This window comes from Streptomyces sp. NPDC045678, from assembly GCF_056432085.1.
The window spans coordinates 426,020-481,559 of record NZ_JBWKJS010000008.1 but is presented as its reverse complement, the minus strand read 5'-3'; the positions used below and the strand labels follow the sequence as shown (position 1 = coordinate 481,559).

Below are 55,540 nucleotides of genomic sequence, written 5' to 3'. Positions count from 1 at the left end.
CGCGTGAATGGAATGGTGGAGGGCGGAGATGGCGACTCTCGCGGAGCTGCTGCGGGAGCTCAAGGAGCGGTCCGGGCTCAGTTACGGAGTGCTGGCCAAGCGGCTCCACATGAGCACGTCGACGTTGCACCGGTACTGCAACGGGGACGCCGTGCCGACCGAGTTCGCTCCCGTGGAGCGGTTCGCCCGCCTCTGCAAGGCGTCCCCGGAGGAGCTCGTCGAAGTCCACCGGCGGTGGATCCTGGCGGACGCGTCGCGGGGCAGGAAGACGGAACCGGAACCACCGGCCCAGCCGGTCGCGGACCCACGCCCCGACCCCGGGCCCGGGCTGGTCACCGACCGGCCGGAGCGCTCCCTGTCGCGCAGGCGGCGCCCCCTCATCCTCGCGGCGGCCGTCGCCGCGGTCGTCGGCATCAGCTCCGTCGCCCTCGCCATGAACGGCGACGGCGACCACGGCGACAAGCGGGACACGGGCGCGGCATCCTCGCCCCGCCCCGGCGGCTCCCCCGACGACGCCCCCACCGGCAGGGGCAAGGGCAAGGGCAAGGACGAGGGAGACGACGAGAAGAAGGACGGCGGCAAGAAGAAGGACGGCGCCTCCGCGTCGCCCTCCAAGAGCGGCCGCCCCTACCCCGGGGCCTCCCGCGGCGCCGGCAAGGGCCCGGTGTCGGCGGGCGGCTCGGGAGGCGGCAGCTTCGACGTACCGGTGACGGTGCGCACCAGGCCGTACGCCATGGACGACCCCTGCCTCCAGGACTTCCTGGTGAACCGCAAGGCCTCCGAGGTGCCGCAGCAGCCCGCGGTGCAGGACGCGGCCGGCTGGGTCGGCGACCTCGGCGCCGTCCCGGCGGGCCGACAGCTCATCGAGGTCACCGTGCAGGGCACGGGCGAGGAAACGGTCGTCCTGCAGGACATGAACGTCCGGGTGCAGAGCACCAGCGCGCCGCTGGCCTGGAACAACTTCCAGATGGCGACCGGCTGCGGCGGCGACGTCGACCCCAAGTCCTTCTCCATCGACCTCGACGACGGGTCGCCGCGCGTCAAACCCAATTCCGGACAGCGCGACTTCCCGTACAAGGTCAGCGAGAAGGACCCCGAGGTCTTCTTCATCATGGCCGACACCGACGCGCACGACGTGCGGTGGTACCTGGAGCTGGAGTGGTCCAGCGGCAAGCGGCACAACTCCCTGCGCATCGACGACCAGGGCAAGCCGTTCCGCACCAGCGGCAAGAAGGGGCGCCCCACCTACGGCTGGCCGCCCGGCTCCGACAAGTGGACCAGGCAGCTGCAGGACGGCTGACCCGGTACGGCCGCGTCCGCATCCCGGAACGGCGTGTGTAGCCCGCACCCAGGTGCTTAGGGTGCGGGCACAGCCGCCAGAGCCGAAGGAGCCGTCGCCGTGACCGTCACCGAGCCCTCCCGTACCGCAGCTCCCCTGCCGCCGCTCGCCGCGCGCGCCGCGGCCGTCGGAGGCTCGCCGGTACGGGACATCCTCGCGGTCACCGCGCGGCCCGAGGTCATCAACTTCGCGGGCGGCCTGCCCGCCCCCGGCCTCTTCGACGGCGAGGGCATCGCGGCCGCGTTCCGCGCGGTCCTCGAAGAGATGCCCGAGCGGGCGCTCCAGTACGCGACGACCGAGGGCGAGCCCGCCCTCCGTACCGCCATAGCCGCGCGCACGACCGCCCGGGGCCTGCCGACCGACGCCGACGACGTGCTCGTCACCACCGGATCGCAGCAGGCGCTCTCGCTCCTCGCGACCGCGCTCGTCGAGCCCGGCGACACCGTCCTCGTCGAGAATCCCTGCTACCTCGCCGCCCTCCAGGCCTTCGCGTTCGCCGGCGCCCGCGTGGTGCCCGTGCCCTGCGACGAGTCCGGCATCGACCCCGCCGCCCTCGAAGACCTCGTCGCCCTGCACCGCCCCAAGCTCCTGTACACCGTCCCCACCTTCCAGAACCCGACAGGACGCACCCTGCCCGCCGACCGGCGCGCGGCGATCGCCCGCGTCGCCGAACGGCTCGGACTGTGGATCGTCGAGGACGACCCGTACGGCGAACTGCGCTTCGAGGGGCGGCGCGCGCCGTGGATCGCCACGTACCCCGGCGCCGGGGACCGGACCGTCCTCCTCTCCAGCTTCTCGAAGGTCATGGCGCCCGGCCTGCGGCTCGGCTGGCTGCGCGCCCCCGCGGGACTGCTGCGCGCCTGCGCCGTCGCCAAGCAGGCCGCGGACCTGCACACGCCCACCGTCAACCAGCTCGCCGCGGCACGCTACTTGGCCGACCGGGACCTGGACGCGCACGTCGCGCGCGTGGCGGGCGTCTACCGCGAACGGCGGGACGCGATGCTCGCGGGCCTCACGGACGCCCTCCCCGAGGGCTCCTCCTGGATCCGCCCCGAGGGCGGCATGTTCGTGTGGGCGAAGCTCCCCGACGGACACGACACGACGGAACTGCTGCGGACCGTCATCACGCACCACGTCGCCTACGTCCCCGGCGCCCCCTTCTTCGCGGGCGAGCCCGACCGGACGACCCTGCGGATGTGCTTCGTGACGCAGACGCCGGAAGAGATCGCGGAAGGGCTGCGACGGCTGGGGCGGGCGCTCACGGTTGCGTCTGGTGAAATCTGAGCGAACTCGGTTGAACCCGGGGGTAGTTGTCGGTCCCGAGCCTAAGGTGACCTCTGTTGAGAATTCATCCGCCTGGGGAGTGCGGATGCTCCACACAGAGGGGATCTCCCATGCGCAGTTCAGTTCTGCCCGTCCCGGCCCGGCCGGGCAAGAGACTCCGACGCGCCCTCGTCGGCGTCGCGGTGGCCGGCGGCCTGCTCGCCGTCGCCGCGCCCGCGCAGGCCGCGGCGGGCGATCCGGTCGCCGTCAGCTCCTACACGTACACGAGCGCGGCGGGCGACTACATCGGCCAGGGCCAATCGGGCACGTACAAGGACCCGCAGAGCCCGGTGCGGATCAGCGGCACGGCGGAGTCCCTGACGGTGCGGCTGCCCGACGCGGGGTGGAGCATCGACATCGCGGCGCCCCGCGGCGAGAAGCTGCACCCCGGCGTCTACCGCGGGGCCGAGCGCGCCGCGTTCCGCACCGGCCGCTCGCCCGGCCTCGACGTCAGCGGCGGCAGCCGCGGCTGCAACGAGGTGTACGGACAGTTCGCGGTCAACCAGATCGAGACGGACGCGGACGGCAACGTCACCGTCCTGGACGCCTCGTTCACGCAGAACTGCGAGAGCGCCACGGCTCCCGCGCTCAAGGGCACCGTCAAGTACCGCGCCTACCCGCTGTCGTACCGCTTCCAGAGCGACCCCGGCGACTACATCGGCGGCGGGCTCACCGTCGGCTACACCGGCTCCACCAGCACCTTCAGGGCGTCCGGCGACGCTTCCCGGGTGCACTACTCGGTTTCCGGGAAGCGCGACGACTGGTCCGCCGACATCGGCGCGCCCAAGGGGCAGACCCTGGAGGTCGGCAAGACCTACCCGGCCAACCGGTTCGGCGACGACGGACTCGGGGAGCTCGACGTCTACGGCAACGGCCGCGGCTGCAACACCACGTCCGGCGAGTTCAAGGTGACCAAGCTCGCCCTGGACGAGGCCGGTGAACTGAAGGCGTTCGCCGCGACGTTCAAGCAGTACTGCGGCGATGGTGGCACCGCCGCGCTGAACGGCACCATCCGCTACTACGCCTGATCCACCCTCCAGGACCGCCCGGGCGTCAGAGGCGCTCGGGCGTCCTGATGCCCAGCAGCTCCATGCCCTTGTGCAGCGTCCGGGCCGTGATGTCGCACAGGAACAGACGGTTCTCCACCACGTCCTGCGCGGGGCGCGGCTTGATCACCGGGCACTGGTCGTAGAACGTCGTGAACAGCGACGCCAGCTGGTACAGGTACGCGGCCAGCTTGTGCGGGGCGTACTCGGCCGACGCCTCGTGGACGAGGTCGCCGAACGCGTCGAGGTGCAGGCCGAGCGCACGCTCGGCAGGGGCCAGCGCCAGCTCCGGGTGCGCGGCGGCGGCGTCGCCCTCGGACTTGCGCAGGATCGACTTGATGCGCGCGTACGCGTACTGGAGATACACGCTCGTGTCGCCGTTCAGCGACACCATCTGGTCCAGGTCGAACTTGTAGTCGCGGTTCGCCGACGTCGACAGGTCCGCGTACTTCACGGCGCCGATACCGACGTACCGCCCGTTCTCGACGATCTCCTCCTCGGTGAGACCGATCTTCTCGGCCTTCTCCCGCACCACGGCCGTGGCCCGCTCGACCGCCTCGTCGAGGAGGTCCTCCAGGCGCACCGTCTCACCCGCACGCGTCTTGAACGGCTTGCCGTCGGCGCCGAGCACCGTGCCGTAGCCCATGTTGTGCGCGGTCACGTCGTCGTTCAGCCAGCCCATCCGGCGGGCCGCCTCGAAGACCATCTTGAAGTGCAGCGACTGCCGCACGTCCACCACGTACAGCAACGTCGTCGCGTCCAGGCCGACGACACGGTCGCGGATCGCCGAGAGGTCGGAGGCCGCGTAGCCGAAGCCGCCGTCCGCCTTCTGCACGATCAGCGGCACCGGCTCGCCGTCCTTGCCGCGGATCTCGTCGAAGAACACGACGAGCGCGCCCTCGGAGCGGACGGCCACGCCCGACTCCTCCAGGAGCCGCGCCGTCTCCGGCATCATGTCGTTGTACGCGGACTCGCCGACGATCTCCTCGTCGCGGATCTCCATGTCCAGCTTCTCGAAGACCGAGTAGAAGTAGACCTTCGACTCGTCGACGAAGCGCTGCCACAGGTCGAGCGTCTCCTTGTCGCCGGACTGGAGCGCCACGACCCGCTTGCGGGCCCGCTCCTTGAACTGCTCGTCCGCGTCGAAGACCGCGCGCGACGCCTTGTAGATCCGGTTCAGGTTCGACATGGCCTGCTCGCCGTCGACCTCGTCGGCCGGGGCCAGCTCGCCCGGGTTCTCGATCAGGTACTGGATGAGCATGCCGAACTGCGTGCCCCAGTCGCCGATGTGGTGGCGGCCGACCGTCTTCTCGCCGGTGAAGTCCAGCATGTGGCGCAGCGCGTCGCCGATGACGGCGGAACGCAGGTGGCCGACGTGCATCTCCTTCGCCACGTTCGGCTGCGCGTAGTCGATCACCGTCGTGCCCGCGGCGGGGTTCAGCGGGACGCCGAGTCGGTCGCCGTCGGCGGCACGGGCCGCGAGGGTCTCCGTGATCGCCCTGTCGGTGACCGTGACGTTCAGGAACCCGGGACCCGACACCTCGACGTCGGCCAGCAGCTCGCCGTGGGTGATCCGCTCGACGACCTGGGCGGCCAGCTCGCGCGGGTTCGCCCTGGCCTTCTTCGCGAGCGCCAGGATGCCGTTGGCCTGGTAGTCGGCCCGGTCGCTTCGTCGCAGCAGCGGGTCGGCGACGCCGGCCTCCGGCAGGGCAGCCGAGAGGGCGTCCGCGAGGCGCTGGTGGACGGAGGCGGTGAGGGACGTGACCGAGGCCATGGATGGGTGCCGTTCTGCTCGGGTGCCTGGCTGTGCTGAAGCTACGGAAACCGAGTATCCCACGCGGTGAAAAGCGGTTTTCGCGGTTACGGGGCGACCTGGGAGAATGGCTCCGTCAAGCGGTACTCACGTAGTAGAAACACGTAGAAGAAAGGCGTGCCGATCGTGGCTCAGAGCACCGATACCACCGACTGGGTCTCCCGCTATGCGGACGAGGTCATCGCCGAGTCGGAGCGTCGTGCCCCGGGCGCGAAACAGGACGGCACCGCCGGGCCGGTGGTCGTCGTCGCCTCCGGACTCTCCCCCTCGGGACCGATCCACCTGGGCAACCTGCGCGAGGTCATGACCCCGCACCTGGTCGCCGACGAGATCCGCCGCCGCGGGTACGAGGTCCGGCACCTGATCTCCTGGGACGACTACGACCGGTACCGCAAGGTCCCGGCCGGCGTCCCCGGCGTCGACGAGTCCTGGGCCGAGCACATCGGCAAGCCGCTGACCTCCGTCCCGGCCCCGGCCGGCTCCGTGTACCCGAACTGGGCCGAGCACTTCAAGGCCGCGATGACCGCGTCCCTCGACGAGCTCGGCGTCGAGTACGACGGGATCAGCCAGACCGCGCAGTACACCTCCGGTGTCTACCGCGAGCAGATCCTGCACGCGATGAAGCACCGCGGCGACATCGACGCGATCCTCGACCAGTACCGCACCAAGAAGGACCCCGCCAAGGGCGGCAAGAAGCAGCAGCAGAAGCCCGTCGACGAGGCCGAGCTGGAGGCCGCCGAGGGGTCGGGCGCGGCCTCCGAGGACGACGGCAGCGGCGGCACCGGCGGGTACTACCCGTACAAGCCGTACTGCGGACAGTGCGAGAAGGACCTGACGACCGTCGTCTCCTACGACGACGAGACCACCGAGCTCGTCTACACCTGCACGGCGTGCGGCTTCGGCGAGACGGTCCTGCTGAGCGAGTTCAACCGCGGCAAGCTGGTCTGGAAGGTCGACTGGCCGATGCGCTGGGCGTACGAGGGCGTGGTCTTCGAGCCGTCCGGCGTCGACCACTCGTCCCCGGGCTCCTCCTTCGTCGTCGGCGGCCAGATCGTGCGCCAGATCTTCGACGGCGTGCAGCCGATCGGCCCCATGTACGCCTTCGTGGGCATCTCCGGCATGGCGAAGATGTCGTCCTCCAAGGGCGGCGTGCCCACCCCGGCCGACGCCCTGAAGATCATGGAGGCGCCGCTGCTTCGCTGGCTGTACGCGCGACGCAAGCCCAACCAGTCCTTCAAGATCGCCTTCGACCAGGAGATCCAGCGGCTCTACGACGAGTGGGACAAGCTGGAGGCGAAGGTCGCCGACGGATCGGCCCTGCCCGCGGACGCCGCCGCGCACTCGCGGGCGGTCCGCACGGCCGCCGGTGAGCTGCCGCGCACCCCGCGCCCGCTGCCGTACCGCACGCTGGCCTCCGTCGCCGACATCACCGCGGGCGCCGAGGACCAGACCCTGCGCATCCTGCGGGACCTGGACCCCTCCGACCCGATCACGTCCCTCGACGAGACCCGGCCGCGCCTCGACCGCGCCGAGAACTGGATCACCACCCAGGTCCCGGCCGAGGCCCGCACCATCGTCCGCTCCGAGCCGGACACGGAGCTCCTGTCCTCCCTGGACGACGCGGGCCGCGAGTCCCTGCGCCTCCTCCTGGAAGGCCTGGACTCGCACTGGTCCCTGGACGGCCTCACCCACCTCGTCTACGGCGTGCCGAAGGTGCAGGCGGGGTTCTCCGCGGACGCCACGGCGAAGGAACTCCCGGCGGAGATCAAGGTCGCCCAGCGCTCCTTCTTCGCCCTCCTGTACCGCCTCCTGGTCACCCGCGAGACGGGCCCGCGCCTGCCCACCCTGCTCCTCGCGGTCGGCGCGGACCGCGTGCGCAAGCTGCTGGCCGCGTAGGACCGCACGCGGGCTGCATCCTTCGGACTACCTCCGGTTCGGCCGGAGGCAGGACGCGAACGGCCGATCCCCGGCCGATGGTGGACGCATGAGAGAAATCATCGCCATCGTCGGCTGGGTCGTCGGCATCCAGGGAGCACTCGGCGTCGCCGGACGGACCTTCGGCGACGAGCCCTGGGGCATGCTGAAGAAGTGGTGGGACGTGCCTACGCCCCTCTACGCCGCGCTCATCGTGGTGGGCGTGGTGCTCGCCGTGTACGGGGAGACGGCCAAGAAAAGGCAGAAGGCACGAGCGTGAGCGCGCGGGTGGTGACTACGCGATGTGGTCTTCCATCAGTTCGTTGTCCAGGCGGGCCGTGAAGCGGTCCATGTAGTTGTTCAGCTCGCGGGACTGGAGACGCAGGCCGAACGCCGCCTCCGCGTTGGCCGCGAACGCACCCGGGGTCGGCATGCCCTCACCCTCTATCGACTGCCGGAACACCTGGTACAGGTCCTCGTCGGAGGGGGCCGGAGCGGGGGCGGGGCCCTGAACGGGGCTTTGCGCGGGCCCCTGGACGGGGCCTTGCACGGGTCCCTGGGCAGGGCCTTGGACAGGGCCCGGATGCTGCTGCTGGGTGCCCTCGCCGAGGGGACGGGTGCCGCCCGCGCCGTTCGGGACGGGGAACTCCTGCTGTTCCTCCTGGCCGCCGGGCGCCTGCTGCCGCTCCTGCTCCGCGTACCACTCGTCGTACGGGGCCACCGGCGCGTACGACGCGTTGTGCGCCGCGAACCAGGGGCTCGCGTGGTTCGCGACCGGGAGGGTCTCCTCCGGGGCGGGGGACCGGGGGTCCGGCTGGGGCTCCTCGGGGGCGGGGGCGGGGGCGGTCTCGGGCTCCGGGGCCGCCGAAGCCGCCGGGAGTTGGGGGTGCTGCTGGGCCTCGGCCCCGGGGGCCTTCGTCATCGACACCTGCGGGGCCGGCGGGAGCAGGACCGGGTCGATGCCCGCCGCTGCCAGGCCCGCCGGAGCCGTCTCGGCGAGCGGGACGCCGTAGCGGGCCAGGCGCAGCGGCATCAGGGACTCCACCGGCGCCTTGCGGCGCCAGCCGCGGCCGAAGCGGGCCTGCAGGCGCGCCTGGTAGACGAGGCGCTCCTGTTCGAGCTTGATGACCTGCTCGTAACTGCGCAGCTCCCACAGCTTCATGCGGCGCCACAGCTTGAACGTGGGGACGGGGGAGAGCAGCCAGCGCGTGAGGCGCACGCCCTCCATGTGCTTGTCGGCGGTGATGTCCGCGATCCGGCCCACCGCGTGCCGCGCCGCCTCGACGGCGACCACGAAGAGCACCGGGATCACCGCGTGCATGCCCACGCCCAGCGGATCGGGCCAGGCCGCCGCGGCGTTGAACGCGATCGTCGCCGCCGTGAGCAGCCACGCCGTCTGGCGCAGCAGCGGGAACGGGATGCGGAGCCAGGTCAGCAGGAGATCCAGGGCGAGCAGCACGCAGATGCCCGCGTCGACGCCGATGGGGAAGACCACCGAGAAGTCGCCGAACCCCTTCTCCTCGGCGAGTTCGCGCACGGCCGCGTACGACCCCGCGAAGCCGATCCCGGCGATGACGACCGCTCCGGCGACGACCACTCCGATGAGTATCCGGTGCGTGCGTGTCAGCTGCATCGCGGCCACCCGCGAACCCCTCCCTGTGCAAGACCGTGTGTCGGCTTGTAGCGGCTAAGGGCGCCGTGCGGCGCCGTATTGCGAGCGACAGCCTGGCACATACGTGCGGAACGCTGTGTGCCGGTACGTGTGCCGGTACGTGGGCCGGTACGCCGAGAGCCCGGCCCGTGAGGGGCCGGGCTCCGTCAACTTGCCTGGTGAGGGCGTGCGTTGGGCGATGTGCGGGAGCGTCAGGACTTGGTGCTGCCGTCGCTCTTCTTCTTGTCGTCGGACGTGGAGCCGTCGGACTTGGAGTCGTCCGACTTCTTGTCGTCCGACTTCTTGTCCTCGGACTTCTTGTCGTCCGTCTTCGGCTTGTCGCTCGCGCCCGACGACGCCTTGCCGCCGCCCTCGTTGGCCGCGACGACCGCGTCGGCGGCCTCCTTCGCGGCCTTCTGCGCGTCCTTGCCCAGCTTGCCCGCGTCCGGTGACTCGTCGCCCGCGAGGCCCGCGCCGTTGAAGTCGACGGTGATGACCGCGTTCTCCACGCGCGTCACGAACGTCTGCTGCTTGAAGGTGTCCTTGTCCTTCTTCAGGTCGTACCGCACGAGGGTCGCCTGCTGGCCGACACCCTGCACCGGCTCCGCCTTGACGTTCTTCGCGTCCTTCGTCGCCTGCGCGTCGGCGACCTGCTTGGCGAAGCTGTCCTGCGCGCGCTTGGCACCGCTGCCGAGCGACGCGTCCGAGTCGAAACGCATCAGCGAGACGCGCAGCCAGCGGAACTGCGAGCCGTCCACGCCGTTGTTGTCGAGGCTGTCCCAGGAGCAGCTGCCGCGCAGCGCCGTGTCGCTGGACGTGCCGGCCTTGCCGGACTTGTCCTTCGCCTTCGGCACGAGGTCCTCGAGCGTCTTCTTCGACAGGACGTCGCAGGGCTCGGGAAGCTTGGCGTACGCGGCCTCCTCCACGCTCGCGGCCTCGTCGCCGGACTTGGCCGACGCCGAGGACTTGGCGCCCGAGTCCTTCTTCGACGCGTCGGATCCGGAGTCGGAGCCGGAGTCGGAGGAGCAGCCGGCGACGAGGATCACCGGTACGGCGGCCGCGCAGACGAGGAGGCGGCTGCGGAGCTGTCGCTTTCGCTGTGCAGGTCGGTGCATGGTTCCTTCACTCTGTTCGTCTCGTGACGTCCAGTTCGTCTCGTGACGTCGTCGGGTCCGAGGGGCCACGGTACGCGCATGGGGCGGCGGACGACTCCGCTTCGGGGGAGCGGGGGCCCCGCCCGTACCCGCTCCCGTCACCCGCTACTCGTTGAACTCGCCGGCCAGGGTGTCCGCCAGATCCTGCGCTTTGTCCTGCATTTCCCTGCTGTCGGGGACGTCCGTGCGACGGCCGGGCTGCTCGTCGTACTCGATGGTCACGATGACGTTCGACGTGCGGAACACCACAGTCACGGTGCGGTGACGGGAGGCGGAGGTGGCGGTGGTGAGGGCGTCGTCGAGGAACGCCTCGTCGCCGAGGTCGGCGAGGGTGCGGGGTTCCAGGCCGGGGGGCGGGGTCACGGGCTCGGAGGCGGCGGTGCCGTCCAGAGCGGCGCCGGAGTCCTGCGCACCTTCAGGACTGCCCTCACGGCTGCCCTTGCGGCTGCTCTTCTCGTCGCCGGCACGGGCCTTCTTCCCGCCCTGCGCCTTGTCCCCGCCCTTCCCTTCCTTACCCTTGCCGCCCTCGTCCAGACTCGCGCTCCCGCTGCCCTCCGTCCCCTCCGTGCTCTCCGTGGGCGCGTCGGACGGGCGGGTGAGGCCCGCCTCGCGCAGCTTCGTCGCGTAGACCTCCGCGGCGCGGGCGTCGTCGCTGACCGAGCCGTCGTACGACACGACGCGCTCGAAGTCGATGAGCAGGTGGTGGGAGGCGCCGGTCGACTCGATCTTCCAGTTGCAGCCCACGCGGCGGTCCGTGTCGTACGTCACCGTGGGAGTGCCCTCGTACGCCTTCTCGCGCTGCTCGGGGTCCTCCATCTCCGGGATGCCGGGCAGCATCGCGTCGAGGGTGTCCTCGCCGACCTCGCCGCAGGGCTCCGGGAGGGTGCGGTACTTGCCGGGCTGCGCCGGGGCGTTCGAACTGCCGCTGCCGCCCGGCTTGGAGTCGTCGCTCTCGTCACCGAGGCCGGACCCGCCGCTGCAGCCGGTCAGCACGACCGCGAGGAGCGCGGCGACGCCCGGTACACAGGCCTTGGCCCTCAGCTGCACCGTATGGCTCCTCTCGCCTGGCTCTGCCTGGTTAATGGGTTGCCGCTGGTGGGCGGCCGGTGGACACAATGTGTATCGCACGCGCTGCCGTGGACGCCGGTCCGTCACCCCTTTCGTTGACCTTGGCGCCGGTATTTGCGCTTCTAGGCTTGTAGTTGTTTTCGGGGGAATGAGGACGATATGTCGTATGTAGAGGTTCCCGGGGCGAAGGTCCCGATACGGATGTGGACGGATCCGGCCACGGTCGAGGACTCGGCGATGCGCCAGCTCCAGAACGTGGCGACGCTGCCGTGGATCAAGGGCCTGGCCGTCATGCCGGACGTCCACTACGGCAAGGGCGCGACGGTCGGCTCGGTGATCGCCATGCGCGGCGCGGTCTGCCCGGCGGCGGTCGGCGTCGACATCGGCTGCGGCATGTCGGCGGTCAGGACGTCACTGACCGCGAACGATCTTCCGGGTGACCTCTCCCGCCTGCGGTCGAAGATCGAGCAGGCGATTCCGGTGGGGCGGGGCATGCACGACGACCCCGTCGGGCCGGGGCGCTTCCATGGGATGGCCACGGCTGGGTGGGACGACTTCTGGGGGCGGTTCGACGGGATCGCCGAAACGGTCAAATTTCGTCATGAACGTGCCTCTAAGCAGATGGGAACGCTCGGCCAGGGCAACCACTTCATCGAATTCTGTCTTGATGAGTCAGGTTCGGTCTGGCTGATGCTGCACTCCGGCTCCCGCAACATCGGCAAGGAGCTGGCCGACCACCACATCGGAGTGGCTCAGGGGCTCACGCACAACCAGGGCCTGGTCGATCGGGACCTCGCGGTCTTCATCGCGGACACCCCGCAGATGGCGGCGTACCGGACCGACCTGTTCTGGGCCCAGGAGTACGCGAAGAAGAACCGCGCGATCATGATGGCGCTCTTCAAGGACGTGGTCCGCAAGGAGTTCAAGAAGGCCAGGCCGACGTTCGAGCCGGAGATCTCCTGCCACCACAACTACGTCAGCGAGGAGCGCTACGACGGAATGGACCTGCTGGTCACCCGGAAGGGCGCGATCCGTGCCGGCAGTGGGGACTACGGCATCATCCCGGGCTCCATGGGTACCGGCTCGTACATCGTGAAGGGTCTCGGCAACGAGGCGTCCTTCAACTCGGCCTCGCACGGTGCGGGCCGCCGGATGAGCCGGGGCGCGGCCAAGCGCCGCTTCTCGACGAAGGACCTGGAGGAGCAGACGCGGGGCGTCGAGTGCCGCAAGGACTCGGGCGTCGTGGACGAGATCCCCGGCGCGTACAAGCCGATCGAGCAGGTCATCGACCAGCAGCGGGATCTCGTCCAGGTCGTGGCGAAGCTGAAGCAGGTCGTCTGCGTGAAGGGCTGAGGGCCTGCGCGCCGGGCCCTCCGTCCGTCACTTCGCGTGGGTGACCGCGTAGATCATGATGAACGCGACGATGTGGATGCCGAAGAGGAAGTACGCCAGGTACCACCACACCAGGCGTTCGTTCTTCGCCTCCTCGGCGAGGGTTCGGGACTCGTGTTCGTGGGTGAGGCGTTCCAGGGGGTCGGCGGAGTCCGCGGAGAAGGCGGGGTGGCCGGGGTCGTCGCCGGGGAGGCGCATGGTCAGGACTCCCTGTGGACCTTGCTGTTGGAGGCCTGGGCGCGGGGGCGGACCACCAGGAGGTCGATGTTGACGTGCGGGGGCCGCGTGACCGCCCACGTGATCGTGTCCGCCACGTCGTCCGCGGTGAGCGGCTCGGCGACACCCGCGTAGACCTTCGCGGCCTTGTCGGCGTCGCCGCCGAAGCGGGTCAGGGCGAACTCGTCCGTCTTGACCATGCCGGGGGCGACCTCGATGACGCGGACCGGCGTGCCGACAATCTCCAGGCGGAGGGTCTCGGCGAGTACGTGCTCGGCGTGCTTCGCGGCCACGTAGCCGCCGCCTCCCTCGTACGTGCCGTGCCCGGCTGTCGACGAGAGGACGACCACCGTGCCGTCGCCGCTCGCGGTGAGGGCGGGGAGGAGGGCCTGCGTCACGTTGAGCGTGCCGATCACGTTCGTCTCGTACATCTGGCGCCAGTCCGCCGGGTCGCTGCTCGCCACGGGGTCCGCGCCCAGCGCGCCGCCCGCGTTGTTCACGAGGACCGCGATCTTGCGGAACGCGGTGGCGAACTCGTCCACGGCCGCGCGGTCGGTGACGTCGAGCGCGTACGCGACCGCGTCGTGCCCGGCGTCGGTGAGTTCGGCGGCGAGCGCCTCGATGCGGTCCTTGCGGCGCGCGGTGAGGACGACGCGGTAGCCCGCGGCGGCGAGGCCGCGGGCGGTGGCGGCGCCGATACCGCTGCTCGCGCCGGTGACGATCGCGATGCGGGTGGCGGCGGCGGTCATGGGCGCTCCTCGGGCAGGCAGACGGGCAGGAAAGACGGTTCTGAGGTCCGTGGGTGGGGCCTTCGGTCAGGATATGCGGGCCGTTCGGCGGCCTCGCGGCGCGTGGCCGTTCAGCGGCGGCTCTGTGGCGCGCAGCCGTTCAGCGGCCTCGCGGCGCGTACATGATCACGGCCATGCCGGCGAGGCAGATCAGCGCCCCGGCGACGTCCCACCGGTCGGGCCGGTAGCCGTCCGCGACCGCGCCCCAGACGATCGAGCCCGCGACGAAGATCCCGCCGTACGCGGCGAGGATGCGGCCGAACTCGGCGTCGGGCTGGAGCGTGGCCACGAAACCGTAGATGCCGAGCGCGATCACGCCCGCGCCGATCCACGCCCAGCCCTTGTGCTCCCGTACGCCCTGCCAGACGAGCCAGGCCCCGCCGATCTCGAAGAGCGCGGCGAGGACGAAGAGTGCGGCGGAGCGGGCGATGAGCATGGTCATCAGGGTGGCATGGGCGTGGGTGCCGACTGGGCCCGGCGTGGGCTTGGTGTGGCTTTGCGGACGTGACCTGCGCGCCGGGTGGGTCCGTCCGGCGTGCAGGTGTGCGTCGTACGATTGCTGCTCGACGCAGGTATCGGAGTATGGGCTAGCGGCCTCCTGAGGAGCGTTCCGGCATGGCAGAGGGTGAGCAGGGGCGGCGCGGGCTGCTGATGAGTGAGCTGGCCGCCGAGTCACGGCGCTACATGGCCTCGTACGCCCTCTTCAACCAGGCCGTCGCCGATCATCTCGGGCTGCACCCCACCGACGTGCAGTGCCTGAATCTGCTCGGCCTGGAGGGCGGCCCGGTCACGACGGGGCGCGTCGCGGAACTGACCGGTCTGACGACGGGGTCGGCCACGCGGCTCGTCGACCGGCTGGAGAGGGCGGGCTATGTCGTACGGGAGCGGGATACCGCCGACCGTCGGCGGGTGCTCGTCGCGACGGTGCCGGAGAAGATCGGCGAGTTCGGGCGCATGTGGGGGAAGCTCAGCGGCGGCTGGTTCGAGCTTTTCGAGGGGCTCGACGACGATGAACTCGCCGTGCTCATCGGCCATATGCGGCGCACTGTGGAGTTCAGCGGCGCGCAGGTGGAGCGGATCCGGGGCGGGGAGCTGGACGCCTGACCCGGGTAGCCGATTGGGGCGGGCGAGCGGGGTGGCTGGCCTCAGTGGTGCCGCTCAGTGGTGCCCGGCCTCCTGTGCCTTGCGCGGCAGCAGTCGTGCGAGGGGGCAGGCGAGCAGCAGGAGGCCCGCGACCACCGTGAGGCTGACCGTCATGGCGTGGCCCGTGCCGTCGTGCGCGGTCTTGAAGAACACCGTGGTGACCGCGGCCGCGCCGATGGCGTTGGAGAGCTGCTGGACCGCGCTCAGTGAACCGCTCGCGCTGCCCGCCTCCTCCTGGGCTATGTCGCCGATGGTGACGTCGTAGACGGTGCCGAAGCACGTACCCATGCCGATGCCGATGACGAGCAGGGGTGGGACGAGGGCCCATGTCCCGGTGTCCGTGCCGGTCACGGCGGTCAGGGCGAGGAGCCAGCCCGTGCCGGTGAGCGTGGTGAGCAGGCCCGCGAGGACGAGGGTGCGGCCGAACCTGCCGATGAGGCCGTAGCAGGCGATCGACGCGATGACGATGCCGGCGGAGAGCGGGACCAGGCCGAGCGCGGCCTCGGAGGGTGAGCGGCCGAGGCCCTGCTGCAGGAAGAGGGAGATGACGTAGAGCAGGCCTGAGACTGCCGCGAAGAAGACGACCCCGAGCACCAGGCCCGACGTGAAGCCGCGGTTGCGCAGCAGCGAGGGCTGGATCAAGGGGTTCTGGGCGGTGGTCTGGCGACGGCAGAACAGGGCGAAGGCCGCGAGGCCGGCCGCGATGAGGAGGGCGGGGGCGGCGGTCCAGCCGTTGGTGGAGCCCTCGATGAGGCCGGAGAGCAGGCCGAGCATGGTGGCGCCGAGGAGCGCGGAGCCGAGGCCGTCGATGGAGGTGGCTGGGGTGCCGCTGTCCTTGGGGAGGAGGCGTACGGCGGCGAGGAGGGCCGCGCCGCCGAGTACGAGGTTGATCAGGAACATGGGGCGCCAGCCGAGGCCGCCGAGGTCGGCGTCGATGAGGAACCCGGCGAGTACGGGCCCGCCGACGGCGGACAGTCCCATGACGGGGCCGAACAGGCTGTAGGCCTTGCCGATGTGCTCGCGCGGCCAGGTGGCGCCGAGGATGCCGAAGCCCTGCGGGATGACGAGGGCGCCGAACGCGCCCTGGACGAGGCGGGCGGCGACGAGGGTTCCTGGGGTGGGGGCGAGGCCGCAGGCGAGGGAGGCGAGCGTGAAGCCGGTGAGGCCGGTGAGGAAGAGGCGGCGGCGCCCGTACCTGTCGCCGAGGCGGCCGCCGACGACGAGCAGGACGCCGAGGGCCAGCGCGTAGGAGGCGCCGAGCCACTGGATCAGGGCGGGGCCGCCGCCGAGGTCGTGGGTGATGGCGGGGGCGGCGATGTTGGTGATGGTGGCGTCGACGAGGTCGAGGACGTCGGCGGCGAGGACGACGGCGAGGATGGCCCATCGTTTTCCGGCGGGGGTGTCCGGCGGGCGGGGCGACGGCTGGGGGGCGTCGGTCCCGGTGCTGGTCTCGGTGGTGGTGAACACGGGGCCCTTCGATCAGTATAGCTGCGTAACGCAGAGATTGTGTAACGCAGATAAATGTGCGGGAAGGGTCCGGGGGCTGTCAAGGCGATGTGGGGTGCCCTCCCGGGACGGGGGGGCGGGCCGGTCAGCTTTCGGTCAGCGCGACGTGCCAGTCGTTGCACGCGTGCCAGTTCCCCTTCGGGTACTCGACCGTCGACTCACCCCGCAGCGTGAAGCCCGCCTTGCGGCACACCGCGTTCGACGCGCCGTGGTCCGTCGCGGGGAAGGCGTGCAGGTGGGCGTGGCGGCCCGCCGCCCTCGCCCTCCTCGATCACGAGCCGCGCCGCGTCCGCCGCGACGCCCCTGCCCTGGAACTCGGGCAGGACGCCCCAGCCGGTCTCCCAGACCTGTTCGCCCTGCCAGGTCGTCTCCCAGTACCCGATCGAGCCCGCGGTGCGTCCGTCCAGGGTGATGCGGAACATCTGGCCCTTGCCGTGCGCTTGGCCCTCGCCGTCGAGCGCCAGGTAGCGGCGGTGGCGGTCCGCCACCTTCTCGTCCGTCTCGGGGCCGCCCAAGTGCGCGGTCATCTCCGGGGTGTTGAGCCCGTGGAGCAGTGTGAGGCCGTCGTCGTCGGACCAGGGGTCCAGCCGCAGTTCATGTGCTGGTGATCGCTCCATGTCCTTACGGTAGGCGGAGGGTCTGACAACTGCCCGTCCCCGGCCCTCAGCGCGGCCCGTACGCCGTCGGCGGCACGCCCACCGTCGCCGTGAAGTCCCGTACGAGGTGGGCCTGGTCGGCGTACCCGAGCGTGGCCGCCAGGTCCGCCCAGTCCACGTCCCGCTCCGACTCGGCCCGCTCCAGGGCCTCGTGGATGCGGTACCGCAGGATGATCCACTTCGGCCCCACTCCCACGTACGCGGAGAAGAGCCGCTGCAGCGCCCGCACCGACATGCCCTCCGCGCGCGCGAACGCGTCCACGCGGCGGATCGAGCGGTCGCCGCGGATGCGGTCGACGAGGCCTGCCGCGAGCTCTGCCTGCGGGTCCCGCGCGGGGGCGAGGTCCAGCAGGAAGGCGTCGAGTGCCGCCACGCGCGCGTGCTCGTCGTCGGGGGAGAGGACGGCTGCCGCGGCGGCCGCGGCCTCCTCGGGGGTGTGCGGGAACACCTCGTCCAGGGGGAGCTGGTGTCCCGTCAGGTCCGACAGCGGGCGGTCGGGTGCGAACGGGCGGAAGGCGCCGGGGCGGAACTGCACCCCGCGCACCCGCCCGCGCCCCTCCAGCTTCCTGCTGAACAGGCCGAGCCCGACGCCGGCGACCTCGCCGAAGGGGCCCTCGGGGGCGTCGAGGGCGTCGGGTGCGTCGGCTGCGTACCGCTGGAAGACGACGTTCACCGACGGGTGCGGGACCACGTGCGTGGCGTAGGGCTCGGGCAGGTCCCAGTCGATCAGCCAGTAGTGCTCCAGGTAGGGGCGGAGCGCCTCGGCGGGGGAGTGGCGGCGGAAACGCACCCTGGAGAGCAGTCCGGACGCGTCCACGATGCCCCGGGTGTCGCGGCGGGGGCCGTCGCCGACTGCGGGCGCGTCTGGCATGGAGGGATGGTAGGGCCCGCGGAGCCCGTCCGCCCGGAGTGTCGCGTTTCTTCAAGCCGGGGGCCGTCCCTCGTTCGTACCGTCGTCCCATGGACACTTCACGCACTTCCTCCGCCCCCAGGCTCAGTGAGCTGCTCGCGCTGGCCGTCGAGCGCGCCGCCCCCGTCGTGCGCGCCCTGCCCGACGGCCGTCTCGGCGCGCCCACCCCGTGCGCCGACTACGACGTGCGCGCGCTGGTCAATCACGTCTTCCATGTGATCGTCCAGTTCCAGGAGCTGGCGGCCAAGCGCGACTCGGACTTCTCCGAGACGCCGGACTACGTGGCGGAGCATGGTGCCGACTGGCGGGACCGCCTCCTGGAGGAGGCGGACGGGCTGGTCGCCGCCTGGGGTGAGCCCGGCGCCGACGAGGGCACCACCGGCGCGATGGACATGCCCGCCGAGACCGTCGGCTGCATGGCGCTGCTCGATCTGACCGTGCACGCCTGGGACCTGGCACGGGCCACCGGGCAGGAGTACCCGCAGGGGGACCGGGAGGAAGGGGATCCCGTCGTGGCGCGGCTCACCTCCGCCGTCGAGGCCATGGCCCCCATGGCCCGGAAGATGGGTGTCTTCGGAGAGGCCGTCCCGGTGGACGAGGCCCGCGCCTCGGCCTTCGAGCGGCTGCTGGCGTCGACGGGGCGCGATCCGTACTGGACGGCGCGGTAGGCGCGGTAGGCGCGGCCGTACCGGGGCTCCGCCCATGCGGGGGAATAGCCCGGGCCGCACTCTCGTTCCGTGGGTATAGTTGAACCGTCAACAAACGCGCGGAACGAATGCGCGGAACAAACACGCGGACCCGCGGAGAGTGAGCCAGCCATGCAGTTCGGGATCTTCAGCGTCGGCGACGTGACCACCGACCCGACCAACGGCCGCACGCCGTCCGAGGCCGAGCGGATCAAGGCCATGGTCGCCATCGCGCTCAAGGCCGAGGAGGTCGGCCTCGACGTCTTCGCGACCGGCGAGCACCACAACCCGCCCTTCGTGCCGTCGTCCCCGACCACGATGCTCGGCTACATCGCTGCCCGCACCGAGCGCCTCGTCCTCTCCACCTCGACCACGCTCATCACCACCAACGACCCGGTGAAGATCGCCGAGGACTTCGCGATGCTCCAGCACCTCGCGGACGGCCGCGTCGACCTGATGATGGGCCGCGGCAACACCGGCCCGGTCTACCCGTGGTTCGGCAAGGACATCCGCCAGGGCATCAACCTCGCCGTCGAGAACTACGCCCTCCTGCGCCGCCTCTGGGACGAGGAAGTCATCACCTGGGAGGGCAAGTTCCGTACGCCGCTCCAGTCCTTCACCTCGACGCCCCGGCCGCTCGACGGCGTCGCGCCCTTCGTCTGGCACGGCTCGATCAGGTCCCCGGAGATCGCCGAGCAGGCCGCGTACTACGGAGACGGCTTCTTCCACAACAACATCTTCTGGCCCGCCGAACACACCGCGAAGATGGTCGAGCTGTACCGGTCGCGGTACGCGCACTACGGGCACGGCACGCCCGAGCAGGCGATCGTCGGGCTCGGCGGCCAGGTGTTCATGCGCAAGAACTCCCAGGACGCGGTGCGCGAGTTCCGCCCCTACTTCGACAACGCGCCCGTCTACGGCCACGGGCCCTCGCTGGAGGAGTTCGCCGCGCAGACCCCGCTCACCGTGGGCTCGCCGCAGCAGGTCATCGAGCGGACCCTGTCCTTCCGCGACACCGTGGGCGACTACCAGCGGCAGCTGTTCCTGATGGACCACGCCGGGCTGCCGCTGAAGACCGTCCTGGAGCAGCTCGACATCCTCGGCGAGGAGGTCGTCCCCGTGCTGCGCGAGGAGTTCGCGAAGAACCGCCCGGCCGGCGTCCCGGACGCGCCCACGCACGCGTCCCGGACCGCCGCGGCCCAGCAGACCACCGCCCAGCAGACCGCCCAGGAAGAGGTCACCGCATGAAGCTCGTCGTCGTGTCCGCAGGGCTGAGCGTGCCCTCGTCCACCCGCCTGCTCGCCGACCGGCTCGCCGCGGCCGTCGGACAGCATGCCGACGTGCGTGTCGAAGTGGTCGAACTGCGCGACCTCGCCGTCGAGATCGCGCAGAGCCTCACCACCGGGTTCCCCGGCCCCGCCCTGGACGCCGCGGTCGGCGCGGTGCGCGGCGCCGACGGCCTGATCGCCGTCACGCCCGTCTTCTCCGCGTCGTACAGCGGCCTGTTCAAGTCCTTCTTCGACGCGGTCAGCGGGTTCGACAAGGACGCGCTGGCGGGGACGCCGGTCCTCGTCGCGGCGACGGGCGGCACGGCGCGGCACTCCCTGGTCTTGGACCACGCGCTGCGGCCCCTCTTCGCGTATCTGCGGGCCGTCGTCGTGCCCACCGGGGTCTACGCGGCGTCCGAGGACTGGGGCGCCGAAGGGCTCGCGGAGCGTCTCGACCGGGCGGGCGCGGAGCTCGCGCGGCTCATGAGGCCGGGGTCCGGGGACGGGGCCGCCGAAAGGACCGCCGACACACCGGTCGTCGTCCCGTTCGAGCAGCAACTGGCCGCCCTGCGACCGCGGTAGCCGAAGCCGCCTCCCGGGGCGGAACCGTCAGGGCCACACCAGGCAGTACGCCTGGTGGCCCGCGTCGTGCAGGCGGTGGCTGAAATCCTGCCATTCGTGCAGGAGTTGGTACACGTTGAAGGCGTCGCGCGGGCCGCCGCGGTCCGGGACCGTGGACCATATGAACGCCGCGGCGCCCACCGACTCCTCGCCGATGCCGCGCAGCGGGTCGACGACGGTCATGGGGAGCTTCACCACGGCGTAGTCGGGGTGGAGGACGACCAGTTCGAGCGGGGGGACCTTGTGCAGGGGTATGCCCTCGATGCCGGTCAGGACCATCGCGGCCATCGTCTCCGGCTTGATCTTCGTGAACATGCCGCCCATGCCGAGCTCGTCACCGCCGAGCTCCTCGGGCCGCATCGAGATCGGCACGCGGGCGGCGGTCGCGCCGTCCGGGGCGCCGAAGTACTTGTACGTCACCCCCACCCCGCCACTCCTGCTGCTCACCCGGTCCCGCCGGGACTCACCGAAACCGTCGGAGCCGCCTCGCGGCGCCTGGTCGGGCGCCGGTTCCGCTTCCGCTTCGCGTCGGTGCTTGCCCCGCCGGGCACGCCGGGGGCCCAGGCCGTCGGTCCCCTCGCCCAGTCCGCCACCGCGATGCATATCTCCACCCGACTGCTTTGCCAGGGCGGCACGGCCCTGTCTTTTCTAGGCCTCGCGGCCCCCGCCACGCAACCCGATCATCGTGTCAGTGACCTCCCCCACGTTCACCCGCTAAAACGTGGAGTGAAACACCTGTCCGCAGGATGTCCGCGCCCTCTGACACCATGGCTCGTGTGAGCTTCCCGTATAGCGCCCCAGTTTCGCAGACTCTCTTCGACCGTGCGGCGGCCGTGACGCCCGGCGGTGTGAACTCTCCCGTGCGCGCGTTCCGCGCTGTGGGTGGTACGCCCCGTTTCATGGTGTCCGGTGCCGGTCCGTACCTGACAGACGCCGACGGCCGTGAGTACGTCGACCTCGTGTGCTCGTGGGGTCCGATGATCCTCGGGCACAGCCACCCCGAGGTGACCGCCGCCGTGCAGGAGGCCGTCGCGCGCGGCACCTCCTTCGGCACGCCCGGTGAGGGCGAGGTCGCGCTCGCCGAGGAGATCGTGGCCCGCATCGAGCCCGTCGAGCAGGTGCGGCTCGTCTCCAGCGGCACCGAGGCGACCATGTCCGCCATCCGTCTGGCGCGCGGTTTCACCGGCCGCGCCAAGGTGATCAAGTTCGCGGGGTGCTACCACGGGCACGTCGACGCGCTGCTCGCCTCGGCGGGTTCGGGCGTGGCGACGTTCGGCCTGCCGGACACCCCGGGTGTCACCGGCGCCCAGGCGGGCGACACCATCGTCGTCCCGTACAACGACATCGAGGCCGTGCACGAGGCCTTCCACAAGTACCCCGGTGAGATCGCCTGCGTGATCACCGAGGCGTCGCCGGGCAACATGGGCGTGGTGCCGCCGCGCCCGGGCTTCAACGAGGGCCTGAAGGCCGCCTGCGCCAAGAACGGCGCGCTGTACATCTCGGACGAGGTGATGACCGGCTTCCGTACGTCGAAGGCCGGCTGGTTCGGTGTGGACGGCGTGACGCCCGACCTGATGACCTTCGGCAAGGTCATGGGCGGCGGCTTCCCCGCCGCGGCCTTCGGCGGCCGCGCGGACGTCATGGCGCACCTCGCCCCCGCGGGCCCCGTCTACCAGGCGGGCACGCTGTCCGGTAACCCGGTCGCGACGGCCGCGGGCCTCGCGCAGCTGCGGCTCCTGGACGACGCGGCGTACGCCAAGGTGGACGCGGTCTCCGCGGAGCTCCGCTCGCTCGTGACGGAGGCGCTGAGCAAGGAGGGCGTCGCCCACCGGGTGCAGAACGCGTCGAACATGTTCTCCGTCTTCTTCACCGACCGCGAGGTGCGTGACTACGAGGGCGCGAAGGCGCAGGAGTCCTTCCGCTTCACCGCGTTCTTCCACTCGATGCTGTCGCAGGGCGTCTACCTGCCGCCGTCGGCCTTCGAGTCCTGGTTCGTGTCCACCGCCCACGACGAGCGGGCGATCGAGCGGATCGCCGCCGCCCTGCCGGGTGCCGCGCGTGCGGCCGCGGAAGCCACGGAGGTCTCCGCATGACCGGCACCCCGGCGGGCGACGAGCTGACCGTCGTCCACGTGATGCGCCACGGCGAGGTGCACAACCCGGACGGGATCCTGTACGGGCGGCTGCCCGACTACCACCTCTCCGAGCTGGGCCGCCAGATGGCGGACCGGGTCGCCGAGCACCTCTCCCAGCGCGATGTCACGCACGTCGTGGCCTCGCCGCTGGACCGTGCCCAGGAGACGGCCACGCCGATCGCCAAGGCGCACGGCCTGGACCTCGCCACGGACGCGCGGCTCATCGAGGCGGGCAACGTCTTCGAGGGCAAGACCTTCGGCGTCGGGGACGGCGCGCTGAAGAACCCCGACAACTGGAAGCACCTCGTCAATCCCTTCAAGCCCTCCTGGGGCGAGCCGTACATCGAGCAGGTCGTACGGATGATGGGCGCCCTGGACGCGGCGAAGGACGCGGCCCGCGGGCACGAGGCGGTGTGCGTCAGCCACCAGCTGCCGATCTGGATCGTGCGCAGCTTCGTGGAGAAGCGACGCCTCTGGCACGACCCGCGCAAGCGGCAGTGCACGCTCGCGTCGCTGACGACGTTCACCTACCGCGGCGACCGGATCGTCTCGGTGGGATACACGGAGCCCGCCAGGGATCTGGTGCCCGCGCATCTCCTCGCCGGTGCCAAGCCGGTGAAGGGCAAGGGCAAGGCATTCGGCGCCTGAGGGCACCCTTGAGGGCATCCGCTTTTCCCTTTCGGGCATCCCTGATTATCGACGTCGCGTAATCGCGCAGCGACTGTATGTCCCCTTCCGGTAAAACAACATAAATAACTGCGACTTACCGGAACCCCGGTGATCGTCGCGCCCTCTAACTGGTCGTCCGTCTTGCATGGCAGATAGAGCAGGGCCGGACCCAAGGGCGCGACGATTGGGGATGGAATGCGCGACATCAGCCGCAGGGGAATGCTCGGACTCGGAGCCGGTGCGGCCGCCGCTTTCGGGCTCGCGGCATGCGGCTCCGGGGGCGACGGCGATTCGTCGGGGCCCGCGGGAAAGGCCGGGGACGAGCAGGGCGGCGCGAGCAAGCAGCCGGCCAAGCCGATCGGTGACGGCTCGACCTCGTACACCGGCACCCAGCCCCACCAGCCGGGCAAGCCCGTTCCGCTGGAGCCGGGCGAGACGCCGCCGCAGTTCGTGATCTTCTCCTGGGACGGTGCGGGCGAAGTGGGGAACGGTCTGTTCCCGCGCTTTTTGAAGCTCGCCAAGGAGCACGACGCGCACATGACGTTCTTCCTCTCCGGGCTTTATCTGCTCCCGGAATCGAAGAAGCGGATGTACCGTCCGCCGAACAACGGGGTCGGCGCTTCCGACATCGGATATCTCAGCGACGGTCACATCAAGGACACCCTGAAGTACGTTCGTGAGGCATGGCTCGACGGCCACGAAATCGGCACGCACTTCAACGGGCACTTCTGCGCGGGCACGGGTTCGGTCGCCAACTGGACGCCCGCACAGTGGCAGGACGAGATCGACCAGGCGAAGTCCTTCGTGAAGAAGTGGCGTACGAACACGGGCTGGACCGACCTGCCTTCGCTGCCCTTCGACTACGACAAGGAACTCGTCGGCGGCCGCACCCCGTGTCTCCTCGGCCAGGACAACCTGCTGCCGACGGCGAAGAAGCTCGGCTGGCGCTACGACGCGTCCTCGCCCGGCGGCCGCCAGCGCTGGCCCCAGAAGAAGATGGGCATCTGGGACCTGCCGCTGCAGGCCGTGCCCTTCCCTGGGCACTCCTTCGAGGTCCTGTCGATGGACTACAACATCCTCGCCAACCAGTCGAAGAACTCCACGAAGGCTCCCTCGTACAACTACCCGGGCTGGCGCAAGCAGGCCACGGAGGCGTACATAGCCGGCTTCAAGCGGGCCTACGAGTCCAACCGCGCGCCGTTCTTCATCGGCAACCACTTCGAGGAGTGGAACGGCGGCATCTACATGGATGCCGTGGAGGAGGCCCTGAAGCACATCGCGGGCAAGAAGGACGTGCGCCTCGTCTCGTTCCGCCAGTTCGTCGACTGGCTCGACGTGCAGGACCCGAAGATCCTCGCCAAGCTCCAGGGCCTCGAGGTCGGCCAGCAGCCCGCCGGGGGCTGGAAGAGCCTCTGAGACGGGCCCCCGGTCCGCTCTGAAGAGGGGACTTCGTTCGGTGGAGGGGGTGCGGAAGATCCACGAAATGGACATGCGAAACTTTTCACATGAGTGTCGCCTGCCGCGCCCCACACCGCATCGATAGCAGCAATCACCGTCGCAGCCGCGCCGCCCTGCTCGCCGCAGGTGCCGTCGTCGCCGCGCTGACACTGTCCGCCTGCGGCTCCGGCGGCACGTCGGGGGGTTCCGGCAACACCAACTTCGTCGCCGGGTCCGACGGCATCGCCACGGTCAAGAAGGCGGACCGCAAGGCGAACCCGTCGCTCGACGGCGAGACCCTCGACGGCAAGAAGCTCAACATCGCCGAGGACTACAAGGGCAAGGTCGTCGTCATCAACGTCTGGGGATCCTGGTGCGCGCCGTGCCGGGCCGAGGCGCCGAACTTCGTGAAGGTCGCTGCGGAGACGAAGGACAAGGGCGTCCAGTTCGTCGGGATCAACACACGTGACCCCGAGCGGGGCCCAGCGATCCAGTTCGAGAAGGAACACAAGGTTCCCTACCCGAGCCTGCACGACCCGAGCGGGAAGCTGATGCTGCGCTTCCCCAAGGGCTCGCTCAACCCGAACTTCATCCCCTCCACGCTCGTCGTCGACCGGGACGGGAAGATCGCGGCCCGCTCGCAGCAGCCGCTGAACGAAGAGAAGCTGCGGAAGATGATCGACCCCGTGCTCGCGGAGAAGTGATGTCGACGCTCGCGGCCCTCACCGGACCGAACCAGACCGTGATGAGCGGGGCGCTGCTCCTCGCGATCCCGGTCGCCCTGCTCGGCGGGCTCGTCTCCTTCTTCTCACCCTGCGTCCTGCCGCTCGTCCCCGGCTACCTCTCGTACGTCACCGGGGTCAGCGGCCAGGACCTCGGCGAGGCGAAGCGCGGCCGGATGGCCGCGGGCGCCGGACTGTTCGTCGCCGGCTTCACCGTCGTCTTCGTCTCCGCCACCGTCTTCTTCGGCGCCATCGGGCGCACGCTCAAGGAGCACCAGAGCACGATCAACACCACGCTCGGCGTGGTGATGATCGTGCTCGGCCTCTTCTTCATGGGGCTCATGCCGTGGCTCACCCAGCGCGAGTTCCGCTTCCACAAGCGGCCCGCCGTGGGCCTGGCCGGCGCGCCGGTCGTGGGCGCCCTCTTCGCCGTCGGCTGGACGCCCTGCATCGGCCCGACGCTCGCCTCCGTCATCGCCCTCTCCGCCGACGGCGCCAACCCGCAGCGCGGCGCCGTCCTCGGTGTCGCGTACTCTCTGGGGCTCGGCATCCCGTTCATCCTCGCGGCCGTCGCCTTCCGCAAGACGCTCGGCGCGTTCGGCTGGGTGAAGCGGCACTACGTCTGGGTGATGCGCATCGGCGGCATCATGATGATCGCGACCGGCCTCCTCCTCGTCACCGGTGTGTGGGACAGCATCGTGCAGGACATGCAGGTCTGGACCAGCAGCTACTCGGTGGGGATCTGAACATGAGCAAGACCCAAGCTCCTGACAGCGCGACCGGGACCACCGAGGAGCGGAACGACTACGAAGCCGCGGGCGCCAGTCTGTCGACCGCGCCGCGGGACCGGGACGACGCTCCCAACCTGCCGCGCCTCGGTGTCCTCGGCTGGATCCGCTGGTTCTGGCGGCAGCTCACCTCGATGCGCGTCGCGCTGATCCTGCTCCTGCTGCTCTCCCTCGGCGCGATCCCGGGCTCCCTGATCCCGCAGAACAACGTCGACGAGCTCAAGGTCCAGGACTTCATGGACCGGCACACCACGCTCGGCCCGCTCTACGACAAGCTGCAGCTCTTCGACGTCTACAGCTCGGTGTGGTTCTCCGCGATCTACATCCTGCTTTTCGTCTCCCTCATCGGCTGCATCGTGCCCCGCACCTGGCAGTTCGTCGGCCAGCTCCGCGGCCGCCCGCCGGGCGCCCCCAAGAAGCTGACCCGGCTGCCCGCCTACACGACGTGGCGCACCGACGCCGAGCCCGAGCAGGTGCACGAGACCGCGCTCGCCATGCTCAAGCAGCGCCGCTTCCGCGCCCACACCGCGGGCTCCGGCGCCGACAGCTCCGTCGCCGCCGAGAAGGGCTACCTGCGCGAGGCAGGCAACCTGCTCTTCCACATCGCGCTGATCGTGATGCTCATCGCGTTCGCCGCGGGACAGCTCTTCAAGTCCGAGGGCGGCAAGCTGGTCATGGAGGGCGACGGCTTCGCCAACACCCTCAGCCAGTACGACGACTTCAAGTCCGGCAGCCTCTACGACACCGACGACCTGGAGCCCTTCAGCTTCAAGCTCGACAATTTCGTCGGGACGTACGAGGAGTCGGGCCCCAACCGCGGCACGGCCCGCACCTACCGCGCGGACGTCACCTACAGCGAAGGCGTCGACGGCCCCGAGAAGAAGAAGTCCATCGAGGTCAACAAGCCGCTGGAGGTCGACGGCTCCAAGGTCTACCTGATCGGCCACGGCTTCGCCCCCTCCGTCACCGTCCGCGACGGCAAGGGCAAGGTCGTCTACCAGGCGTCCGTGCCGGTGCTGCCCATCGACCAGAACGGCACCGCGACCGGCGCCATCAAGGTCATGGACGGCTACCGCGACAAGAACGGCAAGTCCGACCAGCTCGGCTTCAACGCCTTCTTCGTGCCGACCTTCGCGGGCGTCGGCAAGGGCCAGATGTTCTCGCAGTTCCCCGCCGCGAACTACCCGGTCCTCGCCCTGTCCGCGTACCACGGCAGCCTCGGCGTGAACGCCGGTGTCCCGCAGAACGTGTACCAGCTGGACACCCGCAAGATGACGAAGTTCAAGGACGCCAAGGGCGAGCTGCTCAAGCAGCGGCTGCGCCCCGGCGAGACCATGAAGCTCCCCGACGGCGCGGGGTCCATCACCTTCGAGAAGGACCTCAAGGAGTGGGCGACCTTCCAGATCTCGCAGCAGCCCGGCACCGGGTGGGCGCTGGGCGGCGCCATCGCCGCCGTCGCGGGTCTCGCGGGCTCCCTGTTCATCCAGCGCCGCCGCGTCTGGGTGCGGGCCGTCAAGGGCGCCGACGGCGTCACCGTCGTCGAGATGGCGGGCCTCGGCCGCAGCGAGTCCGCGAAGGTCCCCGAGGAGCTCTCCCAGCTCGCCGCCCAACTGCACGATCAGGCGCCGACCGCGCCCGAACAGGACCAGGACGCGGAAGCCACCCCCGGCTCCGGCGCCGAAACCGACCCCGATGTCGTACCTGCCGAAGGGTCTGAGAAGTGAACCTCGCCACCACCCTGGCCGCCGAGCCCAACGAGAACCTCGCGCACATCAGCAACGTGCTGATCTACTCCGCGATGGCCGTCTACCTCCTGGCGTTCTTCGCGCACATGGCGGAGTGGCTCTTCGGCAGCCGCAGCAAGGTCGCCCGCACCGCGGCGGCACTCACGCCGGGCAAGGAGACGGCCGCCGCGGCCGCGCCCGCCGTCACCACCCGGGCCAAGGGCGGCACCGCCACCCTGGAGCGCCCCAAGGTCGTCACCCGGTCCGTGGCCGGCACCCGTGACGTGCCGGACGGGCCCGGCGCCTCCGCGGGCGACGAGAAGGGCGACCTCTACGGCCGCATCGCCGTCTCCCTCACGGTCCTCGCGTTCCTGCTCGAGTTCGGCGGCGTGCTCACCCGCGCCCTGTCGGTGCAGCGCGCGCCGTGGGGCAACATGTACGAGTTCAGCATCACCTTCTCCACCGTGGCCGTCGCCGTGTACCTGGTGCTGCTCGCGCTGAAGAAGAACATCGCCTGGCTCGGCCTCCCGCTGGTCACGACGGTCCTGCTCGACCTCGGTCTGGCCGTCACCGTCCTGTACACCAACAGCGACCAGCTGGTGCCCGCGCTGCACTCGTACTGGCTGTGGATCCACGTCTCCACCGCGATCTTCTGCGGCGCCGTCTTCTACGTCGGCGGCGTCGGCACCCTGCTCTACCTCTTCCGCGACAGCTACGAGACGAAGCTGGCGACCGGCGGGCAGCCCGGCAAGTTCGCCACCTCCGTCCTGGAGCGGCTCCCCTCGGCGGCCTCGCTCGACAAGTTCTCGTACCGCCTGAACGCCGCGATCTTCCCGCTGTGGACGTTCACGATCATCGCGGGCGCGATCTGGGCCGGCGACGCGTGGGGCCGCTACTGGGGCTGGGACCCCAAGGAGGTCTGGTCCTTCATCACGTGGGTCGCCTACGCCGGCTACCTGCACGCCCGCGCCACGGCGGGCTGGAAGGGCCGCAAGGCCGCCTACCTGGCCCTGATCGCCTTCGGCTGCTGGCTGTTCAACTACTACGGCGTGAACATCTTCGTCACCGGCAAGCACTCGTACGCCGGAGTCTGAGCGACTCGCACCCGGCCGAAGCCGGTTCCCGTGACCCAGGTCACGGGAACCGGCTTCTCGCGTACGGACAGGTAGGAGGCGTGGAGACGAACCAGGGGGAACTACAGGCACGTCACAGAGCGCTGCGCGTCCGCATCAGGAACGGGGACGCCGACGCCTTCGGCGAGCTCTTCGACGCGTACGCGCGCTCCGTGTACAACCACGCCTACCGGCTGACGGGCGACTGGGCATCGGCCGAGGACATCGTGTCCCTGACCTTCCTCGACGCGTGGCGGCTGCGCGGCCGGATCGACGCCGACGGCGGGCCGCTGCGGCCCTGGCTGCTCGGCGTCGCCACGAACGTCACCCGCAATACGCGCAGAGCCGCGCGCAGGCATGCCGCCGCCGTCGCACGGCTGCCGCGCGACGAGGTCGTCGCCGACTTCGCCGACGAACTCGCCGGGCGCGTCGACGACGAGGAACAGCTCTCCCTCGTCCGCACGGCACTGGCGGAACTGCGCCGCGCAGAGCGCGAGGTGCTCGCGCTCTGCGTCTGGTCGGGGCTCGACTACGTCTCGGCGGCGGCCGCGCTCGGCATCCCCGTCGGCACGGTGCGCTCCCGGCTCTCCCGGGCCCGCGCCAAACTCGCAAAAGCCGTGGAACCCCCCAAGAGACGCGGACAGGTAAGAGGTGACCGCACCACCGCGGTCAGGCCCATCAAGGAGGGAAACCGATGAACGAGCTTCCCGAGCGCGACCTTCCACCAGGCCGTCATCACCTGCTCAAGGAGCACCTGTTGACCGAGATCCGGCAGAGCGAGGCCGCGGCGGCCGCGCCGAAGAAGAACTCCACGATCTGGTGCCGCCCCGCGCTCCTCGCGGGAGCGCTCGCCGCGACGGTCGCGGCGGGCGTCCTGGTCGCCTCGCCCTTCGGCGACCGGGCGGCACAGGCGGGCCCGCCGTCGAAGGAGACGGTGCGGATGCTGGAACAGATCGCGGCGGCGGCGAAGGCGCAGCCCGCGCCGAAGGGCCTGCGCGACGACCAGTTCGTCTACGTCAGGACCAAAGAGAGGTACATGGAGACGGGCAGCGACGAGACGGCCCGCATCCAGCCGCTGCACGTGCGCGAGTACTGGGCCTCGGTGGACGGCAGGCACACGGAGATCGTCAACGACCGCGTCGACCACTTCGACCACGAGCGCATGCCGCCGGACCTGCCCCTGACGGAGGGCGACGCCCACTACCGCAGCCTGGAGAAGCTGCCGACCGATCCGGTCAACATGCGGGACTGGCTCTACCGGGTGGCGTCGGGCGGCGAGAGCGCGGACCAGAACGCGTTCGTCCAGGTCGGCGACCTCTGCGGCGGCCTGATGCCGCCGAAGCAGGCCGCCGCGCTCTACCTCGCCGCGTCGAAGATCCCCGGCGTCGAGGTGCGCGAGGACGCGGTGGACGCGGCGGGGCGGCACGGTGTGGCCATCGCCCGCGAGAACGACGGCGAGCGGCAGGAGCTGATCTTCGACAAGAAGACCAAGCAGTTCCTGGGACAGCGGCAGGTGGCGGTCGAGGACCTGCCGACGGGTTTCAAGAAGGGCACGGTGACGGGTCACAGCGCCGTCCTGGAGCGCGTGGTCGTCGACAGGGCGGGACGGCGCCCGTGAGGAGGCGGCGGCTACGGCTCCACGGTGATCGCGTCCAGTTGGGCCCGTAGATACCCGTGCGAGTCGACGCCCCGTACGTCCGTGCCCGGGTCGCACTCGTAGAAGTAGACGAGCGACATCAGCTCCTCGGCGGGCAGGTCGGCCGGCGGGGGCAGGACGCGGTGGCGGCCCGACCGCCACCGGTCGCCGGTCCAACGCGCCATCAGGTCACCGATGTTGACCGTGAACGCCTCCGGGTCGAACGGCGCGTCCTGCCAGCCGTCGTCGTCCGTGAAGACCTGCAGGCCGCCCCGCCCGGCCTGCCGGTCGAGGACCGTGACCGTGCCGAAGTCCGTGTGCGGGCCGATGCGGAACTGGCCCGGCTCCGGCTCGCCCACGGTCTCGCGGCCCGGATACCAGTTGATGTTGAAACCCCACGTGGGGTGCCCGGTGTGGCGGGTGAAGAAGTCCTCGCTCTCGCCGAGCGCCGCGCCGAGGAGTTCGAGGAGGCGGTCCGAGAGCGACCGCATCTCCCGCAGATACGTGGTCACCAGGGCCCGCAGCTCCGGCGTCTCCTCCGGCCACGTGTTCGCCGCGAACCACTCCGCGTCGACCACCGCGTCACCCGTCGGCTCGTCGGCGGCGAAGGACAGGGACTCCTTGAGGTCCGGGGGAGCGGCCGTGCCCTCCGCGTAGCTGTTCGCCTCGGCGCCGGGGCCCAGCCAGCCGCGTCCGCCGACCTTCACCGCGTACGGCCGCTTCGCCGCGTCCGGCAGGTGGAAGAAGCCGCGCGCCGACGACCTGATCGCGGTGCGCAGGTCCGAGTCGACACCGTGCCCGGTCACCAGCAGGAAACCGGCGCTCCGCAGCGCCTCGTCGACGGTCCGCGCCGTCCGCGCGCGGGCCTCGGGGCCGCCGGAGAGCCACGGACGCAGGTCGACCGTCGGAATGCGGGATGCGCTGCTCATGCCTCCCATCGTGCCCACCCGAGCCCCCGGTCAGGCCTCATCGACAGCGCCGATGGAGCCATCGGAAGGACGCCCCACTGACGCGTGGACCAGCACATACGCCCGCTCGTAGCTTCATGGACATGACCTCAGCCAAGCTTTCCGAGCGCAGGGGCACGGCCCAGCTCACCGCCGCCATGATGCTGTCCGGCACCCTCGGCATCTTCGTCGTCGAGTCCGGCGCCTCCGCCTTCAACGTCGTCTTCTTCCGCGTCCTGTTCGGCGCCCTCGCCCTCGGCGCGTACGCGTTCGCCCGCGGCTACTTCCGCGACCACGGACTCACCCTCAAGAAGTTCGGCCTCGCCGCGCTCGGCGGGGTGTTCATCGTCTTCAACTGGGTGTTCCTCTTCAAGGCGTACGAGGCGTCCTCGATCTCCCTGGCCACCGTCGTCTACCACACGCAGCCGTTCTTCCTGGTGCTGCTCAGCGCCCTCGTCCTGCGCGAGCGCCTGTCCCGCTCCCAACTGGGCTGGCTGGTCGTCGCGTTCGCGGGGCTCATCCTGGTCTCGGGGGTGCGGCCCGGGGACGCCGGCTCGCTCGCGGGCATCGGCCTCGCGCTCCTCGCCGCCGTCCTGTACGCCCTGTCCACCCTCGTCACCAAGCGCGTCACCGGCGTCCGCCCGCACCTGATCGCCCTGGTCCAGGTCGTCATCGGCATCCCCCTGCTGCTGCCCTTCACCGACTTCGGCGCGATGAGCGGCACCGGCGCGGGGTGGGCCTGGCTCGCCGGGCTCGGTGTGATCCACACCGGCCTCATGTACGTCCTGATGTACGCGGCGTACGCGAAGCTGCCCACCGCCAAGATCGCCGTGCTCGCCTTCACCTACCCGGCGGTCGCGATGGTCGCGGACTGGGCGGTCTACGGCCACCACATCGGGCTCGTCCAGGCACTCGGCGTCCCGCTGATCGTCGCCGCGAGCCTCAAGGTCACGCTGGCCCGGACGGGGAACCCTGCTCCCGCACGAGCCGCACGGCCTGCTCCACGAACAGCCGCACCTGCGGAGCGAGACGCTTCCCCGACCGCCACGCGAGCTGCGTCCACAGTGTGAACGGCGGCTCCCAGCCGAGACGGACGAGCGTGCCGGCCGCGAGCTCCCGCGCCACCGTCACGGCCGGCAGCAGCGCGACACCCAGACCGCCCGCCACCCCCTGCTTCGTCGCCTCGATGGTGCCGAACTCCATGAAGGGGGGTGGCGTGCCGGTCTGTTCGCGCAGTTCCCCCTCGAAGAGGTCCCGGTACGGACAGCCGGGCTCGGTGCCGACGAGCTGCGCCGACGCCAGGTCGCCCGTGGTGAGGGCGTCCGCACCGCGCGCCGCGAGGGGATGGGCGGGCGCGCAGACCAGGACGAGCGGCTCCCGCGCGAGGACCTCGGTCTCCAGGCCCTGGTGCTCGGTCCCGGGCTCCATCAGGAAACCCACGTCGTACGTCCCCTGCCGCAGCGCCTGCCGGGTCTCGTCGCCCAGCGTGGGACGCAGCGAGAGCCGCACCTTCGGGTAACGGTGGTGGAAGAGTTCGAGGAGCGGCGGCAGCCGGTAGGACGTCAGCGACTCCATCGTGCCGACCGCGATCGTGCCCGAGGGTTCCTCGGCGCCGACGACGGCGGCCCGCGCCTCGTCGGAGAGCTCGATGATCTGCCGGGCGTAGGGCAGCAGCCGCTCGCCCGCCTCGGTGAGCCGGATCCGGCTGCCGAGCCGGTCGAAGAGCTCCGTGCCGAGCGAGGTCTCCAGGGCGCGGATCTGGCTGGTGACGCTGGACTGCGCGTACTTCAGCTCGGTGGCGGCCCGGGTGAAGCTGAGGACGGTGGCGACCTTCTCGAAGGTCACGAGCAGCCGCAGTTCCACGGCCCCTCAGCCCTCGTTGCCCTTGTCGCGCCGGTTCTCGTCCGGATCCTCTTCCTTCTCCTTCAGGGACTTCAGGAAATCCGGGTTGTCGTCGGGCGCGACCCAGCGGGTCCTGCCGCCTGTGGCGCTGCCGGGCGCGTGCCGCTTCTTGCCGGTGACGAACCAGGCGATCGGGCCGAGCAGCACCTCTCCGAAGAGGAGCACGATGATGACCCACACCACCTTGGGCAGATGCCTGACCTCGTTCTCCGGAGTGTTCAGGACATCGATGAAGGCATAGATCCACACCGCCAGGACCAGCAGGAACGGCAGATACCTGAGCATGGTGGCGCGATCCCCCAAGCGGTTGCGGCGGGAGGCGTGCGTGCCCCCGGTGACGGGGCCAGGGTAACCGGTGCCGGATACTGGAACGCATGGCTTACGACGATCTTCGCTCCCTGCTCCGGGCACTGGACCGCGAGGGCGATCTCAAGCGCATCAAGGCCGAGGTCGACCCGTACCTGGAGGTCGGTGAGATCGTCGACCGGGTGCAGAAGGCCGGCGGCCCCGCGCTCCTCTTCGAGAACGTCAAGGGCTCCGCGATGCCCCTGGCGATGAACGTGTACGGGACGGACCGCCGCCTCCTGAAGGCGCTCGGCCTGAAGTCGTACAACGAGATCAGCGACAAGATCGGCGGCCTGCTCAAGCCGGAGCTGCCGCACGGTTTCGTCGGGGTGCGCGAGGCGTTCGGGAAGCTCGGCGCGATGGCGCACGTACCGCCGAAGAAGGTGAAGTCCGACAGCGCGCCCGTCCAGGAAGTGGTCCTCACCGGGGACGACGTGGACCTGGAGCGGCTGCCCGCGCTGTTCACGTGGCCCGAGGACGGCGGCTCCTTCTTCAACCTGGGCCTGACCCACACCAAGGACCCCGACACCGGCGTCCGCAACCTCGGCCTGTACCGCCTGCAGCGCCACGACAAGCGCACCATCGGCATGCACTGGCAGATCCACAAGGACAGCCGCAACCACTACCAGGTGGCCGCCCGCAGGGGCGAGAAGCTGCCGGTCGCCATCGCCTTCGGCTGCCCGCCCGCCGTGACGTACGCCTCCACGGCGCCGCTGCCCGGTGACATGGACGAGTACATGCTGGCCGGGTTCATCCAGGGCAAGCGCGTCGAGATGGTCGACTGCAAGACGGTGCCGCTCCAGGTGCCCGCGCACGCCGAGGTCGTCATCGAGGGCTGGCTGGAGCCGGGCGAGATGCTCCCGGAGGGCCCCTTCGGCGACCACACCGGCTTCTACACCCCGCAGGAGCCCTTCCCCGCGCTGAAGATCGACTGCGTGACGATGCGGAAGCGGCCGCTGCTCCAGTCCATCGTGGTCGGCCGCCCGCCGACGGAGGACGGCCCGCTGGGCCGCGCGACGGAGCGCTTCTTCCTGCCCCTGCTCAAGGTGATCGTCCCGGACATCGTGGACTACCACCTTCCGGAGTCGGGCGGCTTCCACAACTGCGCCATCGTCTCGATCGACAAGAAGTACCCGAAGCACGCGCAGAAGGTCATGCACGCGATCTGGGGCGCGCACATGATGTCCCTGACGAAGCTGATCGTCGTCGTGGACAAGGACTGTGACGTGCACGATCTGCACGAGGTGTCCTGGCGCGCGCTCGGCAACACGGACTACGCCCGCGACCTCACGGTCGTCGAGGGTCCCGTCGACCACCTCGACCACGCCTCCTACCAGCAGTTCTGGGGCGGCAAGGCAGGCATCGACGCGACGAAGAAGCTGCCCGAGGAGGGCTACGTACGCGACGGCGGCTGGCCGGACATGGTCGAGTCCGACCCGTCCGTCGCGGCGAAGGTCGACCGTCGCTGGAAGGAGTACGGACTCTCGTGAGTTCAGCATCAGCCGCGATCCCGCAGCCGGGGCGCACCAAGGCATTTCTTCGGCTCGTGATGATCGAGCACTCCGTGTTCGCGCTGCCGTTCGCGTACATCGCCGCGCTGACCGCGATGTTCCGGCTGGACGAGAACATCCACTGGGGGCGGCTGCTCCTGGTGACGGTGTGCATGGTGGGGCTGCGGACGTTCGCCATGGCGGCGAACCGGATCATCGACCGCGAGATCGACGCCCGCAATCCGCGCACCGCCCACCGCGAGCTCGTCACGGGCGCGGTGTCGGTGAAGTCGGCGTGGACGGGCGCGCTGATCGCGCTCGCCGTGTTCCTCGTGTCGGCCGCGCTGCTCAACCCGCTCTGTCTGGCGCTCGCGCCCGTCGCGGTGGTCCCGATGGTCGTCTATCCGTACGGCAAGCGGTTCACGAACTTCCCGCAGGCGATCCTCGGCCTGGCCCAGGCGATGGGCCCGGTCGGCGCGTGGATCGCGATCACCGGTGAGTGGTCGGGCCAGGCCGTGATCCTCGGGCTCGCGGTCGGCGTCTGGATCGGCGGCTTCGACCTGATCTACGCCTGTCAGGACGTGGAGACGGACCGCGAGGTCGGCGTGAAGTCGGTGCCCGCGCGGTTCGGCATCCCGGCCGCGATCTGGGGTGCGCGCGCCTGCCACCTGGTGACGACGGCGCTCTTCGTCTGGTACGCGGCGTCCACCGACGCGGGCGCGTTCTTCTGGCTCGGCCTCGCGGTCGTCGCCGGAGCGTTCGTCTACGAGCACTCGATCGTGCGGCCGCACGACCTGTCCCGCCTGAACCGTGCCTTCTTCCAGGTGAACGGATTCATCGGCATCGCCCTGTTCGCGTGCGCGCTGCTGGATCTGCTCGTACGCGGCCTCACCGTCTGATGAGCCCGGCGATAGGCTTCATAGCGTGAACGCAGGAGATACACAGCGTAGGCCTTGGATCGTGGGGGTGTCGGGTGCCTCGGGCACTCCGTACGCCGCCGCTGTGCTGCGTGCGCTGCTCGCGGCGGGGGAGAGCGTGGACCTCGTCGTGTCCCGGGCGTCGCGGCTGACGCTGCTCGACGAGACGGGGATCGCCTTCCGGGACGCGCACTGGCGGGACGATCTGCGGCAGTGGCTGGGGCGCGGCGCGGACGGCAAGCCGGGGGTGTTCGACCCGGACGTGTCCGACGTGCAGTACTGGTCGGCCGGTGACCTGGCGGCGGGGCCTTCCTCGGGGTCGTACGCGACGAAGGGGATGCTGATCGTGCCGGCGTCCACGGCGTGCGTGGCCGGGGTGGCGCTGGGGCTCTCGAAGGACCTGTTGCAGCGGTCGGCGAGCGTGACGCTGAAGGAAGGCCGACGGCTCGTGGTCTGCGTACGCGAGACGCCGCTGAACGGACAGACGCTGAAGCACCTGGTGAGCCTGGACGAGGCGGGCGCGATCGTGCTGCCCGCCTCTCCGGCGTTCTACGCGGGGGCGACGCACATCCAGGATCTGGTGGACTTCGTCGCCGGGCGGGTGCTGGACGCGGCGCGTGTGCCGCACAGCCTGTACCGCCGGTGGGAGGGAGAGCTGGGCTCCGGCTCCCAGGGGGGTTAGCGCTTCTTGGCGGCGCGCTTCGTGCGGGCCTTGGGCGCGGCGGTCTTGTGGGCACGCGAGCGGTTGGCCAGGTCCTGGAGCTCGCGCATGCGGGCGTAGGCCATCTCGATCGAGTACACGGGTGACTCACTCCTGAAGGATCGTCGTTGATCTGCTGAGATTGAGAAAGATTCACAGGGTCTAGCCCCTGTTACGCCTTAGATTCTACACATAGACTCGCGGTATCGCTGAATAATGAAAGGCATCGCACCTATGGACGCCGTGGACAGGCAGCTCATCCAGGCTTTGCGGGAGAACGGACGGGCGTCGTACGCCGAACTCGGCCGGCTCGTCGGCCTCTCCGGGCCCAGTGTCACGGACCGGATCAACCGCCTGGAGGCGGCCGGTGTCATCACGGGTTACCGCGCGACCGTCGACTCCGCCTCGCTCGGCCTCGGCGTCATCGCCCTCATCGGCATCTCGCTCTCCGACGCCGCCGACCACGAGGACGTGGCACGGCGCCTGAAGGACCTGCACGAGATCGAGGACTGCTGGTTCATCGCGGGCGACGACTCCTACATGCTCAAGGTCAGGGCCAGCGACGTGGACGGCCTGGAGAAGACGATCCGCAGGCTCAGCGGCACGCGGGGCGTCTCCCGCACGCGGACGACCATCGTGCTCTCCACCAAGTGGGAGAACCGGGTCGGGGAGCTTCCGGAAGAGGCGTAGGGGGCACCTCCCGCCCGGAGGGCGGGGGAGTACCGTTGCGGGAGTTTGTCGCAGGTCGCCGTCGGTGGTGGCGGGTCGCAGGGAGAGGTAAGGGCGAGGCATGGACGCAGGGCTCAAGCGCGATCTGGAAGACAAGGTCCGAGCCGGGGAGCGGTTGTCCCGCGAGGACGGCATCGCGCTCTACGAGTCGGACGACCTGGCCTGGCTCGGCGGGCTCGCCCACGAGGTGCGCACCCGCAAGAACGGTGACGTCGTGCACTTCAACGTCAACCGCCACCTCAACATGACGAACGTGTGCACCGCGTCCTGCGCGTACTGCTCGTTCCAGCGCAAGCCGGGCGAGAAGGACGCGTACACGATGCGCATCGAGGAGGCCGTCCGCCTCGCCAAGGCGATGGAGGGCGAGAACCTCACCGAGCTGCACATCGTCAACGGCCTGCACCCGAACCTGCCGTGGCGCTACTACCCGCGGTCGCTGAGCGAGCTGAAGAAGGCCCTCCCGAACGTCTCCCTGAAGGCCTTCACCGCCACCGAGATCCACCACTTCGAGACGATCTCGGGGATGCCCGCCTCCGAGATCCTCGACGAGCTGATCGAGGCGGGCCTGGAGTCGCTGACCGGCGGCGGCGCGGAGATCTTCGACTGGGAGGTCCGGCAGCACATCGTCGACCACCGCACCCACTGGGAGGACTGGTCGCGCATCCACCGCCTCGCGCACGAGAAGGGTCTCAAGACCCCGAGCACGATGCTGTACGGCCACATCGAGGAGCGGCGCCACCGCGTCGACCACGTCCTGCGCCTGCGTGAGCTCCAGGACGAGACCGGCGGCTTCCAGGTCTTCATCCCGCTGCGCTACCAGCACGACTTCGTCGACATGCAGGACGGCAAGGTCAGGAACCGCCTCCAGGCGCGCACCACGATGGCGTCCGGCGCGGAGGCGTTGAAGACCTTCGCGGTGTCGCGTCTGCTGTTCGACAACGTTCCGCACGTCAAGGTCTTCTGGGTCATGCACGGCCTCCAGACCACGCAGCTCGCCCTGCAGCACGGCGCGGACGACATGGACGGCTCGGTCGTCGAGTACAAGATCACGCACGACGCGGACAACTTCGGCACCCCGAACAAGCTGACCCGCGAGGACCTCCTCGACCTGATCCGCGAGGCCGGGTTCCGCCCGGTCGAGCGGAACACGCGGTACGAGGCGATCCGGGAGTACGAGGGTCCCGACCCGCTCCTCCGGGAGACGCCGCAGGCCATGCGGGTCTGAGGGAGCTGTTCGTGTCGCTCGCTTTCCGGCTGGATCCGCCGGTCGACCCCGCGCTGCGCGACGGCGTCCTCGCCCTGTGGGCGGACGTCACCAACGCCGGCGGGGCCGTCGGCTTCGTGCCGCCCACGACGCCCGAGGAGATACGCCCCGAGTTCGTCCGGCACCTCGCCGCGATGAGCGAGGGCCGGACACGGCTCCTCGTGGGGTACGACGAGGACGGCGCCGTCGCCGCGACGGCGTTCCTCACCCACAACACGCACCGCCTCATGCGGCACTGGATATGGCTCTACACGGTCATGGTCCACCCCCGGCACCAGGGCAAGGGGTACGGCCGCGACCTGATGGCGGCCGTCGAGGACGCGGCCCGCACGCTGGAGGGCACGGACGCGATCCGGCTCACCTGCCGCGGCGGCACCGGCCTGGAGCATTTCTACGCGTCCTGCGGCTACAAGGAGGTCGGGCGGGTGCCCGGCGCCATACGCGTCGCGCCGGGCGACGACCGCGACGACATCATGCTCCTGAGGCAGCTTCGGTAGGGCCCGGCTATTGGGGCGCCCCCCTTGCCGGGGGCGGAGTTCTCCGTGCTTCACTGGAGAGGCTCGTCCTACTCGGGCCCATTTCGGAACGGAAGAGTGGATTGACATGCTCCGCTACACGCTGATGCGCCTCGGGATCTTCGTGGGTTGCTTCTTGGTCGTCTGGGGCCTCGTCTACTCCGAGATCCTGCCGCGGGGCCTCGGTGAGTCGAACCTGCTCTGGGTGCTGCTGCTCGCGCTGGTCATCTCCGCGCCGATCAGCTTCGTGGTCCTCCGCAAGGAGCGGGACCGCGCCTCGGAGACGGTCGTGGCGCGCGTGGACCGCGCCAAGGCGAACCTGGAGGCGAACCGCAGCCAGGAGGACGAGGCGGACGACGTGGCGCGGGCGCGGGCGCAGGCGCAGGGTTCGTAAGCTTCGTCACATACTTTTGGGGACCCCGGTTCCGGAGCGTGTCGCTCCGGGGCCGGGGTTCCGTGCGTTGCGGGGCGGGGTTCCCCGCGTTGCGGGCCGGGTTGAGGCGGGTCGAGGCGGGCCGGGTTGAGGCGGGTTGAGGCGGGTTGAGGTGGGTGGGGCAGGGCCCGAGCGGGGGGAGCCCCTTCTCTTACCTCAAACAAGACCTTTGATGTTCTCAAAGCACGAGTGTTAACGTATTCGACATGAAGACAGCAGCGCACCACAACGCCATGAGCGTCCCGCTCGTGGCGCGCCTGCATGTCGACCTCTGCCGCTGCATGTCCGCGGCCTGTCACATCTGAACGTGACCCCCGCTGCAGTGGCGCCGCTGACCCTTCGCGGTCGCCGCTCCCGTACGTCCCCCTCCCCCTGACTTTCCTCACCGGAGTGTGTCCGTGTCCGCGAAATCCGCGACGCCCGCCGACAAGGCCGGCCAGACCGAGAAGCCCCAGTCCGGCTTCCGGATACCCAAGTTCCTCAAGATCCCCTTCTGGGCGCAGATCCTCGGCGGCCTCGTGCTGGGCGTCCTGCTCGGCTGGCTCGCCCGCAGCCAGGACATCTCCTGGCTGGTCACGACTCTCTCCAAGGTCGGCGACACCTTCATCGGCCTGCTGAAGCTCGCGGTCGCCCCGCTCGTCTTCTTCGCCATCCTGGTGTCGATCACCAACCTGCGTAAGGTCAACAACGCCGCACGGCTGGCCACCCGCACACTGCTCTGGTTCATGATCACGTCGCTGATCGCGGTCGCCATCGGCCTCGCCATCGGCCTGCTCACCAACCCCGGCTCCGGCACCGGCCTCACCCCGAAGGACGGCAAGGCCCCCGACCACGCGGGCTCCTGGATCGACTTCCTGACCGGGATCATCCCGAAGGACGTCATCACGCCCTTCACCGAGCTGAACGTCCTCCAGATCGTCTTCATGGCCGCCGTCGCCGGCATCGCCGTGCTGAAGATCGGCGACAAGGCGCAGCCGATCCTGGAGCTGAGCGAGTCGGTTCTCGCCCTCCTCCAGAAGGCCCTGTGGTGGGTCATCAAGCTCTCCCCGATCGGCACGATCGGCCTCATCGGCTTCGCCATCGCGGACTACGGCTGGAACCTCATCAGCAAGTACGCGACGTTCACCGCCGACATCTACATCGGCTGCGCGCTGGTCCTCTTCGGCGTCTACCCGCTGCTCCTCGCGTTCGTCGCCAAGGTCAACCCGCTCCAGTTCTTCAAGGGCGCCTGGCCCGCGATCCAGCTGGCCTTCGTCTCCCGCTCCTCGGTCGGCACCATGCCGATCACCCAGAAGGTCACCGAGCGCCTCGGCGTCCCGAAGGAGTACACGTCCTTCGCCGTGCCCTTCGGCGCCACGACCAAGATGGACGGCTGCGCCGCGATCTACCCGTCGATCGCCGCGATCTTCGTCGCGCAGATCTTCGACGTGAACCTGGGCATCAAGGAGTACCTGCTCATCGCGTTCGTCTCCGTCGTCGGCTCGGCCGCGACGGCGGGTCTGACCGGCGCCACGGTCATGCTGACGCTGACCCTGTCGACCCTCGGCCTCCCGATGGAGGGCGTCGGCCTGCTCCTCGCCATCGACCCGGTCCTCGACATGATGCGCACCGCGACGAACGTCGCCGGCCAGGCGCTGGTCCCGGTCGTCGTCGCGGCCCGCGAGAAGATCCTCGACCGCGAGGCGTACGAGCGGGCGTCGGCGTCTTCGCTGGAGGAGTTCGACGCTGCGGACTCGGCTGGCTCGACGGACTCGGCGGACTCTGCGGACTCGGCTGAGGACGCGCGGTCGTCGCGGGCGGTGCCTGCGGCTGTGTGAGGCAGCTGTGTGAGACGGCTGTGTGAGGCGGTCCGATGCACTGGAACCCCACCCCGGAACCATTCCGGAGTGGGGTTCTGCCGTTTCTGTGGCTGGATTCCGTTAATCGTGGGCCGGTGCCCGTTGACCGTACGCTGACGTGTGAACGGACAGCGTGGGAAGGCGGGGGCCGGGGTGGGCGAGAAGCGGCGGCGGCAGAAGCAGCCGATAGAGGTGAAGCAGCCGAAGTTGCCGAAGCAGCCGAAGCAGCCGAAGCAGACGAAGTTGCCGAAGCAGACGAGGATGCCGCGGGCTGTACGTGAGCAGCAGATGCTGGACGCGGCGGTGCGGACGTTCGGGCAGCGGGGGTACCGGGCCGCGTCCATGGACGAGATCGCGGAACTCGCCGGTGTCTCCAAGCCGCTCGTGTACCTGTACCTGAACTCCAAGGAAGAGCTCTTCAGCGCGTGCATCCGGCGGGAGGCGGCGGCGCTGGTCGCTGCGGTGCGGCAGGGGGCGGGGCCTCGGGGCGCGGTTCCGGGGGCGGTGCGGGGGGCTGAGGATGGCTCCGCTGGGCCTGCCGTGCCTGCCGTGCCTGCCGATCGGCAACTGTGGGACGGGCTGCGGGCGTTCTTCACGCACACCGCGGAGCGGCCCGACGGGTGGGCCGTGCTGCACAGTCAGGCGCGGACGCAGGGCGAGCCGTTCGCGGCGGAGGTCGCCGCGATGCGGGAGGAGATCGTCTCGTTCGTCACGACGCTGATCGCGGAAGCGGCACGGGCCGCCCACGGTGACCCGTCCCTTCCCGAGCGGGAGGTCGCCGGTCTCGCGCAGGCGCTGGTGGGCGCGGCGGAGTCCCTTGCGGGCTGGGCCAATGCGGAGGGCTCCGTCTCCGCCAAGGAGGCGGCGGCGACGCTCATGAACTTCGCGTGGGCGGGGCTCGGGGGACTCATGGAAGGACGTCGCTGGGTCCCGTCGTCCCTGTGAGGTGCAGCTTGCCCTGTGGACTGCGGAGTTCGAAGGTGTGGGGCGTGGGGGTGGAGTAGGTCACGGTGGAGGGGAGGGGGACGGGCGCCTTGAAGTCGATGTGGGTGTGGGTGTGGGTGGGGGTGTGGGTGGGGATGGGCGTGGGGGTTCCCCGTGTCGGCTCCTGTTCCGCCAGGCAGCGGGCCGCGGTCCACATGCCGTGGGCGATCGCTCGGGGGAAGCCGAAGGGGCGGGCGGTGAGGGCGTGCAGGTGGATGGGGTTGCGGTCGCCGCTGACGGCGGCGTAGCGGCGGCCTAGGCCGGCGTGCAGGTCCCACTTCTTGCCGGGTGCGGGTGCGGGTGTGGGCGCGGGCGCGGTGTTCTGTGAGGTGCCGGGTGTTCCTGGGGTTTTGTGGCGGGCCAGATAGGTGCTGCGGGAGTGCCAGAGGAGCTCGCCGTCGGTGGATGCGGCCTCGGTGAGGAGGGTGGCTTCTGTGCCGCGGCGGTGGGGGGTGAGTGCGGTGGTGCGGACGGTGAGGTGGAGCGCTTCCGCGGGACCGATGGTCCGGTACTGGTCTATCTCGATGCTGGTGTGCACGAGGCCGAGCAGGGGGAGCGGGAAGTCTCGCGCGGTCATGAGCCGCATGCTGAGCGGGAAGGCGAGGACGTGGGGGTAGGTGAGGGGGAGGGTGTCCGGGGCCGGCTTGAATCCGCAGACGCGCTGGTAGGCGGCCAGGTGGGTGGGGTCCGGGGTGCGGGTGGTGGTGAGGCGGGTCGGGGGTGGCGGGGTTGATGGGTCGGGGGCGGGACGGTTGTGCCTGAGGACGGCTCGGAGGAGGGCCAGGGCGGGCATGGTGTCCTTCCGGTGGGGGTCGGTGCGGTGTGGTGGTTCTGCGTCTGTGGGGGGAGGGCGGGCCGGGGGGCGGGTGCGGTCCGGTGGTGGCAGGTCGCCTGTTGTCCGTCTGTGGGGCGGGGCCGCGGGGGTATGTGCGTACTCGCCATCCCTGCGCCGCGTCGGACATTCCTGGCCGGGGTGGTGTGCTCGGTGCTCCGTGCGCACATACCCCCACGTCCCCTCGGGCGCGCTCGCGGCTGCGGCCCCGGCGGGAGCGCGGGGTGCGGCCGCCTCCGTCGGGTGGAGTGTGGGGTGAGGCCGCTCCCGTCCGGTGAGGGTGCGGGGTGCGTGTGACTGCCTCCGTCGGGTGGGGTGCGGGGTGAGGCCGCTCCCGTCCGGTGGGGATGCGGGGCGTGGCCGCCTCCGTCGGGTGGAGTGTGGGGTGAGGCCGCTCCCGTCCGGTGACGGTGTGGGGCGCGACTGTCTCCGTCCTGTGGGGTGCGGTGGTGAGGCCGCTCCCGTCCGGTGACGGTGTGGGGCGCGACTGTCTCCGTCCTGTGGGGTGCGGTGGTGCGGCCACCCCCGTCCGGTGGGGGTGCGGGGCGTGGCCCCCCCGTCCGGTGAGGGTGTGGGGTGCGACTGCCTCCGTCGGGTGGGGTGTGGGGTGAGGTCGCTCCCGTCCGGTGGGGGTGCGGGGTGTGGCCACGCCAGTCGGGTGGGGTGTGACCGGTCCTGTCGGGTGGGGTGTGGGGTGCGACCGCTTTCGTCCGGTGGGGTGTGGCCAGCCTCGTCCGGTGGGAGGTAGGGCGTGGCCGCCTCCGGTCGGCCGGTGGGTGTTGAGTTCCCCCCCGGGTGGGTACTGCGAGCCCCCGCCCGCCCACCCGCCCCTACTTCTGCTGGGCGTCGCGGGGTAAGCGGGTGGGTGGGTGGGGAGCATCCGCCGCGGAGCGGCGGGGGTGGTGCTCCTACTCGGGCGGGGCGGTGCGGGGTGAACGGGTGGGTGGGTGGGGAGCTTTCGCCGCGGGGCGGTGGGGGTGGGGGGTCTGCCCGCGCGGAGCGGTGTGGGGGGAGGGTCACGCGCCGAGCAGGCTTTGGGCGCAGACTCGGACCGTCTGGGCGTTGAGGCCTCCCTGGGCCAGCCAGGAGGTCGTCTCGGCGACGTCGACGGGGAGGCCCCCTTGGGAGAGGGAGTTCATGCGGCGGCCCGCTTCGCGGATGAGGAGAGGAACCGCCGCCGTCATCCGCGTCTCGATGAAGCCCGGCGCCACCGCGTTCACCGTCACCCCGTGCTCCGCGAGCGCCCGGGGCCCGAGCGACCGTACGAGCCCGACGATCCCCGCCTTGCTCGCCGCGTAGTTCGTCTGACCCGCGTTGCCCGCGATGCCGGCGATCGAGGCGGTGGCGACGACGCGGCCCCCGCGCCGGATCGTGCCGGTCTTGAGGAGCGTGTCGGTGACGGTGAGGACGGAGGTGAGGTTGACGTCGAGGACCGAGGTCCAGCGGTCCCGCTCCATGTTGGCCAGCTTGCGGTCCCGCGTGATGCCCGCGTTGTGGACGAGGACGTCGAGGCCGTCGGGCAGCGCCGCGGCGATCCGTTCGCCGGCGTCGGGCGCCGTGATGTCGAGGGGGAGCGCCGTGCCGCCGTCGAGGCGGTCGGCCAGGCGGGCCAGGTCCGGCCGTGCGGACGGTACGTCGAGGAGCGTGACCCGGGCCCCGTCGCGGGTGAGGACCTCCGCGACCGCCGCGCCGATGCCGCGCGCCGCGCCCGTGACGAGGGCGGTACGGCCGGCCAGGGGCCGGTCCCGGTCGGCCGGGGCGGCCACGGTCTCGGCGGGGCCGGTCTCGATGACCTGGCCGGTGACGTACGCCGACTTGGGGGAGAGCAGGAAGCGGAGCGTCGATTCGGCGGTGGCTATCGGGCCGCTGACGCGCACGAGGTTGGCGGTGCGGCCGCGGCTGAGTTCCTTGGCGAGGGAACGGAGGAAACCCTCCAGGGCCTGCTGGGCCGCCGCCTGGTGGTGGTCCGCGGGGTCGGGCGGGGAACCGAGGATCAGGACGCGGCCGTTGTCGGTCACGTCGCGGACCACGGGGTGCAGCGCCGCGTACACCTCGGTGAGCGACCGCGTGTCCGTGACGGCCGTGGCGTCGACGACAACTGCGGTGGGGCGTGCGGTGGTTGTCGTGAGCGTCAGTGGTGTCGATGTCAGCAGGGTGCTCAGGTCCGTGGCGTAGGGGGAGGGCGTGGAGAGTGACAGGAGCAGCAAATCGCCGGTGAGGGACGGGTGTTCGGGGGTCCAGCGGCGCAGCTGCGTCGGCCGGGGGAGACCCAGGCGGCGGGTGAGGAAGCGGCCGGGTCCGGTGGCGGTGAAGGTCAGGTAGCGGTCGGCCATTGTCCAACTCCCAGCTCGGTCGTAAATTTACTTCCGAGTAAGGTTACTCAAGGGTCAGGAGCTGGTCGAGACATGAGCCTTCCCTCTGTGCGCCACGTCGCCGTCCTCGGAGGCACCCGCATACCGTTCGCCCGTTCCGACGGGCCGTACGCCACCTCGTCCAACCAGGACATGCTGACTGCCGTGGTCGACGGGCTCGTTGAGCGGTACGGCCTCCGGGGGCAGGGCGTGGTCGGTGAGCTCGTCGCGGGTGCCGTGCTCAAGCACAGCCGGGACTTCAACCTCGCCAGGGAGGTCGTCCTCGGATCCGCCATCGACTCCCGTACGCCCGCCTACGACCTGCAACAGGCCTGCGGTACCGGGCTCCAGGCCGTCGTCACCGTCGCCAACAAGGTCATGCTCGGGCAGGTCGAGTCCGGCATCGCCGGAGGGTCCGACACGGCGAGCGACGCGCCGCTCGGTGTCAACGACGAGCTGCGGCGGGTGCTGCTCGCGGCCCGGCGCGCCAAGTCCGTCGGCGGGCGGCTGCGGGCCCTCGGCGGCGTACGGCCGCGGCACCTCGTGCCCGACATCCCGCGCAACGCCGAGCCGCGGACCGGGCTCTCCATGGGCGAGCACGCCGCCGTGACCGCGCGGGAGTGGGGGATCACGCGGGCGGCGCAGGACGAGCTCGCGGCGGCCAGTCACCAGCGTCTCGCGGCCGCGTACGAGCGGGGGTTCCTGGATGACCTCGTCGTGCCGTACGAAGGGCTCACCCGGGATCAGAACCTGCGGCCCGGGTCCACCGTGGAGCAACTGGCCAAGCTGAAGCCGGTGTTCGGGGTGGCGGGCGGCGGGGCCACCATGACCGCGGGGAACTCCACTCCGCTGACGGACGGCGCGGCCGTCGTACTGCTGGGGAGTGACGAGTGGGCCGCGGGGCGGGGCCTCGAGCCGCTGGCGCATCTCGTCGCCTGTGAGACCGCGGCGGTGGACTTCGTGCACGGAGACGTCGCCGGGGGTGACGACGGGCTGTTGATGGCGCCCGCGCACGCCGTGCCCCGGATGCTGGAGCGCGCCGGGCTCGGACTGGCGGACTTCGACTTCGTGGAGGTGCACGAGGCCTTCGCCTCACAGGTGCTCGCCACGCTCGCCGCCTGGGAGAAGCGAGGGCTCGGCAGGGTGGACCGGGCGCGGCTGAACGTCGCCGGGTCCTCGCTCGCGACCGGGCACCCCTTCGCGGCCACCGGGGCACGGATCGTCGCCACGTTGGCCAAGCTGCTCGCCGAGCGGGGGCGGCCCGGGCGCGGGCTCATCTCGATCTGTGCGGCGGGTGGGCAGGGGGTGACCGCGATCCTGGAGCGGCGGCAGTGACGGTGGGTGAAGGCCGTCACGGAGGGTGAGTGCGCGCGTGCGCCGGACGGGCGAGGGGCGGGAGCCGCGCTTAGGGTGAGCCGAGGGGCACACCCTGGGAGGTTGCCGTGCGCGGAGCTTGTGCAGTCGCCGGCGTCACCGTGCTGGTCGTCGTGGGAGCGGGCATGGCCGCCGCCGGCGACGAGGGCGGGCGGCCCGATCTGGCGCGCTACTACACGCAGAAGATCAAATGGGGCACCTGTAAGGGCGACACTGAGGCCATGGCGGAGGCCACGGGTGGCGCCAAGGACATCCGGTGCGGGCACGTGAGCGTCCCGCTCGACTACGCGGACCCCGACGCGGGGGACGTCGACGTCGCGATGATCCGGATGAAGTCCAGCGCGAGCGGCGAGCCGCGCGGCTCCCTGCTGCTGAACTTCGGCGGTCCCGGCGGACCCGGCGTCTCCGCGCTCGCGGGGGCCCAGAAGGAGTTCGGCTTCCTCAGCAAGGACTACGACGTCGTCTCCTTCGACCCGCGCGGCGTCGGCCTGAGCGAGCCCGTCAGCTGCGGCGACGCGGATCGAAGCACGGATCCCTCGTCCGGCGGAACGGGCGACGCGGCCGCCGTGCTCGCGGAGATGCGCAAGGTCGCCGCGGAGTGCGCGAAGAAGTCGGGGCCCGTCCTGCCGCACATGGGGACCGTCAACGTCTCCCGCGACCTGGACGTCATGCGCCAGGCCCTCGGCGACAAGAAGCTCAACTACCTGGGGTTCTCGTACGGCACGCGGCTGGGAGCCGTGTACGCCGCGCAGTTCCCGAAGAACGTCGGACGGATGGTGCTCGACGGCGTCGACACGCTCACCGAACCCGTCGCCGAGCAGTCCCTCGTGACCGCCGAGGGCCGCCAGACCGCCCTCGACAACTTCCTCACCTGGTGCACCGGGAACGCGGGCTGCGTCTTCGGAACGGACTCGCGCAGCGCCCGCAAGGGCATGGTCAGGCTCATCAAGGACATGGACCAGATGCCGCTGCGCTCCATGGACGGCGCCGAGTTCACCGGGCAGGACGTCGTCGGCGTACTCGGACAGGCCCTGTACAGCAGGCAGGCGTGGCCCGCGCTCTCGCAGGCGCTGGGGGCGCTGCTCGCGGACGGTGATCCTCGGGCGCTGATCCGGATGAGCGGCGGGCTCGCGCACGCGGGGGTTCCGCCGATCGGCCCGGTGGCTGGTTTGCCGGCGGGCGAGGACGTGCCCGCCGACAACATGGCTGCCGCGCTCATGGGCGTGAACTGCGCCGACGACCCCGACCGGCCCGACGCCGCGCACATAGAGAAGGAAGTCGGCCGGCTGCAGAAGGAGTTCGACGACGCGTCGCCCGTCTTCGGCAAGTCGATGCTGATGCCCGTCCTGCTGTGCTTCGGGCGGCCTGCCGGGACGCGTTACATCCGTGAGGACGTACGTGACGTGAAGACGCCCAAGCTGCTGCTCGTCGGCACGCGCGGCGACCCGGCCACGCCCTACCGGTGGGCTGAGGAGACCGCGCGGCGGCTCGGCTCGCAGGCCGTCGTCCTCGACAACAAGGGGGACGGGCACACCGGTTATCTGGGGTCCACGTGTGTGCAGGACAAGGTGAACGGGTTCCTGCTGTACGGGGAGACGCCCAGGAACGGGGAGTCCTGTGCGGCTGAGGGGGCGGGCGAGTGAGGGGGAGGAGGGAGGGGCGGGGGCCTCAGGTGAGGTTCAGCATCGCTGATTCGTCCTGTGTGTTCCGCGGGGCCTGGTAGACCACCATGCGCTGGCCGCCCGTCCTCGCCAGCGTCATCACCTCGTACGTGAGCGTCATCGGGCCGACCTCCGGGTGGTCGAACGTCTTCGTGCCGCCGCCGCGTTCGCACACGTCGTACCGCTCCCAGATGCGCGCGAAGTCCGGTGACTTGAGGAGGAGTTCGCCGACCAGGTTCGTCAGCTGCGGCGAGTCCGTGTCCGTGCCGCCGATCGCGCGCAGGTGCGACACGGACCTGGCGACCGTCTCCTCCCACGGCCGGTACAGGACGCGGCCCACGGGGTGCAGGAACAGGTAGCGGAGTACGTTGCGTCGCTCGGCCGGCCACTCCCACAGGCCCGGGAGCAGGGCCTTGCCGGGGGCGTTGGCGGCCAGCATGTAGCTGTGCCTGCTCACCACGTACGCGGGGAGCGGGGCCAGCGCCTCCAGTGTGCGCAGGGTGGAGTCGCGGACCGTGTGGTCGGCCGTGGGGTGCGGCTCCGTGAGGCGGCCCGAGGCCAGCTCCGCGAGGTCGCGCAGGCGCTCGTGGGAGTCGCCCGCGAGGCGCAGGGCGCGGGCGAGGGCGTCGATCACGGCGGGGGAGGGGTTCGTCTCGCGGCCGCGTTCCAGACGGGTGTAGTAGTCGACGCTCACCCCCGCGAGGGTGGCCAGCTCCTCGCGGCGGAGGCCCGGGGTGCGGCGGAACCCCGCTCCCGCGGGGAGGCCCGCTTCGGTGGGGGTCACCCTGGCGCGGCGGGCGCGGAGGTAGCGGCCCAGTTCCGTGCCGGGGCCGGGGCCGGCGGCCGTGGCGGTGTTGTTCCGGGTGCCCGGTGCCCTGCCTGTGGTGGTCGTCATCCGGTCATTGTCCCTGGTGGTGATCGGACTTGGGGGGCCGTGTCAGGGCCAGGAACGTGGGGGCGGGGGTGGTTGGGGCCTGCCACTGCGTGGGGCTTGGGCGGAGAGTGGTGCTCAGCCGCTCCGCGGCGGGTTCTTCGTCGCTCCGCGACGTGTCTCCGTCGCTCCGCGACGGTTTTCCCCACCCGCCCGCCCGTTGCCCTGCGATCCGCGAGGTTCACCTCTCCGTCGCTCCGCGACGGGCCTTCCCACCCGCCCGCCCGTTGCCCTGCGATCCGCGAGGTTCACCTCTCCGTCGCTCCGCGACGGTGCCTCCCGACCGTCCGTCCGTCCGTAGTCGCAGCGCAGGAGCTTTGTCTCATGGTCGTTTCCAGTCCCGTCCGCGATCCCCGGCCCGCCCCGGCCGTCGGGGTTCGCCGCGCCCCCTCACCCTCGCCGTCGCCCTCCCTCGCCCTCGGCGCCGCCCTTCTCGGGTTCGCCGTCATCACCATCGACGTCACCGCCGTGAACATCGCGCTGCCCGATGTCCGCGCCACCCTGCACGGGGGCATGGCGGGGCTGCAGTGGGTCGTGGACGCGTACACGTTGATGTTCGCCGCGTTGATGCTGTCCGCCGGGGCGCTCGCCGACCGGGCCGGGGCGCGGGGGGCGTACGCGCTGGGGGTGGGGGTCTTCACGCTGGCCTCGCTCGGCTGCGCCCTCGCGCCCGGCATCGGTGCGCTGATCGCCGCCCGCGTCGCGCAGGGCGCCGGTGCCGCGATCGTGATGCCCGCCTCGCTCTCGCTGATCCGGCAGGCCTACGACGACCCACGTCGTCGGGCCAGGGCCATCGCGCTGTGGACGGTGGGCGGTTCCGTGTCCGTCGCGGTGGGGCCGGTTCTCGGGGGCGTGCTGACGGAGACCGCCGGGTGGCGCTCCGTGTTTCTGCTCAACCTGCCCGTGGGCGCCCTCATCCTCGTGCTGCTCGCCCGCGTCGCCCGCTCCCCGCGCAGGCCCGCGGCGGTCGACGTCGCCGGTCAGGTGACGGCCGTACTCGCCCTCGCGGGGCTCGCGTTCGCCGTCATCGAGGGCGGGCACATGGGGTGGACCAGTGCGCCCGTGGTGGCGGGGTTCGGTGTGGCTGTCGCCGCCGCCGTCGCCTTTCACCGTGCCGAGAAGCGGCATCCCGCCCCGATGGTTCCGCTCTCCCTGCTGCGGCAGCGGCACGTCGGTGTCGCCCTCGCCGTCGGGTTCGCGGTGAACGCCGGGTTCTACGGCGTGACCTTCCTTCTCGGCCTCTACTACCAGCAGTTGCGCGGCATGTCGGGCGTCGAGGCCGGGCTGATGTTCGTGCCGCTCGCGGCGATCATCACCGGCACCAACCTCGTCTCGCCCCGCGCCGCCGAACGGTTCGGACGGCGGCCCGTCATCGTGCTCGGGCAGGCCGTCCTCGCCCTCGCCATGTTCGCCCTCGTACCGCTGGCCGCCGACACGCCGCCGTGGCTCGTCCTCGTCCTGCTCGTGCCCACCGGGCTCGGCGGCGCCTTCGCCGTGCCCGCGCTGACCGCGCAGCTCCTCGACAGCGTTCCCGGCGAGCGCGCGGGCACCGCGTCCGGGCTTCTCAACTCCCTTCGCCAGACGGGCGGTGCGATGTCCGTCGCCCTGTTCGGTGCGCTGCTCGCGGGGGGTGGGGGCGAGGGCGGGTTCTCGCTCTCCGGGATGCGTGTCGGGCTCGTCGTCGCGGGGCTTGTCCTCTGCGCCACGACCGCCCTCGCCGCCCGGCTGCTTCCGCGGGACTGATCGCGCCCGCGCCCCGGCCCCGCCGGCTCCGGCTCACGCCGGGGTCAGCCGCCGGTGGGCCTGGTGCGCCCCGCGGTGCGGGCGGACGGCCGGGTGGGGCTTGTCGTCGCGGGGTGCCGCCGCTTCCGCGAGCCGCCGCGGTGCGTTCTGTGTGCCCGCCGCCACCGTCTCCACCGAGATGCCGAACCAGTTCAAGTACGCCAACGTCCGTTCCGCGTCGGCGTAGTGCCGCCACACCCGGTCGCCGCTCACCGTGCCCGCCTCCGCCAGCGCCTGTGCCGCGGCCGGGCGCATCGCCGTGGCCGTGCCCCTGGTCACCAGTTCCTGTACGTAGTGGGCCGAGCGGTACGGGGAGGCGCCGCCCGTCACCCACAGCAGCTTCGGCTCCGGGGTGCCCGCGGCGGCGAGCGCTCCCCAGCGTGCCGAGGAGAACGTCATCTCGTGCGTGCGGTGCGCGAGGCGGGCGCACGCCAGACCGGCGCGGCCGCGGAGCGCCTTGGCCTCGTCGGAGCCGATGAGGTCCAGGCGGGCGTCGACGTGGCGTTCGACGCCGGTCACGTCGAAGGAGAGGTAGGAGGGGGTGGAGGGTGTGCGGGGTGAACCGTCCAGCGCCGTCAGGAGTGCGGTGGCCACCTGGCCGTACCGGCGCGGGGAGCACACCCCGGACACCTCCACGGCGACGTCCAGCGCGAACAGGGCCCGCAGGGTCGCCGTGTCGGCCGCCTCGGCGGGGAGGCGTACGACGAGGTTGGGGCGGTCGATCTCGTCGCGCAGCGTGCGGGCCCGCGCGGACCAGGCGGCGGCATCGGCCATCGGCCCCGCGGGGACGGGGACGGAGACAGGGACGGGGAGGGGGACGGAGACCAGGCCGGTGGTGCCGCCGCTCGTCCGGTGGCGGGGGAGGAGCTGGTCGCAGGCCCGTCTGATCTCGGCGGCCGGGGTGCGGCCGGTCGCGGGACCGTCCTGCGGGGCGCCCGTGCCGGCCCCCGCCACCTCGCCCGTGCCGGCCCCCGCCACCTCGCCCGTGCCGGCCTCCGCCACCTCGCCCATGCGGGCCCCCGCCACCTCGCCCTGCGCGAGCGCGCGGCGGATTTCGCGCGCCGCGCCCTCGGCGCCGGCGGACACGTCGATCCATACGTCGACGCCTTCGGCCCGCAATCGCTTCCAGGCGTGATTCATCGGCCCCACCCTCTCCTCGTATCCCTCGCGTCGAATGCCGTCACATGCGTCACCGGAGTCAGCTCCGTTCCAGGACCGCGCAGGTCCAGCTGAAGCCCGCGCCCACCCCCACGAGCAGCACCCGGTCGCCGCTCTTCAGCGTGTCGTCCTCCAGGAGCTTCGCCACGCCCGCCGCCTGGTCGCCTGCGCCCAGGTGGCCGACCGTCAGGCCGAACTCCTGCAGCGTCACCTCGGGCTGGATGCCGAGCGGGGCCAGACACTGGAGCCGGGAGAGCCGGGCGCCGAAGAACGGGACGACCACGGCCGTCATCTCGTGGATGTCCGCGTCGGCCTCCGCGAGGCACGTCTTGACGGCGGACATCATGCCCGTCTCGTTGCGCGTCGTGATCTCGTCCTGCGAGTGATCGCGCAGGAATCCCTTCTTGCGCGCCACCAGGTCGAGCGGACCCGTCTCGCTGCCGCTCGGCAGGAACGGTTCGTCCCCTCGGTGCAGGCCTTCCAGCATCGGCTGCGAGTACGACGACGTGGCGACCAGGCGCAGCGCTCCGGGCGTGCGGGACAGGACGACGGCCGTCCCCGCGTCGCCGAACGCGAGGCCCCGGTCGGTGCTCCAGCGGGGGAACGCCGGGTCCGCGAAGCGGTCGCCCGTGGTGACCAGCGCGGCCCGCGTGGCGGGGATCGCGGTGAGCCGCGCCGCCGCGTTCTCCAGGGCGCTCATCCCGCCGTTGGACATCTGGCGCAGCTCGTACGACACACAGTCGCCGTGGCCGAGCACCTGGTCCTGGACGTACGCGGCCGTGTTCCAGAACTCCAGGCCCTGGTACCAGCAGTCCGCGTGGATGAGCAGTCCCACGTCCCGCGCGTTCCGGCCGCTGCGGGCGAGCGCCGTGCGGCCCGCGGCGACAGCGAGTTCGGGCGCGCTGCGCCCGTCGCTCACCGACACGGAGCGCTGCGCGCTCCGCTCGATCTCCTCGGCGGGCAGCAGACCGAGGTCCACCGCCTCCTGGCCGGTCTGCAGCTCCCCGAACTCGGCGGCCGCGCTCTCCACGTAGATGTCGGTCCAGCGCATTCCCCCCACCCCTTTCTGTTGCTTGTACGCCGCTGCTTGTCCGCCGCGCCGGTCAGCGGTTGGTCCACCGCGGGCTCGGGCCGAACCGGCGGGCCGCGGTGTGCCGCTCGTACGGCATGCCGGGCGGCATGTTGAGTACCTCCAGCTGGAATCCGCCGACGCCGCGGAAGTAGACCCAGCGGTCGCCGTGGATCGGGCCGCCGTCCTCGATGAGCTGCGGTTCGCCGAGCACCTCGGCGCCGTCCGTCGCCGCGAGCCACGCGGCGGCGCGTGCGACGTCGTCGACGAAGAACGCCAGGTGGTGGCCGCCCACGTCGCTGTTGCGCGGGCGTTCCGTGCGGCGGCCCTCGATCTCGTAGCTGCTGAGTTCGACGGTGGTGACCGGACCGAGGCGGATCGCCGCGGTGTCCTTGCGGAAGGGGGCGGGGACCGCGTACTGGCGGAGCGCTGTCGGCGCGTCCACCGATTCGGTGGTGCGGTAGGCGAGTTCGCCGCCCATCGGGCCGGTGAAGAAGGCGACGGCCTCGTCCAGGTCGGCCACCGAGTAGCCGACGTGGCCGATGCCGAGGGCGCCGGGCAGGCCGCGCGGCCAGTCGCCCGCGGGGCGGTAGACGCGCGCCTCGGTCTCCTTCTCGTACGGCAACTCGGTGGCCAGTTCGCGGAGTTCGAGGCGCATGCCCCAGCCGGTGAGCAGGTGGATCCAGCGGTTGCCCGCCGTCGGGCCGCTCGTGTCGGTCTGCGGCTCGCCCAGGACACGGACGTGGGGGGAGCGTTCGGCCTTGGCGAGCGCCACGTCGAGGTCGCTCACGTGGATGCCGATGTGGTGTCCGCCGACGTCGGTGAACTCCGGTGCCCGCGTGCGCTGTTCGGGTGCGGTGTACTGGAACAGCTCCAGGTTGCTGTCCGGTCCCAGACGCAGCATCGCGATGTGCGTGCTGGCCCGCGGGTGGACGCCGAGCTGGCGCGCCATCCAGTCGCTGTCCGGCTCCTCGACCGGGCCGAGCCGGTAGAGGACGTCGGCGCCGAGCACCGTGGTGCAGAAGTCCACGGCCGCGTCCAGGTCCGCGACGGTGTAGGCGTAGTGGTCGACGTTGCGGGCGGTGGGGATGGAGAGGGTGTCCGCGGTGGCCCGGGTCTCCGTCGAGGCGGTGGGTGACATGTTCTGCTCCAGGGTTGTGGGCGGCCGGGGTCAGACCGTGCCGGCGTGGGCGGCGTTGGCGACGGCCGCGGAGAGGGCCATGCCGCCGTCGACGAGGGTCGACGTGCCCGTGGTGTAGGCGGCGGCGGGCGATGCCAGGTGGGCGACGAGGGCGGCGACCTCGTCCGGGCGGCCGGGGCGGCCCGCCGGGATGGCGGGGCGGGCGATGCGGGCGGCGTCCAGGCCGGCCGGCACGTTGTTCATCGGGGTGGCGGTCTCGCCGGGTGCCACGGCGTTGACCGTGATGCCGTGTCCGGCCAGGTCGAGCGCCATGGCCTTGGTGAGCGCGCCGAGGCCGCCCTTGGCGGCGCAGTAGGTGCTGCCCTCCCCGATCGGGATGTGCTCGTGGATGCTGGTGATGTTGATGATGCGGCCGCCGCGGCCCTGCGCGATCATGCGCGCGGCGGCGACCTGGCTCAGCC

Annotated in this window: 52 protein-coding genes and 2 pseudogenes (1 of these 54 only partly in view); 32 read left to right on the top strand and 22 right to left on the bottom strand. The window is 71.0% G+C overall.

Features of this window, described 5'->3' with window-relative positions:
* Positions 1-28 precede the first annotated feature (28 nt).
* The 3 genes from AC07DO_RS28845 to AC07DO_RS28835 all read left to right on the top strand — a co-directional run bounded on the left by AC07DO_RS28845 (position 29) and on the right by AC07DO_RS28835 (position 3,690).
* A complete protein-coding gene (locus AC07DO_RS28845; RefSeq protein ID WP_479063620.1) occupies positions 29-1,300 on the top strand; it encodes a helix-turn-helix domain-containing protein in 1,272 nt (423 codons plus the stop codon).
* A 99-nt stretch (positions 1,301-1,399) separates the two neighbouring features.
* Positions 1,400-2,623 (top strand): aminotransferase-like domain-containing protein, encoded by a 1,224-nt coding sequence (locus tag AC07DO_RS28840; RefSeq protein ID WP_479063619.1) that lies wholly within the window; start codon positions 1,400-1,402, stop codon positions 2,621-2,623.
* Positions 2,624-2,733: 110 nt separating this feature from the next.
* The gene (locus tag AC07DO_RS28835) at positions 2,734-3,690 is read left to right on the top strand and encodes a hypothetical protein (RefSeq protein WP_479063618.1); all 957 of its coding nucleotides are present in this window, start codon (positions 2,734-2,736) and stop codon (positions 3,688-3,690) included.
* Positions 3,691-3,715: 25 nt separating this feature from the next.
* On the opposite strand, the gene argS is transcribed toward AC07DO_RS28835, so the two are convergent.
* Complete coding sequence (gene argS / locus AC07DO_RS28830; RefSeq protein WP_479063617.1) at positions 3,716-5,482, bottom strand: arginine--tRNA ligase; 1,767 nt, start codon at positions 5,480-5,482, stop codon at positions 3,716-3,718.
* Between the two features lie 156 nt (positions 5,483-5,638).
* Here argS and lysS point away from each other — a divergent pair, with 156 nt between their 5' ends.
* Together lysS and AC07DO_RS28820 are read left to right on the top strand one after the other, a co-directional pair.
* Positions 5,639-7,417: a lysine--tRNA ligase gene (lysS, locus tag AC07DO_RS28825; RefSeq protein ID WP_479063616.1), complete on the top strand. Its 1,779-nt coding sequence runs from the start codon at positions 5,639-5,641 to the stop codon at positions 7,415-7,417.
* 88 nt (positions 7,418-7,505) lie between these two features.
* Entirely contained in the window at positions 7,506-7,715 is a 210-nt protein-coding gene (locus tag AC07DO_RS28820; RefSeq protein WP_479063615.1) for a hypothetical protein, read from the top strand.
* 15 nt (positions 7,716-7,730) lie between these two features.
* Here AC07DO_RS28820 and AC07DO_RS28815 read toward each other — a convergent pair whose 3' ends face one another.
* From AC07DO_RS28815 to AC07DO_RS28805, 3 genes are all read right to left on the bottom strand, one after another.
* Positions 7,731-9,068, bottom strand: a complete 1,338-nt coding sequence (locus AC07DO_RS28815) for a DUF2637 domain-containing protein (protein WP_479063614.1) — start codon at positions 9,066-9,068, stop codon at positions 7,731-7,733.
* 230 nt (positions 9,069-9,298) lie between these two features.
* Positions 9,299-10,201 carry a DUF3558 family protein gene (locus AC07DO_RS28810; protein ID WP_479063613.1) on the bottom strand — a complete coding sequence of 301 codons (903 nt, stop codon included), beginning with the start codon at positions 10,199-10,201 and terminating at the stop codon, positions 9,299-9,301.
* A gap of 144 nt (positions 10,202-10,345) precedes the next feature.
* Positions 10,346-11,287, bottom strand: a complete 942-nt coding sequence (locus AC07DO_RS28805) for a DUF3558 domain-containing protein (protein ID WP_479063612.1) — start codon at positions 11,285-11,287, stop codon at positions 10,346-10,348.
* A 180-nt stretch (positions 11,288-11,467) separates the two neighbouring features.
* On the opposite strand from AC07DO_RS28805, the gene AC07DO_RS28800 reads away from it, so the two are divergent.
* Positions 11,468-12,661 carry an RtcB family protein gene (locus tag AC07DO_RS28800; protein WP_479063611.1) on the top strand — a complete coding sequence of 398 codons (1,194 nt, stop codon included), beginning with the start codon at positions 11,468-11,470 and terminating at the stop codon, positions 12,659-12,661.
* A gap of 27 nt (positions 12,662-12,688) precedes the next feature.
* Here AC07DO_RS28800 and AC07DO_RS28795 read toward each other — a convergent pair whose 3' ends face one another.
* The 3 genes from AC07DO_RS28795 to AC07DO_RS28785 form a co-directional block, all read right to left on the bottom strand.
* Complete coding sequence (locus tag AC07DO_RS28795; protein ID WP_479063610.1) at positions 12,689-12,898, bottom strand: hypothetical protein; 210 nt, start codon at positions 12,896-12,898, stop codon at positions 12,689-12,691.
* 2 nt (positions 12,899-12,900) lie between these two features.
* Positions 12,901-13,665: an SDR family NAD(P)-dependent oxidoreductase gene (locus tag AC07DO_RS28790; RefSeq protein WP_479063609.1), complete on the bottom strand. Its 765-nt coding sequence runs from the start codon at positions 13,663-13,665 to the stop codon at positions 12,901-12,903.
* Positions 13,666-13,804: 139 nt separating this feature from the next.
* Entirely contained in the window at positions 13,805-14,140 is a 336-nt protein-coding gene (locus AC07DO_RS28785) for a YnfA family protein (RefSeq protein WP_479063659.1), read from the bottom strand.
* Positions 14,141-14,319: 179 nt separating this feature from the next.
* On the opposite strand from AC07DO_RS28785, the gene AC07DO_RS28780 reads away from it, so the two are divergent.
* The gene (locus AC07DO_RS28780) at positions 14,320-14,808 is read left to right on the top strand and encodes a MarR family winged helix-turn-helix transcriptional regulator (protein WP_479063608.1); all 489 of its coding nucleotides are present in this window, start codon (positions 14,320-14,322) and stop codon (positions 14,806-14,808) included.
* 54 nt (positions 14,809-14,862) lie between these two features.
* Here AC07DO_RS28780 and AC07DO_RS28775 read toward each other — a convergent pair whose 3' ends face one another.
* The 3 genes and pseudogenes from AC07DO_RS28775 to AC07DO_RS28765 all read right to left on the bottom strand — a co-directional run bounded on the left by AC07DO_RS28775 (position 14,863) and on the right by AC07DO_RS28765 (position 17,880).
* Positions 14,863-16,314 (bottom strand): MFS transporter, encoded by a 1,452-nt coding sequence (locus AC07DO_RS28775; RefSeq protein WP_479063607.1) that lies wholly within the window; start codon positions 16,312-16,314, stop codon positions 14,863-14,865.
* A gap of 124 nt (positions 16,315-16,438) precedes the next feature.
* Positions 16,439-16,970: pseudogene (locus AC07DO_RS28770) on the bottom strand (GNAT family N-acetyltransferase).
* A gap of 46 nt (positions 16,971-17,016) precedes the next feature.
* Positions 17,017-17,880, bottom strand: a complete 864-nt coding sequence (locus AC07DO_RS28765) for a DUF6597 domain-containing transcriptional factor (protein WP_479063606.1) — start codon at positions 17,878-17,880, stop codon at positions 17,017-17,019.
* Positions 17,881-17,969: 89 nt separating this feature from the next.
* Here AC07DO_RS28765 and AC07DO_RS28760 point away from each other — a divergent pair, with 89 nt between their 5' ends.
* The 3 genes from AC07DO_RS28760 to AC07DO_RS28750 all read left to right on the top strand — a co-directional run bounded on the left by AC07DO_RS28760 (position 17,970) and on the right by AC07DO_RS28750 (position 20,455).
* Positions 17,970-18,587, top strand: coding sequence for a TIGR03086 family metal-binding protein (locus tag AC07DO_RS28760; protein WP_479063605.1), 618 nt, complete (start codon positions 17,970-17,972; stop codon positions 18,585-18,587).
* A gap of 150 nt (positions 18,588-18,737) precedes the next feature.
* Positions 18,738-19,853 carry an LLM class flavin-dependent oxidoreductase gene (locus tag AC07DO_RS28755; protein WP_479063604.1) on the top strand — a complete coding sequence of 372 codons (1,116 nt, stop codon included), beginning with the start codon at positions 18,738-18,740 and terminating at the stop codon, positions 19,851-19,853.
* Positions 19,850-20,455, top strand: coding sequence for an FMN reductase (locus AC07DO_RS28750; RefSeq protein WP_479063603.1), 606 nt, complete (start codon positions 19,850-19,852; stop codon positions 20,453-20,455). The genes AC07DO_RS28755 and AC07DO_RS28750 overlap by 4 nt, the downstream gene beginning before the upstream one ends.
* A gap of 27 nt (positions 20,456-20,482) precedes the next feature.
* Here AC07DO_RS28750 and AC07DO_RS28745 read toward each other — a convergent pair whose 3' ends face one another.
* Positions 20,483-21,097, bottom strand: coding sequence for a hypothetical protein (locus AC07DO_RS28745; protein ID WP_479063602.1), 615 nt, complete (start codon positions 21,095-21,097; stop codon positions 20,483-20,485).
* 164 nt (positions 21,098-21,261) lie between these two features.
* Here AC07DO_RS28745 and hemL point away from each other — a divergent pair, with 164 nt between their 5' ends.
* From hemL to AC07DO_RS28700, 9 genes are all read left to right on the top strand, one after another.
* Complete coding sequence (hemL, locus tag AC07DO_RS28740) at positions 21,262-22,587, top strand: glutamate-1-semialdehyde 2,1-aminomutase (RefSeq protein ID WP_479063601.1); 1,326 nt, start codon at positions 21,262-21,264, stop codon at positions 22,585-22,587.
* Positions 22,584-23,276 (top strand): histidine phosphatase family protein, encoded by a 693-nt coding sequence (locus tag AC07DO_RS28735; RefSeq protein WP_479063600.1) that lies wholly within the window; start codon positions 22,584-22,586, stop codon positions 23,274-23,276. Before hemL ends, AC07DO_RS28735 begins: the two co-directional genes overlap by 4 nt.
* 216 nt (positions 23,277-23,492) lie before the next feature.
* On the top strand, positions 23,493-24,713 hold the full coding sequence (locus AC07DO_RS28730) for a polysaccharide deacetylase family protein (RefSeq protein WP_479063599.1): 1,221 nt from the start codon (positions 23,493-23,495) through the stop codon (positions 24,711-24,713).
* Positions 24,714-24,802: 89 nt separating this feature from the next.
* The gene (locus tag AC07DO_RS28725; RefSeq protein WP_479063598.1) at positions 24,803-25,438 is read left to right on the top strand and encodes a TlpA family protein disulfide reductase; all 636 of its coding nucleotides are present in this window, start codon (positions 24,803-24,805) and stop codon (positions 25,436-25,438) included.
* Positions 25,438-26,202 carry a cytochrome c biogenesis CcdA family protein gene (locus tag AC07DO_RS28720; protein ID WP_479063597.1) on the top strand — a complete coding sequence of 255 codons (765 nt, stop codon included), beginning with the start codon at positions 25,438-25,440 and terminating at the stop codon, positions 26,200-26,202. Before AC07DO_RS28725 ends, AC07DO_RS28720 begins: the two co-directional genes overlap by 1 nt.
* Before the next feature lie 2 nt (positions 26,203-26,204).
* Positions 26,205-27,968, top strand: coding sequence for a cytochrome c biogenesis protein ResB (gene resB, locus AC07DO_RS28715; RefSeq protein ID WP_479063596.1), 1,764 nt, complete (start codon positions 26,205-26,207; stop codon positions 27,966-27,968).
* Positions 27,965-29,062 carry a c-type cytochrome biogenesis protein CcsB gene (ccsB, locus tag AC07DO_RS28710; RefSeq protein WP_479063595.1) on the top strand — a complete coding sequence of 366 codons (1,098 nt, stop codon included), beginning with the start codon at positions 27,965-27,967 and terminating at the stop codon, positions 29,060-29,062. Before resB ends, ccsB begins: the two co-directional genes overlap by 4 nt.
* A gap of 80 nt (positions 29,063-29,142) precedes the next feature.
* Positions 29,143-29,778: an RNA polymerase sigma factor gene (locus AC07DO_RS28705; protein ID WP_479063594.1), complete on the top strand. Its 636-nt coding sequence runs from the start codon at positions 29,143-29,145 to the stop codon at positions 29,776-29,778.
* Positions 29,775-30,698, top strand: a complete 924-nt coding sequence (locus AC07DO_RS28700) for a CU044_5270 family protein (protein WP_479063593.1) — start codon at positions 29,775-29,777, stop codon at positions 30,696-30,698. Before AC07DO_RS28705 ends, AC07DO_RS28700 begins: the two co-directional genes overlap by 4 nt.
* A gap of 11 nt (positions 30,699-30,709) precedes the next feature.
* Here AC07DO_RS28700 and AC07DO_RS28695 read toward each other — a convergent pair whose 3' ends face one another.
* A complete protein-coding gene (locus AC07DO_RS28695) occupies positions 30,710-31,645 on the bottom strand; it encodes an isopenicillin N synthase family dioxygenase (RefSeq protein WP_479063592.1) in 936 nt (311 codons plus the stop codon).
* Between the two features lie 122 nt (positions 31,646-31,767).
* Here AC07DO_RS28695 and AC07DO_RS28690 point away from each other — a divergent pair, with 122 nt between their 5' ends.
* Positions 31,768-32,733: a DMT family transporter gene (locus AC07DO_RS28690; protein WP_479063591.1), complete on the top strand. Its 966-nt coding sequence runs from the start codon at positions 31,768-31,770 to the stop codon at positions 32,731-32,733.
* Here the strand turns inward: AC07DO_RS28690 and AC07DO_RS28685 are convergent.
* Both AC07DO_RS28685 and AC07DO_RS28680 read right to left on the bottom strand, forming a co-directional pair.
* Positions 32,636-33,526, bottom strand: a pseudogene (locus tag AC07DO_RS28685) (LysR family transcriptional regulator); the annotation flags it as partial. The gene AC07DO_RS28690 and the pseudogene AC07DO_RS28685 overlap by 98 nt on opposite strands.
* A 6-nt stretch (positions 33,527-33,532) precedes the next feature.
* Positions 33,533-33,850, bottom strand: coding sequence for a PLD nuclease N-terminal domain-containing protein (locus tag AC07DO_RS28680; protein ID WP_479063590.1), 318 nt, complete (start codon positions 33,848-33,850; stop codon positions 33,533-33,535).
* 89 nt (positions 33,851-33,939) lie between these two features.
* Between AC07DO_RS28680 and AC07DO_RS28675 the strand changes: the two genes are divergently transcribed.
* The 3 genes from AC07DO_RS28675 to AC07DO_RS28665 are packed head-to-tail and all read left to right on the top strand — an operon-like array spanning position 33,940 to position 36,999.
* On the top strand, positions 33,940-35,400 hold the full coding sequence (locus tag AC07DO_RS28675; RefSeq protein WP_479063589.1) for a menaquinone biosynthesis decarboxylase: 1,461 nt from the start codon (positions 33,940-33,942) through the stop codon (positions 35,398-35,400).
* Positions 35,397-36,299, top strand: a complete 903-nt coding sequence (gene mqnP / locus AC07DO_RS28670; RefSeq protein ID WP_479063588.1) for a menaquinone biosynthesis prenyltransferase MqnP — start codon at positions 35,397-35,399, stop codon at positions 36,297-36,299. The genes AC07DO_RS28675 and mqnP overlap by 4 nt, the downstream gene beginning before the upstream one ends.
* Positions 36,300-36,324: 25 nt before the next feature.
* Complete coding sequence (locus AC07DO_RS28665) at positions 36,325-36,999, top strand: UbiX family flavin prenyltransferase (RefSeq protein WP_479063587.1); 675 nt, start codon at positions 36,325-36,327, stop codon at positions 36,997-36,999.
* On the opposite strand, the gene AC07DO_RS28660 is transcribed toward AC07DO_RS28665, so the two are convergent.
* On the bottom strand, positions 36,996-37,118 hold the full coding sequence (locus tag AC07DO_RS28660) for a hypothetical protein (protein ID WP_479063662.1): 123 nt from the start codon (positions 37,116-37,118) through the stop codon (positions 36,996-36,998). The genes AC07DO_RS28665 and AC07DO_RS28660 overlap by 4 nt on opposite strands.
* Before the next feature lie 133 nt (positions 37,119-37,251).
* Here AC07DO_RS28660 and AC07DO_RS28655 point away from each other — a divergent pair, with 133 nt between their 5' ends.
* The 6 genes from AC07DO_RS28655 to AC07DO_RS28630 all read left to right on the top strand — a co-directional run bounded on the left by AC07DO_RS28655 (position 37,252) and on the right by AC07DO_RS28630 (position 42,741).
* Complete coding sequence (locus AC07DO_RS28655) at positions 37,252-37,707, top strand: Lrp/AsnC family transcriptional regulator (protein WP_365367564.1); 456 nt, start codon at positions 37,252-37,254, stop codon at positions 37,705-37,707.
* A gap of 100 nt (positions 37,708-37,807) precedes the next feature.
* Positions 37,808-38,971, top strand: coding sequence for an aminofutalosine synthase MqnE (gene mqnE, locus AC07DO_RS28650; RefSeq protein WP_479063586.1), 1,164 nt, complete (start codon positions 37,808-37,810; stop codon positions 38,969-38,971).
* Positions 38,972-38,982: 11 nt separating this feature from the next.
* A complete protein-coding gene (locus AC07DO_RS28645; protein ID WP_479063585.1) occupies positions 38,983-39,507 on the top strand; it encodes an N-acetyltransferase family protein in 525 nt (174 codons plus the stop codon).
* 106 nt (positions 39,508-39,613) lie between these two features.
* Complete coding sequence (locus AC07DO_RS28640) at positions 39,614-39,919, top strand: DUF4229 domain-containing protein (RefSeq protein WP_150185575.1); 306 nt, start codon at positions 39,614-39,616, stop codon at positions 39,917-39,919.
* A gap of 437 nt (positions 39,920-40,356) precedes the next feature.
* A complete protein-coding gene (locus AC07DO_RS28635) occupies positions 40,357-41,775 on the top strand; it encodes a dicarboxylate/amino acid:cation symporter (RefSeq protein WP_479063584.1) in 1,419 nt (472 codons plus the stop codon).
* Between the two features lie 282 nt (positions 41,776-42,057).
* Positions 42,058-42,741 (top strand): TetR/AcrR family transcriptional regulator, encoded by a 684-nt coding sequence (locus tag AC07DO_RS28630; RefSeq protein ID WP_479063658.1) that lies wholly within the window; start codon positions 42,058-42,060, stop codon positions 42,739-42,741.
* Here the strand turns inward: AC07DO_RS28630 and AC07DO_RS28625 are convergent.
* On the bottom strand, positions 42,704-43,573 hold the full coding sequence (locus AC07DO_RS28625) for a MaoC family dehydratase (protein WP_479063583.1): 870 nt from the start codon (positions 43,571-43,573) through the stop codon (positions 42,704-42,706). The two genes, AC07DO_RS28630 and AC07DO_RS28625, sit on opposite strands and share 38 nt — an antisense overlap.
* Positions 43,574-44,628: 1,055 nt before the next feature.
* Positions 44,629-45,945, bottom strand: a complete 1,317-nt coding sequence (locus AC07DO_RS28620) for a 3-oxoacyl-ACP reductase (protein WP_479063582.1) — start codon at positions 45,943-45,945, stop codon at positions 44,629-44,631.
* Positions 45,946-46,017: 72 nt separating this feature from the next.
* On the opposite strand from AC07DO_RS28620, the gene AC07DO_RS28615 reads away from it, so the two are divergent.
* Both AC07DO_RS28615 and AC07DO_RS28610 read left to right on the top strand, forming a co-directional pair.
* Positions 46,018-47,298: an acetyl-CoA C-acetyltransferase gene (locus tag AC07DO_RS28615; protein ID WP_479063581.1), complete on the top strand. Its 1,281-nt coding sequence runs from the start codon at positions 46,018-46,020 to the stop codon at positions 47,296-47,298.
* A gap of 107 nt (positions 47,299-47,405) precedes the next feature.
* Positions 47,406-48,980: an alpha/beta hydrolase gene (locus tag AC07DO_RS28610; RefSeq protein WP_479063580.1), complete on the top strand. Its 1,575-nt coding sequence runs from the start codon at positions 47,406-47,408 to the stop codon at positions 48,978-48,980.
* A 25-nt stretch (positions 48,981-49,005) separates the two neighbouring features.
* Here the strand turns inward: AC07DO_RS28610 and AC07DO_RS28605 are convergent, their stop codons facing one another.
* Positions 49,006-49,893 carry a helix-turn-helix transcriptional regulator gene (locus AC07DO_RS28605; protein WP_479063579.1) on the bottom strand — a complete coding sequence of 296 codons (888 nt, stop codon included), beginning with the start codon at positions 49,891-49,893 and terminating at the stop codon, positions 49,006-49,008.
* A 360-nt stretch (positions 49,894-50,253) separates the two neighbouring features.
* Here AC07DO_RS28605 and AC07DO_RS28600 point away from each other — a divergent pair, with 360 nt between their 5' ends.
* On the top strand, positions 50,254-51,672 hold the full coding sequence (locus AC07DO_RS28600) for an MFS transporter (RefSeq protein WP_479063578.1): 1,419 nt from the start codon (positions 50,254-50,256) through the stop codon (positions 51,670-51,672).
* 33 nt (positions 51,673-51,705) lie between these two features.
* Here AC07DO_RS28600 and AC07DO_RS28595 read toward each other — a convergent pair whose 3' ends face one another.
* The 4 genes in view from AC07DO_RS28595 to AC07DO_RS28580 are tightly spaced (at most 58 nt apart) and all read right to left on the bottom strand, a layout consistent with a single transcriptional unit that may run on beyond the window.
* Positions 51,706-52,851 carry a transaldolase family protein gene (locus AC07DO_RS28595; protein WP_479063577.1) on the bottom strand — a complete coding sequence of 382 codons (1,146 nt, stop codon included), beginning with the start codon at positions 52,849-52,851 and terminating at the stop codon, positions 51,706-51,708.
* A 58-nt stretch (positions 52,852-52,909) separates the two neighbouring features.
* Positions 52,910-53,920: a ketoacyl-ACP synthase III family protein gene (locus tag AC07DO_RS28590; protein ID WP_479063576.1), complete on the bottom strand. Its 1,011-nt coding sequence runs from the start codon at positions 53,918-53,920 to the stop codon at positions 52,910-52,912.
* Between the two features lie 52 nt (positions 53,921-53,972).
* Positions 53,973-55,079 (bottom strand): VOC family protein, encoded by a 1,107-nt coding sequence (locus AC07DO_RS28585; RefSeq protein WP_479063575.1) that lies wholly within the window; start codon positions 55,077-55,079, stop codon positions 53,973-53,975.
* Between the two features lie 30 nt (positions 55,080-55,109).
* Positions 55,110-55,540 carry the 3' portion of an SDR family oxidoreductase gene (locus AC07DO_RS28580; protein WP_479063574.1) on the bottom strand. Its footprint extends 355 nt past the window's final position, so 431 of the gene's 786 nt are visible here — the last part of the coding sequence; its start codon lies beyond the right edge, outside the window; its stop codon occupies positions 55,110-55,112.

Bases quoted from the DNA above. Each gene is read 5' to 3' on its own strand.
- AC07DO_RS28595 (WP_479063577.1), bottom strand. From the start codon at position 52,851: ATGAATCACGCCTGGAAGCGATTGCGGGCCGAAGGCGTCGACGTATGG.
- AC07DO_RS28605 (WP_479063579.1), bottom strand. From the start codon at position 49,893: ATGACGACCACCACAGGCAGGGCACCGGGCACCCGGAACAACACCGCC.
- AC07DO_RS28615 (WP_479063581.1), top strand. From the start codon at position 46,018: ATGAGCCTTCCCTCTGTGCGCCACGTCGCCGTCCTCGGAGGCACCCGC.
- AC07DO_RS28745 (WP_479063602.1), bottom strand. From the start codon at position 21,097: ATGCATCGCGGTGGCGGACTGGGCGAGGGGACCGACGGCCTGGGCCCC.
- AC07DO_RS28755 (WP_479063604.1), top strand. From the start codon at position 18,738: ATGCAGTTCGGGATCTTCAGCGTCGGCGACGTGACCACCGACCCGACC.
- AC07DO_RS28800 (WP_479063611.1), top strand. From the start codon at position 11,468: ATGTCGTATGTAGAGGTTCCCGGGGCGAAGGTCCCGATACGGATGTGG.
- AC07DO_RS28815 (WP_479063614.1), bottom strand. From the start codon at position 9,068: ATGCAGCTGACACGCACGCACCGGATACTCATCGGAGTGGTCGTCGCC.
- AC07DO_RS28640 (WP_150185575.1), top strand. From the start codon at position 39,614: ATGCTCCGCTACACGCTGATGCGCCTCGGGATCTTCGTGGGTTGCTTC.
- AC07DO_RS28675 (WP_479063589.1), top strand. From the start codon at position 33,940: ATGGCTTACGACGATCTTCGCTCCCTGCTCCGGGCACTGGACCGCGAG.
- AC07DO_RS28695 (WP_479063592.1), bottom strand. From the start codon at position 31,645: ATGAGCAGCGCATCCCGCATTCCGACGGTCGACCTGCGTCCGTGGCTC.
- AC07DO_RS28845 (WP_479063620.1), top strand. From the start codon at position 29: ATGGCGACTCTCGCGGAGCTGCTGCGGGAGCTCAAGGAGCGGTCCGGG.
- resB (WP_479063596.1), top strand. From the start codon at position 26,205: ATGAGCAAGACCCAAGCTCCTGACAGCGCGACCGGGACCACCGAGGAG.
- AC07DO_RS28725 (WP_479063598.1), top strand. From the start codon at position 24,803: ATGAGTGTCGCCTGCCGCGCCCCACACCGCATCGATAGCAGCAATCAC.
- AC07DO_RS28690 (WP_479063591.1), top strand. From the start codon at position 31,768: ATGACCTCAGCCAAGCTTTCCGAGCGCAGGGGCACGGCCCAGCTCACC.
- AC07DO_RS28680 (WP_479063590.1), bottom strand. From the start codon at position 33,850: ATGCTCAGGTATCTGCCGTTCCTGCTGGTCCTGGCGGTGTGGATCTAT.
- AC07DO_RS28600 (WP_479063578.1), top strand. From the start codon at position 50,254: ATGGTCGTTTCCAGTCCCGTCCGCGATCCCCGGCCCGCCCCGGCCGTC.
- AC07DO_RS28625 (WP_479063583.1), bottom strand. From the start codon at position 43,573: ATGCCCGCCCTGGCCCTCCTCCGAGCCGTCCTCAGGCACAACCGTCCC.
- AC07DO_RS28620 (WP_479063582.1), bottom strand. From the start codon at position 45,945: ATGGCCGACCGCTACCTGACCTTCACCGCCACCGGACCCGGCCGCTTC.
- hemL (WP_479063601.1), top strand. From the start codon at position 21,262: ATGGCTCGTGTGAGCTTCCCGTATAGCGCCCCAGTTTCGCAGACTCTC.
- AC07DO_RS28785 (WP_479063659.1), bottom strand. From the start codon at position 14,140: ATGCTCATCGCCCGCTCCGCCGCACTCTTCGTCCTCGCCGCGCTCTTC.
- AC07DO_RS28760 (WP_479063605.1), top strand. From the start codon at position 17,970: ATGGACACTTCACGCACTTCCTCCGCCCCCAGGCTCAGTGAGCTGCTC.
- AC07DO_RS28780 (WP_479063608.1), top strand. From the start codon at position 14,320: ATGGCAGAGGGTGAGCAGGGGCGGCGCGGGCTGCTGATGAGTGAGCTG.
- AC07DO_RS28590 (WP_479063576.1), bottom strand. From the start codon at position 53,920: ATGCGCTGGACCGACATCTACGTGGAGAGCGCGGCCGCCGAGTTCGGG.
- AC07DO_RS28730 (WP_479063599.1), top strand. From the start codon at position 23,493: ATGCGCGACATCAGCCGCAGGGGAATGCTCGGACTCGGAGCCGGTGCG.
- AC07DO_RS28750 (WP_479063603.1), top strand. From the start codon at position 19,850: ATGAAGCTCGTCGTCGTGTCCGCAGGGCTGAGCGTGCCCTCGTCCACC.
- AC07DO_RS28735 (WP_479063600.1), top strand. From the start codon at position 22,584: ATGACCGGCACCCCGGCGGGCGACGAGCTGACCGTCGTCCACGTGATG.
- AC07DO_RS28700 (WP_479063593.1), top strand. From the start codon at position 29,775: ATGAACGAGCTTCCCGAGCGCGACCTTCCACCAGGCCGTCATCACCTG.
- argS (WP_479063617.1), bottom strand. From the start codon at position 5,482: ATGGCCTCGGTCACGTCCCTCACCGCCTCCGTCCACCAGCGCCTCGCG.
- mqnE (WP_479063586.1), top strand. From the start codon at position 37,808: ATGGACGCAGGGCTCAAGCGCGATCTGGAAGACAAGGTCCGAGCCGGG.
- AC07DO_RS28790 (WP_479063609.1), bottom strand. From the start codon at position 13,665: ATGACCGCCGCCGCCACCCGCATCGCGATCGTCACCGGCGCGAGCAGC.
- AC07DO_RS28720 (WP_479063597.1), top strand. From the start codon at position 25,438: ATGTCGACGCTCGCGGCCCTCACCGGACCGAACCAGACCGTGATGAGC.
- AC07DO_RS28765 (WP_479063606.1), bottom strand. From the start codon at position 17,880: ATGCCAGACGCGCCCGCAGTCGGCGACGGCCCCCGCCGCGACACCCGG.
- AC07DO_RS28835 (WP_479063618.1), top strand. From the start codon at position 2,734: ATGCGCAGTTCAGTTCTGCCCGTCCCGGCCCGGCCGGGCAAGAGACTC.
- AC07DO_RS28810 (WP_479063613.1), bottom strand. From the start codon at position 10,201: ATGCACCGACCTGCACAGCGAAAGCGACAGCTCCGCAGCCGCCTCCTC.
- AC07DO_RS28795 (WP_479063610.1), bottom strand. From the start codon at position 12,898: ATGCGCCTCCCCGGCGACGACCCCGGCCACCCCGCCTTCTCCGCGGAC.
- AC07DO_RS28585 (WP_479063575.1), bottom strand. From the start codon at position 55,079: ATGTCACCCACCGCCTCGACGGAGACCCGGGCCACCGCGGACACCCTC.
- AC07DO_RS28655 (WP_365367564.1), top strand. From the start codon at position 37,252: ATGGACGCCGTGGACAGGCAGCTCATCCAGGCTTTGCGGGAGAACGGA.
- AC07DO_RS28820 (WP_479063615.1), top strand. From the start codon at position 7,506: ATGAGAGAAATCATCGCCATCGTCGGCTGGGTCGTCGGCATCCAGGGA.
- AC07DO_RS28630 (WP_479063658.1), top strand. From the start codon at position 42,058: ATGCCGCGGGCTGTACGTGAGCAGCAGATGCTGGACGCGGCGGTGCGG.